At 67.1% G+C, this 54613-nt stretch carries 61 protein-coding genes and 1 other RNA gene (2 of these 62 cut by a window edge); 31 read left to right on the top strand and 31 right to left on the bottom strand.

The features are described 5' to 3' along the window. From rplU to PPZ50_RS12430, 4 genes are all read left to right on the top strand, one after another. Window positions 1–150, top strand: partial view of a 50S ribosomal protein L21 gene (rplU, locus tag PPZ50_RS12415; protein ID WP_055785208.1) — the 3' end only. 177 nt of this gene lie to the left of the window's left edge; only the last 150 of its 327 coding nucleotides appear in the window; its start codon lies off the left edge, out of view; its stop codon occupies window positions 148–150. Between the two features lie 30 nt (window positions 151–180). Continuing rightward, entirely contained in the window at window positions 181–450 is a 270-nt protein-coding gene (rpmA, locus tag PPZ50_RS12420; RefSeq protein ID WP_055755412.1) for a 50S ribosomal protein L27, read from the top strand. Window positions 451–876: 426 nt separating this feature from the next. Then, window positions 877–1419, top strand: coding sequence for a GNAT family N-acetyltransferase (locus PPZ50_RS12425; RefSeq protein WP_198158505.1), 543 nt, complete (start codon window positions 877–879; stop codon window positions 1417–1419). A gap of 375 nt (window positions 1420–1794) precedes the next feature. After that, window positions 1795–2544 carry a hypothetical protein gene (locus PPZ50_RS12430; protein ID WP_066689161.1) on the top strand — a complete coding sequence of 250 codons (750 nt, stop codon included), beginning with the start codon at window positions 1795–1797 and terminating at the stop codon, window positions 2542–2544. A 10-nt stretch (window positions 2545–2554) separates the two neighbouring features. Here the strand turns inward: PPZ50_RS12430 and PPZ50_RS12435 are convergent, their stop codons facing one another. Both PPZ50_RS12435 and PPZ50_RS12440 read right to left on the bottom strand, forming a co-directional pair. Then, entirely contained in the window at window positions 2555–2752 is a 198-nt protein-coding gene (locus PPZ50_RS12435) for a hypothetical protein (RefSeq protein ID WP_066689162.1), read from the bottom strand. Between the two features lie 40 nt (window positions 2753–2792). After that, the gene (locus PPZ50_RS12440; RefSeq protein ID WP_066689186.1) at window positions 2793–3656 is read right to left on the bottom strand and encodes a metal-dependent hydrolase; all 864 of its coding nucleotides are present in this window, start codon (window positions 3654–3656) and stop codon (window positions 2793–2795) included. A gap of 32 nt (window positions 3657–3688) precedes the next feature. On the opposite strand from PPZ50_RS12440, the gene PPZ50_RS12445 reads away from it, so the two are divergent. The 11 genes from PPZ50_RS12445 (at window position 3689) to PPZ50_RS12495 (ending at window position 13996) form a co-directional block, all read left to right on the top strand. After that, window positions 3689–4279, top strand: a complete 591-nt coding sequence (locus PPZ50_RS12445) for a TetR/AcrR family transcriptional regulator (protein WP_066689163.1) — start codon at window positions 3689–3691, stop codon at window positions 4277–4279. Continuing rightward, window positions 4273–4755, top strand: a complete 483-nt coding sequence (locus PPZ50_RS12450) for a GNAT family N-acetyltransferase (RefSeq protein ID WP_066689165.1) — start codon at window positions 4273–4275, stop codon at window positions 4753–4755. Before PPZ50_RS12445 ends, PPZ50_RS12450 begins: the two co-directional genes overlap by 7 nt. Window positions 4756–4800: 45 nt before the next feature. Continuing rightward, a complete protein-coding gene (gene obgE, locus PPZ50_RS12455) occupies window positions 4801–5847 on the top strand; it encodes a GTPase ObgE (protein WP_066689167.1) in 1047 nt (348 codons plus the stop codon). After that, complete coding sequence (proB, locus tag PPZ50_RS12460) at window positions 5832–6971, top strand: glutamate 5-kinase (RefSeq protein WP_066689168.1); 1140 nt, start codon at window positions 5832–5834, stop codon at window positions 6969–6971. The genes obgE and proB overlap by 16 nt, the downstream gene beginning before the upstream one ends. 5 nt (window positions 6972–6976) lie before the next feature. After that, window positions 6977–7867 carry an NAD-dependent epimerase/dehydratase family protein gene (locus PPZ50_RS12465; protein WP_126013386.1) on the top strand — a complete coding sequence of 297 codons (891 nt, stop codon included), beginning with the start codon at window positions 6977–6979 and terminating at the stop codon, window positions 7865–7867. Between the two features lie 33 nt (window positions 7868–7900). Beyond that, on the top strand, window positions 7901–8146 hold the full coding sequence (locus PPZ50_RS12470; RefSeq protein ID WP_066693030.1) for an acyl carrier protein: 246 nt from the start codon (window positions 7901–7903) through the stop codon (window positions 8144–8146). A gap of 32 nt (window positions 8147–8178) precedes the next feature. Continuing rightward, the gene (spt, locus tag PPZ50_RS12475) at window positions 8179–9441 is read left to right on the top strand and encodes a serine palmitoyltransferase (protein WP_084401756.1); all 1263 of its coding nucleotides are present in this window, start codon (window positions 8179–8181) and stop codon (window positions 9439–9441) included. Window positions 9442–9613: 172 nt separating this feature from the next. After that, window positions 9614–10807, top strand: a complete 1194-nt coding sequence (gene lptF / locus PPZ50_RS12480; protein ID WP_198158494.1) for an LPS export ABC transporter permease LptF — start codon at window positions 9614–9616, stop codon at window positions 10805–10807. Continuing rightward, window positions 10807–11898 (top strand): LPS export ABC transporter permease LptG, encoded by a 1092-nt coding sequence (gene lptG, locus PPZ50_RS12485; protein WP_066688681.1) that lies wholly within the window; start codon window positions 10807–10809, stop codon window positions 11896–11898. The genes lptF and lptG overlap by 1 nt, the downstream gene beginning before the upstream one ends. Window positions 11899–11993: 95 nt before the next feature. Then, window positions 11994–12752 carry a sterol desaturase family protein gene (locus tag PPZ50_RS12490; RefSeq protein WP_084401326.1) on the top strand — a complete coding sequence of 253 codons (759 nt, stop codon included), beginning with the start codon at window positions 11994–11996 and terminating at the stop codon, window positions 12750–12752. A gap of 95 nt (window positions 12753–12847) precedes the next feature. Next, on the top strand, window positions 12848–13996 hold the full coding sequence (locus tag PPZ50_RS12495; RefSeq protein WP_066688679.1) for a hypothetical protein: 1149 nt from the start codon (window positions 12848–12850) through the stop codon (window positions 13994–13996). 42 nt (window positions 13997–14038) lie between these two features. Here PPZ50_RS12495 and PPZ50_RS12500 read toward each other — a convergent pair whose 3' ends face one another. From PPZ50_RS12500 to PPZ50_RS12530, 7 genes are all read right to left on the bottom strand, one after another. Continuing rightward, a complete protein-coding gene (locus PPZ50_RS12500; protein ID WP_066688677.1) occupies window positions 14039–14308 on the bottom strand; it encodes a hypothetical protein in 270 nt (89 codons plus the stop codon). 190 nt (window positions 14309–14498) lie between these two features. Continuing rightward, window positions 14499–15257 (bottom strand): transporter, encoded by a 759-nt coding sequence (locus PPZ50_RS12505; RefSeq protein ID WP_066688671.1) that lies wholly within the window; start codon window positions 15255–15257, stop codon window positions 14499–14501. Beyond that, window positions 15254–16024, bottom strand: a complete 771-nt coding sequence (xth, locus tag PPZ50_RS12510) for an exodeoxyribonuclease III (RefSeq protein WP_066688669.1) — start codon at window positions 16022–16024, stop codon at window positions 15254–15256. Before xth ends, PPZ50_RS12505 begins: the two co-directional genes overlap by 4 nt. A 1-nt stretch (window position 16025) precedes the next feature. Then, entirely contained in the window at window positions 16026–16352 is a 327-nt protein-coding gene (locus tag PPZ50_RS12515) for a HesB/IscA family protein (RefSeq protein WP_066688689.1), read from the bottom strand. 63 nt (window positions 16353–16415) lie between these two features. Further along, window positions 16416–17501 carry a M23 family metallopeptidase gene (locus PPZ50_RS12520; protein ID WP_241215450.1) on the bottom strand — a complete coding sequence of 362 codons (1086 nt, stop codon included), beginning with the start codon at window positions 17499–17501 and terminating at the stop codon, window positions 16416–16418. 358 nt (window positions 17502–17859) lie between these two features. Further along, window positions 17860–18315, bottom strand: coding sequence for a peroxiredoxin (locus PPZ50_RS12525; protein WP_066688659.1), 456 nt, complete (start codon window positions 18313–18315; stop codon window positions 17860–17862). Further along, window positions 18302–20980, bottom strand: a complete 2679-nt coding sequence (locus PPZ50_RS12530) for a bifunctional [glutamine synthetase] adenylyltransferase/[glutamine synthetase]-adenylyl-L-tyrosine phosphorylase (RefSeq protein WP_272815310.1) — start codon at window positions 20978–20980, stop codon at window positions 18302–18304. The genes PPZ50_RS12525 and PPZ50_RS12530 overlap by 14 nt, the downstream gene beginning before the upstream one ends. Before the next feature lie 87 nt (window positions 20981–21067). Here PPZ50_RS12530 and PPZ50_RS12535 point away from each other — a divergent pair, with 87 nt between their 5' ends. Next, window positions 21068–21244, top strand: coding sequence for a hypothetical protein (locus PPZ50_RS12535; RefSeq protein WP_157092681.1), 177 nt, complete (start codon window positions 21068–21070; stop codon window positions 21242–21244). Window positions 21245–21251: 7 nt separating this feature from the next. Here PPZ50_RS12535 and PPZ50_RS12540 read toward each other — a convergent pair whose 3' ends face one another. From PPZ50_RS12540 to PPZ50_RS12550, 3 genes are all read right to left on the bottom strand, one after another. Then, a complete protein-coding gene (locus PPZ50_RS12540) occupies window positions 21252–21887 on the bottom strand; it encodes a sigma-70 family RNA polymerase sigma factor (RefSeq protein WP_066688657.1) in 636 nt (211 codons plus the stop codon). A 114-nt stretch (window positions 21888–22001) separates the two neighbouring features. Continuing rightward, window positions 22002–22139, bottom strand: coding sequence for a hypothetical protein (locus PPZ50_RS12545; RefSeq protein WP_164523845.1), 138 nt, complete (start codon window positions 22137–22139; stop codon window positions 22002–22004). 39 nt (window positions 22140–22178) lie between these two features. Then, window positions 22179–22985, bottom strand: coding sequence for a response regulator (locus tag PPZ50_RS12550; RefSeq protein WP_066688688.1), 807 nt, complete (start codon window positions 22983–22985; stop codon window positions 22179–22181). Between the two features lie 242 nt (window positions 22986–23227). Here PPZ50_RS12550 and PPZ50_RS12555 point away from each other — a divergent pair, with 242 nt between their 5' ends. Together PPZ50_RS12555 and PPZ50_RS12560 are read left to right on the top strand one after the other, a co-directional pair. Continuing rightward, on the top strand, window positions 23228–23401 hold the full coding sequence (locus PPZ50_RS12555; protein WP_157092680.1) for a NepR family anti-sigma factor: 174 nt from the start codon (window positions 23228–23230) through the stop codon (window positions 23399–23401). Window positions 23402–23411: 10 nt separating this feature from the next. Further along, window positions 23412–24992 (top strand): sensor histidine kinase, encoded by a 1581-nt coding sequence (locus PPZ50_RS12560; RefSeq protein ID WP_066688656.1) that lies wholly within the window; start codon window positions 23412–23414, stop codon window positions 24990–24992. On the opposite strand, the gene queE is transcribed toward PPZ50_RS12560, so the two are convergent. The 7 genes from queE to PPZ50_RS12595 form a co-directional block, all read right to left on the bottom strand. Continuing rightward, window positions 24989–25624 (bottom strand): 7-carboxy-7-deazaguanine synthase, encoded by a 636-nt coding sequence (queE, locus tag PPZ50_RS12565; RefSeq protein ID WP_066688655.1) that lies wholly within the window; start codon window positions 25622–25624, stop codon window positions 24989–24991. The genes PPZ50_RS12560 and queE overlap by 4 nt on opposite strands. After that, complete coding sequence (gene queC, locus PPZ50_RS12570; RefSeq protein ID WP_066688653.1) at window positions 25621–26322, bottom strand: 7-cyano-7-deazaguanine synthase QueC; 702 nt, start codon at window positions 26320–26322, stop codon at window positions 25621–25623. Before queC ends, queE begins: the two co-directional genes overlap by 4 nt. Window positions 26323–26475: 153 nt before the next feature. After that, window positions 26476–26895: a hypothetical protein gene (locus PPZ50_RS12575; RefSeq protein ID WP_157092679.1), complete on the bottom strand. Its 420-nt coding sequence runs from the start codon at window positions 26893–26895 to the stop codon at window positions 26476–26478. A gap of 23 nt (window positions 26896–26918) precedes the next feature. After that, entirely contained in the window at window positions 26919–27833 is a 915-nt protein-coding gene (gene hslO, locus PPZ50_RS12580; RefSeq protein WP_066688651.1) for an Hsp33 family molecular chaperone HslO, read from the bottom strand. A 183-nt stretch (window positions 27834–28016) separates the two neighbouring features. Continuing rightward, window positions 28017–28934, bottom strand: coding sequence for an ornithine carbamoyltransferase (argF, locus tag PPZ50_RS12585; RefSeq protein ID WP_066688650.1), 918 nt, complete (start codon window positions 28932–28934; stop codon window positions 28017–28019). 153 nt (window positions 28935–29087) lie between these two features. Then, window positions 29088–30278, bottom strand: coding sequence for an aspartate aminotransferase family protein (locus tag PPZ50_RS12590; RefSeq protein ID WP_066688649.1), 1191 nt, complete (start codon window positions 30276–30278; stop codon window positions 29088–29090). A 99-nt stretch (window positions 30279–30377) separates the two neighbouring features. After that, window positions 30378–31214, bottom strand: coding sequence for an ABC transporter permease (locus PPZ50_RS12595; protein ID WP_066688648.1), 837 nt, complete (start codon window positions 31212–31214; stop codon window positions 30378–30380). Between the two features lie 84 nt (window positions 31215–31298). On the opposite strand from PPZ50_RS12595, the gene PPZ50_RS12600 reads away from it, so the two are divergent. Beyond that, the gene (locus PPZ50_RS12600; protein ID WP_066688647.1) at window positions 31299–32051 is read left to right on the top strand and encodes a GcrA family cell cycle regulator; all 753 of its coding nucleotides are present in this window, start codon (window positions 31299–31301) and stop codon (window positions 32049–32051) included. 110 nt (window positions 32052–32161) lie between these two features. On the opposite strand, the gene PPZ50_RS12605 is transcribed toward PPZ50_RS12600, so the two are convergent. Both PPZ50_RS12605 and PPZ50_RS12610 read right to left on the bottom strand, forming a co-directional pair. Beyond that, window positions 32162–32506 carry an outer membrane protein gene (locus PPZ50_RS12605; RefSeq protein ID WP_066688644.1) on the bottom strand — a complete coding sequence of 115 codons (345 nt, stop codon included), beginning with the start codon at window positions 32504–32506 and terminating at the stop codon, window positions 32162–32164. Then, entirely contained in the window at window positions 32440–32895 is a 456-nt protein-coding gene (locus PPZ50_RS12610; RefSeq protein WP_126013659.1) for a hypothetical protein, read from the bottom strand. The genes PPZ50_RS12605 and PPZ50_RS12610 overlap by 67 nt, the downstream gene beginning before the upstream one ends. A 163-nt stretch (window positions 32896–33058) precedes the next feature. Between PPZ50_RS12610 and parE the strand changes: the two genes are divergently transcribed. Both parE and PPZ50_RS12620 read left to right on the top strand, forming a co-directional pair. Next, window positions 33059–35038: a DNA topoisomerase IV subunit B gene (gene parE / locus PPZ50_RS12615; RefSeq protein WP_066688641.1), complete on the top strand. Its 1980-nt coding sequence runs from the start codon at window positions 33059–33061 to the stop codon at window positions 35036–35038. Window positions 35039–35108: 70 nt separating this feature from the next. Beyond that, window positions 35109–36407: a serine hydrolase gene (locus PPZ50_RS12620; protein WP_066688687.1), complete on the top strand. Its 1299-nt coding sequence runs from the start codon at window positions 35109–35111 to the stop codon at window positions 36405–36407. Here the strand turns inward: PPZ50_RS12620 and ffs are convergent. The 3 genes from ffs to tpiA all read right to left on the bottom strand — a co-directional run bounded on the left by ffs (window position 36406) and on the right by tpiA (window position 37789). After that, window positions 36406–36502: signal recognition particle sRNA small type (gene ffs, locus PPZ50_RS12625), an RNA gene on the bottom strand. The genes PPZ50_RS12620 and ffs overlap by 2 nt on opposite strands. Window positions 36503–36539: 37 nt before the next feature. Beyond that, window positions 36540–36947: a hypothetical protein gene (locus tag PPZ50_RS12630; RefSeq protein ID WP_066688685.1), complete on the bottom strand. Its 408-nt coding sequence runs from the start codon at window positions 36945–36947 to the stop codon at window positions 36540–36542. Between the two features lie 95 nt (window positions 36948–37042). Beyond that, a complete protein-coding gene (gene tpiA / locus PPZ50_RS12635; RefSeq protein ID WP_066688639.1) occupies window positions 37043–37789 on the bottom strand; it encodes a triose-phosphate isomerase in 747 nt (248 codons plus the stop codon). Between the two features lie 129 nt (window positions 37790–37918). Here tpiA and PPZ50_RS12640 point away from each other — a divergent pair, with 129 nt between their 5' ends. The 3 genes from PPZ50_RS12640 to PPZ50_RS12650 all read left to right on the top strand — a co-directional run bounded on the left by PPZ50_RS12640 (window position 37919) and on the right by PPZ50_RS12650 (window position 41963). Then, window positions 37919–39871, top strand: a complete 1953-nt coding sequence (locus tag PPZ50_RS12640; RefSeq protein WP_066688637.1) for a peptidylprolyl isomerase — start codon at window positions 37919–37921, stop codon at window positions 39869–39871. Next, window positions 39868–41364, top strand: a complete 1497-nt coding sequence (gene trpE, locus PPZ50_RS12645; protein ID WP_066688635.1) for an anthranilate synthase component I — start codon at window positions 39868–39870, stop codon at window positions 41362–41364. Before PPZ50_RS12640 ends, trpE begins: the two co-directional genes overlap by 4 nt. Before the next feature lie 161 nt (window positions 41365–41525). Beyond that, window positions 41526–41963 carry a GNAT family N-acetyltransferase gene (locus tag PPZ50_RS12650; RefSeq protein WP_066688634.1) on the top strand — a complete coding sequence of 146 codons (438 nt, stop codon included), beginning with the start codon at window positions 41526–41528 and terminating at the stop codon, window positions 41961–41963. 129 nt (window positions 41964–42092) lie between these two features. Here PPZ50_RS12650 and PPZ50_RS12655 read toward each other — a convergent pair whose 3' ends face one another. From PPZ50_RS12655 to PPZ50_RS12680, 6 genes are all read right to left on the bottom strand, one after another. Then, a complete protein-coding gene (locus PPZ50_RS12655; protein WP_066688633.1) occupies window positions 42093–42428 on the bottom strand; it encodes a DUF423 domain-containing protein in 336 nt (111 codons plus the stop codon). 334 nt (window positions 42429–42762) lie between these two features. After that, window positions 42763–44547 (bottom strand): cation:proton antiporter domain-containing protein, encoded by a 1785-nt coding sequence (locus tag PPZ50_RS12660; RefSeq protein ID WP_066688631.1) that lies wholly within the window; start codon window positions 44545–44547, stop codon window positions 42763–42765. Further along, window positions 44547–44984, bottom strand: coding sequence for an iron-sulfur cluster assembly scaffold protein (locus PPZ50_RS12665; RefSeq protein WP_066688630.1), 438 nt, complete (start codon window positions 44982–44984; stop codon window positions 44547–44549). Before PPZ50_RS12665 ends, PPZ50_RS12660 begins: the two co-directional genes overlap by 1 nt. Before the next feature lie 52 nt (window positions 44985–45036). Continuing rightward, entirely contained in the window at window positions 45037–45441 is a 405-nt protein-coding gene (locus PPZ50_RS12670; protein WP_272815311.1) for a CvpA family protein, read from the bottom strand. A gap of 272 nt (window positions 45442–45713) precedes the next feature. After that, window positions 45714–47081, bottom strand: coding sequence for a DNA repair protein RadA (gene radA / locus PPZ50_RS12675; protein ID WP_066688628.1), 1368 nt, complete (start codon window positions 47079–47081; stop codon window positions 45714–45716). Between the two features lie 37 nt (window positions 47082–47118). Continuing rightward, on the bottom strand, window positions 47119–47331 hold the full coding sequence (locus PPZ50_RS12680) for a DUF2945 domain-containing protein (RefSeq protein WP_066688626.1): 213 nt from the start codon (window positions 47329–47331) through the stop codon (window positions 47119–47121). A 92-nt stretch (window positions 47332–47423) separates the two neighbouring features. On the opposite strand from PPZ50_RS12680, the gene PPZ50_RS12685 reads away from it, so the two are divergent. The 4 genes from PPZ50_RS12685 to PPZ50_RS12700 all read left to right on the top strand — a co-directional run bounded on the left by PPZ50_RS12685 (window position 47424) and on the right by PPZ50_RS12700 (window position 51336). Continuing rightward, on the top strand, window positions 47424–48566 hold the full coding sequence (locus PPZ50_RS12685) for a glycosyltransferase family 4 protein (RefSeq protein ID WP_066688683.1): 1143 nt from the start codon (window positions 47424–47426) through the stop codon (window positions 48564–48566). Between the two features lie 229 nt (window positions 48567–48795). Next, entirely contained in the window at window positions 48796–48936 is a 141-nt protein-coding gene (locus PPZ50_RS12690; protein ID WP_164523846.1) for a hypothetical protein, read from the top strand. After that, window positions 48929–50284: a DUF5935 domain-containing protein gene (locus tag PPZ50_RS12695; RefSeq protein WP_066688624.1), complete on the top strand. Its 1356-nt coding sequence runs from the start codon at window positions 48929–48931 to the stop codon at window positions 50282–50284. The genes PPZ50_RS12690 and PPZ50_RS12695 overlap by 8 nt, the downstream gene beginning before the upstream one ends. Further along, window positions 50281–51336: an acyltransferase family protein gene (locus PPZ50_RS12700; RefSeq protein WP_066688622.1), complete on the top strand. Its 1056-nt coding sequence runs from the start codon at window positions 50281–50283 to the stop codon at window positions 51334–51336. Before PPZ50_RS12695 ends, PPZ50_RS12700 begins: the two co-directional genes overlap by 4 nt. Window positions 51337–51477: 141 nt before the next feature. On the opposite strand, the gene PPZ50_RS12705 is transcribed toward PPZ50_RS12700, so the two are convergent. Continuing rightward, window positions 51478–52032, bottom strand: a complete 555-nt coding sequence (locus tag PPZ50_RS12705; RefSeq protein ID WP_066688617.1) for a type 1 glutamine amidotransferase domain-containing protein — start codon at window positions 52030–52032, stop codon at window positions 51478–51480. Window positions 52033–52160: 128 nt separating this feature from the next. Here PPZ50_RS12705 and PPZ50_RS12710 point away from each other — a divergent pair, with 128 nt between their 5' ends. The 3 genes from PPZ50_RS12710 to PPZ50_RS12720 all read left to right on the top strand — a co-directional run. After that, window positions 52161–53192 carry a DNA topoisomerase IB gene (locus tag PPZ50_RS12710; RefSeq protein WP_066688616.1) on the top strand — a complete coding sequence of 344 codons (1032 nt, stop codon included), beginning with the start codon at window positions 52161–52163 and terminating at the stop codon, window positions 53190–53192. A 9-nt stretch (window positions 53193–53201) separates the two neighbouring features. Further along, on the top strand, window positions 53202–54353 hold the full coding sequence (locus PPZ50_RS12715) for a mechanosensitive ion channel family protein (RefSeq protein ID WP_066688615.1): 1152 nt from the start codon (window positions 53202–53204) through the stop codon (window positions 54351–54353). 128 nt (window positions 54354–54481) lie between these two features. Next, on the top strand, window positions 54482–54613 hold the beginning of the coding sequence (locus tag PPZ50_RS12720) for a MaoC family dehydratase (RefSeq protein WP_066688614.1). Its footprint extends 324 nt past the window's final position; 132 of the gene's 456 nt are visible here — the first part of the coding sequence; it begins with the start codon at window positions 54482–54484; its stop codon lies off the right edge, out of view.

Here is a 54613-nt window from a genome sequence, read left to right on the forward strand (position 1 = left end):
ATCGCGCAGGCGAAGGGCGAGAAGGTCATCGTCTTCAAGAAGCGCCGCCGGCACAACTACCGTCGCAAGAACGGTCATCGCCAGCAGCACACCATCCTGAAGATCACCGCGATCGGCGACAAGCGCGCTGACGACAGCGCCGCCGCATAAGCGCCTGAGCGAATACGAGGAGTTTGAACCATGGCACATAAAAAAGCAGGCGGTTCGTCGCGCAACGGTCGTGATTCGGCCGGCCGTCGCCTTGGCGTGAAGAAGTTCGGTGGCCAGGAAGTGGTCGCGGGCAACATTATCGTGCGTCAGCGCGGCACCAAGTTCTACCCGGGCGTGAACGTCGGCATGGGCAAGGACCATACCCTGTTCGCCCTGGTCGACGGCCGCGTGGCGTTCAAGGAAGGCAAGCTCGGCCGCAAGTTCGCGTATGTCGAGATGCAGGCGCAGGCCGCAGAATAACGGGCTACCACACGGGTCGCCCACCAGGGTGACCCGGGTTCCGGCGACGGAACCAGCCAACAAGAGGGAGGCGGGTCACCCCGGCTCCCTTTTTTATTGCTCTCTCCGGCCCCTGCCCGCTTCTCGGAGCGGGTTGTGGCCCTATCGAGGCGTCGTGACGGAGCCGATTTTGGTTCAGGGCAAGAAGCGAGGAGCGGAGCGATGCTGATGCATCGTGACCGACGAGCGACGCCGCCCTGAGCCAAGATCGGCCCGCCGCAGGGCGGTTACACTGTCGTGCCCGCCGGTTGCGTCGCGAGGCTTGCAGGTAGCGCCGCTACCTGCTGCGCCCCGCTCCTTGCCGGACGAACACGACAGGGCAATCACGACGCCTCGATATGGTCACAACCCGCTCTAGCGGAGGCGCGGCGTATTGGAGAGACGCTGATGTTCGCCCGTACCGAACGCCTGACCCTGCGCCCCGGCTGGACCGAGGACGTCCCGGCCCTGCACGCCGCGATGGGGCACGAGGCCGTCGTGCGCAACCTGTCGCGCGCGCCGTGGCCGTACACGCTGAGCGACGCCGAGGCGTTCGTCGCCGGATGGCAGGGTAACGCCGGCCCGACCTTCCTGATCTTTGCCCATGATAGGGGACGCTGCGACCTGATCGGCGGGATCGGCATCGGTCCGCTCGGCGACGTCCCGCACATGCTCGGCTATTGGATCACGCCATCGGCATGGGGCCGCGGCTATGCGACCGAGGCGGGGCGCGCGGCGCTCGACATTGCCGCGACGCTGGGCATCGGCCGGGTCGAGGCCGGCCATTATGTCGACAACCCCGCATCGGGCGCGGTGCTGCGGCGACTAGGCTTTGCCCCGACCGGCACGCGCAGCATGATCCATTCGCGCGGGCGCGGCGCGGAGGTCGAGACGGTCGACTATGCGATCGACCTGTCGCAACGGCGGCGCGACTGGCGGCTTGCCGCCTGATCGCAACGGAACGCAACGCCGGTCCGGCTGGTTGAAGCCGGACGGCGCTGCTGCCGTACGAGAGGACGCCCCGATGATCGATCCCGAAACGCCGAACGAACAGGAAGAAATGGAAGAGGTCCAGGAAGAAGCCGCCGAGGAACGCGAAGAAGAAGGCGGCTATCAGTAAGACAGCCTGGCGGCCGGCATCTATGCACCATCGTCATTGCGCACCGCACGGACGTACCGCATAGTGTCGGTCGCAAAATTGGGAGGTGACGTATGAGACGCTTCTTGCCCGCGCTGTTACCGAGCCTCGTCTTCGCGTTTCCAGCAACTGCGCAGGAAAGTCCTCCCTCCACAAACCCCGACATCGTCGTCAGCGGCCGGCTGTCGATGCCGCAAAACCCGCAGACGACGATCCTGCCGCCACCCGCAGTCATTTTCGATGTCGAATCCGCGACCCTGTTCGAGGACGCGTCGCGTCGTGCGGCGATGTGCGCCACGCGCGGCGGGCCGAGGCGGCTGGCGCAGCTGCGCGACGTCGTCGATGGCGTATTCGCCACCCCACGACAGGAGCGGGCGCAGGACCGTATGGTCTGGACGACGTCGACCTGCGGCGAAGGCGCTGCGGTTCGTGCGCATGGCGTCAGCATGGTCGGGCAGGTCAATGTCCGCGCCGATTCCGCTTCCTATCCCGGAATCCTGTATCGCGGTGCCTTCATCATCGAAACGCTCCGCGCCTTTGCCCCCAATCTTGCCTTGACCCGCGAGCAGCTGGCCGACCCGGTCGTGCAGCAGCGATTTCTGATGCGCGAGGATGCGCGCGCCAGCAAACGCCTGCCCAACGATCTGCGCTTCTTCAGGACGACGATCTGCATGGTTCGCGAACAGCCGGAACTGGCCATCCGGCTGGTTCAGACCAACCCCGTCGAACAATCGACCGCAGCGGTCCAGGCGCATCTGATCGAACGCACGCGGGGATGCACGGGCTATCAGAAACAGCTGGTCGTCGATCCGTTCCAGCTCCGGGCGTTCGTCGCCGATGCCCTGTATCGATGGACCCTTGCCGTGCGGGACGTCGATACGCTGATCCCGACGCAACGGGCGAGCGTGGATAGGAACAAAGCCAGGTCGGTGAACTGATGCCGGGGGCTCACCCCTCCAGCAGGTCGAGATAGCCGACCACGTCGCTGCTCGTCTGAAGATACAGGCCCGCCTGTATCTCCTCCGGCTCCCGCGCTGCTGCGGCCATCGCTTCGCTCAGCGTGCCATAGAGGATCGTCGTCGCGACCCCGCCCTCGTCGTCGAGGTGGTAGAGCCGGACCGAGGCGTCTTCCGATACCGTTCGCATGGGGAACGTCCTGCCCCGCGCCGCGACGCGGGGCAAGGCGTCAGGCGCTGGCGAGGCGTGCCGCCTCGAACTCGCTGTCGACCAGCCCGATCAATTCGCGGTCATCGTGATTCCACGGGTGGAAGCCGGGCAGGAAGAAGGACAGCCACATCCCCATGACCTTACGTGCCATGCCGGGCCGGCCGAACGCATAGGCGAACAGCCGCCATTTGACCCGCGCACCGGTCAACCCGTCCTGCGCGAGCAGATCGAGCATCCCGACCGTGCGCCCGCGGAAGAATTTGGCGGTGACGATCAGCATCACCAGCGTCTTGACCCACCAGCGCTTCAGGCGGGTCCAGTCGCGGGTGGCGTGCAGCCAGGTGTCATAGGCCACGCCCTTATGCTCGATCTCCTCGATCGCGTGCCACCGCCACAGGTCGGCGGCGGCCTGATCCCCGCCGGCCAGATGCCGGGGGTTCGCGACCAGTTCATGCGCGAGGATCGCGGTGAAATGTTCCAGCGCCATCGTCGCTGCGAGGTTGGCGATCGGCGGCTTGCCTCGCGTGATCGCCAGCTCGTGATCGACCCGCGCTTCCAGCCGCGACGTATCATAGCCCTGGTCGGCGACATGGCGGTTGAACGCGACATGTTCGCGGGTGTGGATCGCCTCCTGCTTGATGAAGGCGCGGATCTCGGCGGCGAGGCGCGGCGGCACGTCGTCGCGGAACTGGCGAACGCTGTCGATGAAGAAGCCTTCGCCCTTCGGAAAGGTCACCGACAGCGCGTTGTAGAAGGCGGTGGCGATCGGATCATCGTTCAGCCAATAGCGCCGATAGCTGCCGCCCCGCCCGAAGCGGACGTCGCGCGGGGTGATGGTCAGATCGGCGGGAGTCTTTGCTTTCGACACGGTTCTGCTCCACATCATCGCATGGAATCTGGGAATTACTTACAACAATGTCAATAGCCAGGCGACGCCTCTCCCCCGAAGCGTCGCGCGACGCCGCGCTGGACGCCGCGCGCGACCTGCTGATCGAAGCCGGGCCGCAGGCGGTGACGTTGAAGGCGGTGGCGACGCGCATCGGGCGGACGCACGCCAATCTGCTGCATCATTTCGGGTCGGCATCGGGGCTGCAAAAGGCGCTGGCCGAGCGGATGGCGACGACGATCACCGCGACGATTGGTGCGGCGGTGCTGCGCGTGCGCGACGGCGACCATGATCCGCGCGAGATCGTCGACCTGACGTTCGACGCCTTCGATCGCGAAGGCGCCGGGGCGCTGGCCAGCTGGATGATCCTGTCGGGCAATGACGATGCGCTCGACCCCATCCTTGATGCCATTCATGCGCTGGTCGACCGGCTGGGCCATGAGAACGCGCTGAGCGGGATGCCGCTGGCGGACGAGACGCTGCAGCTGGTGCTGATGGCGCTGGGTGATGCGCTGCTCGGCGGGGCGATGGCCAAGGCGTTGCGCCTGCCGCGCGAGCGCGCGCGCGAACTGGCGGTGCGCAGCCTGATCGCGGTGCGGGACGAAGCGCGCCCGTGCTGATCCGCGCGGCGACGGCCGCGGACCGGGCGGCGATTGCGGAGATCATCGTGCCGATCATCCGCGCCGGCGAGAGCTATGCGCTCGATCGCGCCATGACGGCCGAGCAAGCGCTGGCCTATTGGTTCGCGCCCGGCAACAGCGTGTTCGTCGCCGAGGTCGAGGGCCGGGTGCTGGGCAGCTATTACTGCCGCGCCAACCATGCCGGCGGTGGCGGCCATGTCGCCAATTGCGGCTATGCGACCCAGGCGCAGGCCACCGGACGCGGCATCGCGCGGACAATGGCGCTGCACTCGTTCGACCATGCCCGCGCGGCGGGTTTCCGGGCGATGCAGTTCAACTTCGTCGTCGCCAGCAACGTGCGCGCGGTGTGGCTGTGGCTGTCGCTGGGGTTCGAACAGGTCGGGCGACTGCCCGGTGCGTTCGAGCATCCGTCGCTGGGGGAGGTCGACGCGCTGGTGCTGTACCGGTCGTTATAGCATAACCCCCTTCCCCCTTGGGGCGACTCCGACTAAGCGCACGCCATGCATTTTCTCGATCAAGCCAAGATCTTCGTCCGTTCGGGCGCGGGTGGCCCCGGCGCCGTCAGCTTTCGCCGTGAAAAATTCATGGAATATGGCGGCCCGGACGGCGGCAATGGCGGCAAGGGCGGCGACATCATCTTCGAAGCGGTTCCCGGGCTGAACACGCTGATCGATTTCCGTTATACCCAGCATTTCCGCGCACCGCGCGGCAGCGGCGGCGCGGGCGCGAACCGCACCGGTCCGGGCGGGCGCGACCTGATCATCCGCGTGCCGGTCGGAACGCAGGTGCTTTCGGAGGACAAGGAAACGGTGCTGGCCGACTTCACCCGGCCGGGGCAGCGCGAGGTATTCCTGCGCGGCGGCGATGGCGGGCGCGGCAATGCCAGCTACAAGACGTCGACCAACCGCGCCCCGCGCCAGCACGGCACCGGCTGGCCGGGCGACGAGGCGTGGGTGTGGCTGCGCCTGAAGCTGCTGGCCGATGCGGGTCTCGTCGGGTTGCCCAATGCCGGCAAGTCGACCTTCATCAATGCGGTGACCAATGCGAACGCGAAGGTCGGCGCCTATGCCTTCACTACCACCCGCCCGCAGCTGGGCGTGGTCAGCCACAAGCAGCGCGAGTTCGTGGTGGCGGACATACCCGGCCTGATCGAAGGCGCGGCGGACGGCGCGGGGATCGGCGACCGGTTCCTGGGGCATATCGAGCGGTGCCGGGTGCTGCTGCACCTGATCGACAGCCATGCCGACGATCCGGTCGCGGCCTATCGCATCGTGCGCGGCGAGCTGGAGGCGTACGGTGCCGACCTGGCCGAAAAGCCGGAGGTGATCGCGCTGAACAAGGCCGATCTGCTCGACGAGGAACTGACCGAGGCGCTGATCGCCGAGCTGGAAGCCGAGAGCGGTGCGCAGGTGCTGCCGTTGTCGGGTGCCACCGGGCAGGGGCTGGAAGCGGTGCTCGACCGGCTGATCGAGGCGATCGGGCCCAGCGAGATGCACGCGCAGGACACGGGCGAGGACGAGGAACCGCGCGAATGGTCGCCGATCTAGGGGCGAGCGACGTCTTCGGCCCGGCCACCTGCCCGCGCCTGATCGTCAAGGTCGGGTCGGCGTTGCTGGTCGCGCCGGATGGGCAGGCGCGGCGGGAGTGGCTGGCGTCGCTGGTCGCGGACATTGCCGGGCGGGTCGCTGCCGGGCAGCAGGTCGTCATCGTATCGTCGGGGGCGATCGCGCTCGGCGCGCGGCGGCTTGGGCTGCCCAAGGGCGGGCGCGCCAGCCTGGAGGACGCGCAGGCGGCGGCGGCGACCGGGCAGATCGCGCTGTCGAGCATCTGGGCCGAACTGCTCGGCGCGCACGGGCTGACTGCCGCACAGCTGCTCGTGACGCTCGACGATCTGGAGGATCGCCGACGCTATCTCAACGTCTCGGCGACGCTCGGGCGGTTGCTGACGCTGGGCGTCGTTCCGGTCGTCAACGAGAATGACAGCGTCGCGACCGAGGAGATCCGGTTCGGCGACAACGACCGCCTTGCCGCGCGGGTCGGCGCGGCGGCGCGCGCGAACGGCGTGGTGCTGCTGTCCGATATCGACGGGCTGTACGATTCGAACCCCCATGGCAATCCGGACGCCAGGCTGATCCCGCATGTCGCGCAGATCGATGCCGATATCATGGCGATGGCCGATACCCGGTCGTCGTCGGGCATGGGATCGGGCGGCATGGTGTCGAAGATCGAGGCGGCGCGGATCGCGACCGCCGCCGGCGCGAACCTCGCCATCGCGACCGGACGGATCGACCACCCGCTCGCACAGTTCGGCGAAACCGGCCATGGCACGGTGTTCGCGACCGCCGGCAACGCCCCGGCGCGCAAGGCGTGGCTGTCGGGCGGGCTGACCGATCGCGGGTCGATCCGGATCGATGCCGGTGCCGCGCGCGCATTGTCGAGCGGGCGCAGCCTGCTGCCGGCCGGCGCCATCGAGGTTGCGGGCGATTTCTCGCGCGGCGATCTGGTGCGGATCATCGATGCCGAGGGCCGTGCGATCGCACGTGGCCTGGCCGAATATGACGCGGGTGAAGCGGCGCGGATCGTCGGACGGCGCAGCGACGAGCTGGCCGATCTGCTGGGCTATGCGCCGCGCTCCGCACTGGTGCATCGCAACCATATGGCGCTGTTGTGAGGACGATGGCGCTGACCGGCGGGACCGGCTTCGTCGGTCGCCGCGTGATCGCGCAGGCGGTCGGGCAGGACTGGCACATCCGCGCGCTGACCCGCCGCGCCCAGCCTGCCGAGCCGAACGTGAACTGGGTGCGCGGCGCGCTCGACAAGCCCGACAGCCTTGCCGAACTGATGGTCGGTGCCGACGTCGTGCTGCACGTCGCCGGGGTCGTGAACGCGCCGGACGCTGCCGGCTTCACCGCGGGCAATGTCGCAGGCACGCAGGCGGTACTCGACGCGGCACGCGCCGCCGGCGTGCGGCGGTTCGTCCATGTCTCTTCGCTGTCGGCGCGCGAGCCGCAGCTTTCCGCCTATGGCGCGTCGAAGCGGGCCGGCGAGGAACTGGTCGCTGCCAGCGATCGCGACTGGACCATCGTCCGCCCGACCGGCGTCTATGGTCCCGGCGATACCGAGATGCGCGACATGTTCCGCATGGCGCAGATGGGCCTGGCGCTGCTGCCACCACCGGGCAAGGTGGCGTTGGTCGCGGTGGACGATCTCGCGCGGCTGCTGCTGGCGCTGGCCGAACGCGACGGTCCGCGCGACGTGCTGGAGGTCGATGACGGCCGGGCGATGACCCATGCCGAGATGGCGAGGCTGATCGGTGATGCGGTCGGGCGGCGGGTGCTCGCGATGCACCTGCCCGCCGGGTTGCTGCAGCTGGGCGCACGGATCGACCGCAAGCTGCGGGGGGCGCAAGCCAAGCTGACGCCCGATCGCGCCAGCTATCTCGCACATCCCGACTGGACCGCCGATCCCGCCCGGCGCCCGCCGCCCGACCTGTGGGAGCCACGGATCGACACGGCGCGCGGCCTTGCCGACACCGCGGCATGGTATCGCGCGCATCGTCTGCTATAGCCCCGCGCAACCACGCATATTGGAAAGACCCGCATGAGCGACCGCGCCGCCACCTTCGCCACGATCACCGACCTGGTCGAACCGTTCAACAAGAAGGGCGTCGAGCTGACCGAGGCAACGACCTTTGCCGGCGATCTCGAATGGGACAGCCTGACCGTGATGGATTTCGTCGCGGCGGTCGAGGACGAATTCGACATCGTCATCACCATGAACATGCAGGCGGACATCGAAACCGTCGGCCAGCTGGCCGATGCCGTCGAGAAGCTGAAGACCGCCTGACCTCCCTGCCCGGCCCCCGAAAGACCGACACCATGACCGAAGCCGCCGCCACCCCCCACGCCCTGCCCGATTCGCCCGAGACGGTCGCGCCGGAACGCGACCTGTTCAGCAAGTTCGACGCGCTGATCGCCGAGCGGGAAGCGCTGTTGGCGACCGGCGTGCGCGATCCCTTCGCGATCGTGATGGACAAGGTGACGTCGCCGACCCAGGCGGTGATCCGGGGCAAGGACACGATCCTGCTCGGCACCTATAATTATATGGGCATGACCTTCGACCCCGACGTCGTGGCGGCGGGCAAGAAGGCGCTGGACGAGTTCGGGTCGGGCACGACCGGCAGCCGGGTGCTGAACGGCACCTATGACCCGCACAAGGATTGCGAGGCGGCGCTGCGCGAATTCTATGGCACCGAGCATGCCATGGTGTTTTCGACCGGTTATCAGGCGAATCTTGGCATCATCTCCACGCTGGCGGGCAAGGGCGAATATATCATCCTCGACGCCGACAGCCATGCGTCGATCTATGACGGCTGCTCGCTCGGCAATGCCGAAATCGTGCGCTTCCGCCACAATTCGGTCGAGGATCTCGACCGACGCCTCGGCCGCCTGCCCAAGGAACCGGGCAAGCTCGTCGTGCTGGAAGGCGTCTATTCGATGCTCGGCGACATCGCCCCGCTGCCCGAAATGGTCGCGGTCGCGAAGAAGCATGGCGCAATGGTGCTGGTCGACGAAGCGCATGGCATGGGATTCTTCGGCCCCAACGGGCGCGGCGTGTACGAGGAGCAGGGTGTCGAGAAGGACGTCGATTTCGTCGTCGGCACCTTCTCCAAATCGGTCGGCACGGTCGGCGGTTTCTGCGTATCGAACCATCCGAAGTTCGACGTGATGCGGCTGGTGTGCCGCCCCTATGTCTTCACCGCATCGCTGCCGCCGTCGGTCGTCGCGACCGCCGCGACGTCGATCCGCAAACTGATGCATGCCGGCGACAAGCGGGCGCACCTGTGGCGCAATTCGAAGCGGCTGCACGGCGGTCTCAAGGACCTCGGCTTCAAGCTCGGCACCGAGACGCCGCAGTCGGCGATCATCGCGGTCATCCTCGAGGATCAGCAGCAGGCGGTGCTGATGTGGCAGGCGCTGTTGGAAGGCGGCCTGTACGTCAACATGGCCCGCCCGCCCGCGACCCCGGCCGGCACCTTCCTGCTGCGCTGCTCGCTGTGCGCGGAGCATAGCGCCGAACAGGTCGAGACGATCCTCGGCATGTTCGAAGCCGCCGGCAAGGCGGTGGGGGTTATCGCCTAAGATCCTCCCCGCTCGCGGGGAGCGGGACCGCCGCATAGCGGTGGTGGAGGGGGCTGGCCGCGAACGCGGATACCCCCTCCACCATCCTGCGGATGGTCCCCCCCCCCCCCCGCGAAGCGGGAGGATTGTTGGGGGCTAGCTTCGGGCGTATCCTTCGCTATAGCCTTGGCCCATGCCATCGATCGATCGCTACATGGCCCGGCTGATCGCGGTGCCGCTATTCTCTACGCTGTTGATTTCGGCGATGTTGCTCGTCCTCGACCGGATGCTGCGACTGTTCGATTTCGTCGCGGCCGAAGGCGGTCCGGTCAGCGTCGTGTGGCGGATGCTCGCCAATCTCCTGCCCGAATATCTGGGGCTCGGCATTCCGATCGGGCTGATGCTCGGCATCCTGCTCGCCTTCCGCAAGCTCGCCACCTCGTCGGAGCTGGACGTGATGCTGGGCGTCGGCATGAGCTATTGGCGGCTGCTGCGGGTGCCGTTCCTCTATGCCACGGTGCTGGCCGCGGCGAACCTCGCGATCGTCGGCTTCGTGCAGCCGCTAGCACGCTATAATTACGAAGCGCTGCGCTTCGAGCTGCGCACCGGTGCGCTGGGCGCGTCGATCAAGGTCGGCGAGTTCACCAAGCTGGGCGAGCGGATGACGCTGCGGATCGAAGAGAGCCGCGATTCCGGTGCCGACCTGCGCGGCATCTTCGTGCAGGCGAGCCGCCCGAACGGCCAATGGCTGGGCGTCACCGCCGAGCGCGGCCAGTTCCTGCGCTCGCCCGATCCCGATACGATCATCTTCCGCCTGACCAACGGCACGCTGATCCACAACGCGCCCGATTTCCGCGTTCCCCGCACGCTGACCTTTACCGCCCACGACCTGCCGATCGACCTGCCCAAGTTCGGCAGCTTCCGCCCGCGCGGCGGACGCGACCTCGAACAGACGCTGCCGCAGCTGGCGATCACCGGGCGCAACCCGAATGTCAGCGAAGAGGATCGCGACGGGGCGCGGGCCAACTTCCACTTCCGCCTGGCGGAGGTGGCGACGATGTTCCTGCTGCCGATGCTGGCGCTGGCGCTGGGCGTGCCGCCCAAGCGGTCGTCCTCGGCGCTCGGCGTGTTCCTGTCGATCGTGATCATCGTGACCTATCACAAGGTCAACGAATATGGCGAAGCGGTCGGCGGCCTGGGCCGGATCGACCCGATCATCGCGCTGTGGGGGCCGTTCCTGCTGTTCGCGGCCCTGGTCTTCCGCCTCTATTGGGTGATCGCGCGCGTCCCCGGCGGCGAGCCGATCGGCGGGCTGGAACGCGGCGCGGCGAAGGTGGGCAAGTTCATCGGCCGTTACCTTCCCGGCAAGCGCAAGGCGGCGGCGTGATGCGCGGTTTCTTTCCCTCCTCGACGGTCGCGATCTATATGGCGCGGCTGTTCCTCGTCCGCACCTTCGCCATCCTGTTCGCGCTGGTGCTGGTGTTGCAGGCACTCGACCTGCTGAGCGAGAGCGGCAAGATCCTGGCGGTGCCGGGCAACGGGCAGGCGGAGATCCTGCGGTATGTTTCGCTCCGCACGCCGCAGATCATCGCGCGCTTCCTGCCCTTCTCGGTCCTGCTGGGCACGATCCTGACGCTGACCCAGCTCAACCAGAACAGCGAGATCATCAGCCTGAAGGCCGCCGGCCTGTCGGCGCATCAGGTGCTGGCGCCGCTGATCCTCGCCAGCTTCGGTGTGGCGGCGCTGTCCTTCGCGTTCAACGAGCGGGTCGTCGCCCGGGCGACCGCCACCCTGTCCAGCTGGGACGATGTCGATTACGGGCCGATGCCGGTCGACCGCGGCGAACGGACCAATGTGTGGGTGCGTGACGGCGACAATCTGGTCCAGGTGGCCCGCGTCGCCGGTCGGGGCGAAGCGACCCGGCTGCGCGGGATCACCGTCTACAATCGCGATGGCAGTTCGCTGCGGGAACTGGTCACCGCCAGTCGCGGCTGGCGCGAAGGCGGCGCGTGGCGGATCGACAATGCCGAACGCTTTACCGTCGCGACGGGGGTGCGTGAGCGGCTGGGATCGCTGAAGATCGCCGGCGGGGTGCGGCCCGATCAGTTCACGCTGCAGAATGTCGATCCCGACGGCCTGTCGTTCGCGCAATTGTCGACCGCGATCGATGACCTGACCGAGGCCGGCCGCCCGACCAAGGCACTGGAAGGCGCGCTGTGGCACAAGCTGTCCGGGCCGCTGTCGGCGGTGCTGATGCCGCTGCTGGCCGCGGTCGCGGCGTTCGGCGTTGCCCGTTCGGGCAAGTTGTTTGTCCGCGCGGTCATTGGCATGGCGCTGGGGTTCACCTATTTCGTGGCGGACAATTTCGCTCTCGCGATGGGCAACCTTGGGGCTTATCCGCCGTTCCTTGCGGCATGGGCGCCGTTCCTGCTGTTCTTTCTGATCGGCGAGGCGGTGCTGATCCGGACCGAGGAATAGCCCCAGGATCGTCGCACTTTGGCCGCAAAGCGCGGGCAGAGCGGCAACGATGGGCGAATCGTCCGGTAAAGGAATGGATTGAGGAAGTTAGGCCGATGAACGCGATCACCGAGAAGCAGGGCTTCTGGAAAAAGTCGCACCATCTCGACAAGATGACCTTCAAGGAACTTGTCGTTGCGTATTTTCAGTATCCGGCGATCATCGCCTATATCGCGCTGTCGTTCGTCGCGATCGGCCTGTTCGCGTGGCGTCCCGCGCCGCTGTGGCCGACGCTGGCGTCGGTCGGCATCTCGGTCGTCGCCTATCCGTTCGTATGGTATCTGCTGCACCGCTGGGTGTTGCATTCCAACTGGATGTTCAAGTTCGCGCCGCTCGCCGCGACGTGGAAGCGCATTCATTATGACCATCACCAGGACCCGAACCACCTTGAGGTGCTGTTCGGCGCGCTCCACACCACCCTGCCCGCCATCGCGGTCGCGACGGCACCCATCGGCTATCTGATCGGCGGTTTCGGCGGGGCAATGGCGGCGCTGGCGACCGGTCTGATCACTACCTGCTTCTACGAATTCTGCCATTGCATCCAGCATCTGGCGTACAAGCCGAAGAACAAGCTGCTGGTCGAATGGAAGCGCAAGCACATGGCGCATCACTTCCATGACGAGCATGGCAATTTCGGCATCACCAACTTCTTCTGGGACAAGATTTTCGGCACCCATTACGAGCGTTCGGAACGCCCGGAAAAGAGCCCGACGGTCTTCAACCTCGGCTATACCGAGGAAGTCGCGAAGAAATATCCCAAGGTCGCCGAACTGTCGGGCGGCGTCGCGAAGGGGCATCCGCGCTATCGCGGCTGATCGACCTGCGCGAACGCGGTCTTGATGACCGATTTGTCATTTGAAGTTTGGAACGGGGCGGCGCATTGCCGCCCCGTCGCGTTTTGGGGGAAACCATGTCGATCACTGTCCGTCCGGTCGTTACCGCTGCCGATCGCAAGGCGTTCATCGCCCTGCCCTATCGCCTCTATGCCAACGACCCGCACTGGGTGCCGCCGCTCAAGAGCGAAGTCGCCGGACAGATCGATCCTAGGAAGAATGGCTGGTTCAGCCACGCCGAGGCGCAACTCTATATCGCGGAGCGCGGCGGCAAGGTCGTCGGCCGGGTATCGGCGCATCTCGACACACTGGCGCTGACCATGCCGACCGACAAGGGGTTCGGCCCCGGTGTCGGCTTCTGGGGCATGTTCGAAGCGGAGGATGAAGCCACCGCAAAGGCGCTGATCGCGCAGGCCGAGCAGTGGCTTCGCGACAAGGGTATGACCCGCGCGATCGGCCCGTGCAGCCTGTCGGTCTGGGAAGAGCCGGGCCTGCTGATCCAGGGTTACGACCATAGCCCGACGGTGCTGATGGGCCATCACCTGCCGGCCTATCGCGGCTGGATCGAGGCGGCGGGCTATGCCCCGGTCAAGCAGATGATCACCTACGAGCTCGACATCACCAAGGATTTTCCGCCGATCGTCCAGCGGATCGTCGCGGCGGGGGAAAAGAACGAGCGCATCCGCATCCGGCGCGTGAACAAGGCGAAGTTCGCCGACGAAGCGGCGATCATCCTGAACATCCTGAACGATGCCTGGTCCGATAACTGGGGCTTCGTGCCGCTGACCCAACCCGAGGTCGACGATGTCGGCAAGAAGCTGAAGCCGCTGGTGTTCGAGGATCTGATCCGCATCGCCGAGCTGGACGGCGAGCCGGTTGCATTCATGATTACCCTTCCGGACATGAACGAGCCGCTGAAACCGATGGGCGGGTCGTTGTTGCCGTTCAACTGGCTGAAGCTGCTGTGGTGGCTGCGCGCGCCCAAGGCGCGGACGATGCGCGTGCCGTTGATGGGGGTGGTGAAGCGGTTGCAGGCGTCGCGCATGGCGAGCCAGCTGGCCTTCATGATGATCGAATATATCCGCCGCGACGCGGTCGCGAAGTTCGGCGCGTCGCGCGGCGAGATCGGCTGGGTGCTCGACGACAATCAGGGCATGAACGCGATCGCGACGACCATCGATAGCAAGGTCAATCGCGTCTATCAGATGTACGAACGCACGTTGTAATGACTGCCGCCGGGCGCCCCGCCCGGCGGCACCGGCCAGCGATTAGATCCGCCCCAGCGCGACGAGCGGATCGAACCCGCGTGCCTGCCAATCCTCGCGGGTCCGGCAGATTTTCGGGCGGCGCGGCGCGCCCTCGCGGCGATCGGAGATGCAGTAACGCTTGACCCGGACGGTCGGCGCGGCCGCCGTCTGATCGCCAGCGTTCACGGCCATGGCGGGAACAACGGGCGCATTCTCCGGCTGGGCGGCATGGGCCGCGGTCGCTGCGGCGAGGGTCAGAAGGGTCGAAGCGGCGAAACGAAGAACGGTCATGGATGGCTCCCTGTGCTGTCCGCACCGATCGCGGACTTGGCGGAAGCTTTGCAGCGAGCGTGCCAAATCGGCCGTCTTCGTCTTTTCAGTATGTTAGCGCAGGCCAACCGCAACGGTAGTGGTATGCAACACCAACACACCGAAAATTGTCCGACACGATGGCGTCATCCGCCACATGTCGTTCGACCGATCAGAACCGTCGCGACAGGCCGCTATACAGGCGCAACGCCGGCGTATTGTCGTCCAGCCCGGCAACGCCCCCGGTATCGACGAAGAAGTCGTCCGACACCTGCCACGCCACCGCGAGCGCGAGGCGATGCTCGGTAACACCCTCGGCACGTTGCCATTGCAGTTCGGTCGTGAACTGACAGGCGTCACTCACCAGGACGCCAAGCCCGAGCGTTGCGGTCGCGGCAACCGCGTTTCCGCGCCCTTCGTCGCGCGGCATCCAGGCGAGTTCGGGTGAGAATTGCAGGTTGATCCGCTTGCTCAGGTCATAGGAGACTGGCGCGACCATCGCCACGCCCCAGCCACCACTGCCAATGGGGGAGCGGCCGACCGGCACGGTGACCGACGGCTGCAGACCATAGGACAGGCCCTTACCGTCCGGATTGCGCAGCGCGATCCGCGATCCGATCTCCAGATCGCCGGTTCGCACGACGTTGCGGCCGTTCGGTCGATCGCGGGCGATCCCGAGCGGTGTCCAGTCGATCTGCAATTCGCTGCGATCGGTCAGACCGAGCCGGAACAGCGTATCGCCGAACAGCACCATGTCGCTGTCGCTTGACCGTTCCCAGTCCGACAGCGCGGTTTCTATCGCGTAATGGCCTGCTTCGATGGTGCAGGCCGATTGCCCCAGGCTGGGCCGGGTCGGGCAATAGTCACGCGCCGCAGCAATCGAGGGGGTCGACAGCACCGCGACGAGCGCGGCGAATGCGATCCGCTTCAACGCAGGCGAACCCAGGTCGGCGCATGATCGCTGGCCTTTTCCCGCCCGCGATGGCTTTTGTCGACACCGGCATCGGCGAAGCGATCGGCGGCGATGGGGCTCAGCAACAGGTGATCGATGCGAAAGCCGGCATCGCGCTGCCACGCGCCGGCCTGATAGTCCCAGAAGGTCCAGACCCCGCCCTTGGGAAAGCGCGTGCGGAGCGAATCCGTCCAGCCCTGCGCCAGCAGCGCGCGGTAACCGGCGCGCGATTCAGGCTGCATCAGCGCATCGGACTGCATCGCCCGGACCGAATAGACATCGTCGTCATTGGGGATGACATTGTAATCGCCCGCCAGCACGACCGCGCGCTCCTCCGCCAGCAGTTCGGCGGCGTGCCCGCGCAACCGGTCGATCCAGCGCAGCTTATAGTCGAATTTGGGTCCCGGCAGCGGATTGCCGTTGGGGAGATAGATCGACGCGATCACGACGCCATCGACCTCCGCCTCCAGATACCGGCTGTGTTCGTCCTCCGGCTCGCCGGCCAGACCGCGTTGCCGCTCGATCGGGTCGCTCCCACGTGCCAGCACCGCGACGCCGTTGAACCCCTTTTGCCCATGCCAGATCGCGCCATAGCCGGCGGCGCGAATATCCGCTTCGGGAAAGGTGTCGTCGCTGGCCTTCAGCTCCTGAAGGCAGACGACATCGGGCTGTTCCTCGGTCAGATATTCGATCAACCGGGGAAGGCGTGCCTTGATGCCGTTGACGTTGTAGGAGACGATCCGCACGTCAGATCGCGAAGCTGGTGCCGCAGCCACAGCCCGATGCCGCCTGCGGATTGGTCACGCGAAACGCCGCGCCGCCCAGCGACTCGACGAAATCCACTTCGCTGCCCCGCACCAGATCGAGGCTGACCGAATCGACCACCAGCCTCACGCCGTCCGTTTCGGCGATACTGTCATCCGCCTCGGCCCCGTCGGCCAAGCCGAAACGGTACTGGAAACCCGAGCAACCGCCCCCTTCGACCGACAAGCGCAGGATGGCGGGCTTGCCCTGTTTTTCGGCGATGGCAGCCACCCGCGCGGCGGCGGCGGCGGACAGGGTGACATCGGTCATGGTCGTATCCATCCCGCCCAGATAGGCGCACTGCCGCCTTACGGCAACGGCGCCCACATCACCTTACTCGGCGACGGCGGGGCCACCCATCGCCAGCCGCTGACGCTGTGCCCGGTCGGCGGCCATGGCGAGCTGGCCTGCCTGCAGATAGGGTGCGGGATTGACGGCCGATCCGTCGATGCGGACTTCGTAATGAAGGTGGCTGCCGGTCGAGCGACCGGTCGAGCCCATCAGGCCGATCATCTGGCCGCGCTTCACCCGTTCATGGTCGCGCACGAGAATTTTCGAGAGGTGGCCATAGCGGGTCGCGATACCCTTGCCATGGTTGACCTCGATCAGGTTGCCATAGCCGCCGGCGCGCTCGGCCCGCGAAATAATGCCGTCGGCGGTCGCGTAGATCGGCGTGCCGATCGGGCCGGGAATGTCGACCCCGGCATGCATCGCGGCGGTGCCACGGAACGGATCGGAGCGGACGCCGAAGTTGCTGGTGAAGGACAGGCTCTGCACCGGCTGATAGGACGGGATCGAGATCGCCGCCTGTTCGATCGTGTCGAGTTTCTTCCAGCTCATGAACAGAGCGCGGAACTGGGCATCGGCCTGCGCATCGGCGGTGGCCGCTCCGGCGGCAGCGGCCGCGGCGGTGGCCGCATCGACCGGCTCATAGGGTCCGCCCATCGCCGGCATCACGCGGCGCGGGTTCAGCCCCAGCTTGCGCAGCGAACCGGCGGTCTGGGCATAGCGGGCATCGGCGACTGCCTTTGCCTGTGCCGCCATCGCCGCCTGCTGCCGCGCGACGCGGTCGAACGGGCGGGTGACGCTGTTCGACGCGCCGGCCGGCGCCTGATCGAGCGCGGCGAGTGCGAGCGTGTCGGCATTTTCCGAACCGGTCAGCACCGCGGCCAGCGCAGCCTGCCGCTTGTCGAGGCGGGCGGCATGGGCACGGGCATCGGCGTGGAGGCGGGCGACATCGGCGCGCATCGCATCGACCTGCTGCTGCATCGCTGCGACCTTGTCGTCGCCGGCAACCGCACCGGCCATCGCCGTGCCGATCGTCGCCTGTCCCATGCCATAGGCCGAGAAGGCGATGGTAACGGCCGCGAGACCGGCGGCAGCGGCCTGGTTACGGCCGGAAATCGTGTGGCGGCGCAATTGCTTGCCATCGTGCAGGATAAAATGACGGGTCCGAAAGATCGAACGGAACCCCGTGATCGGAGCGACGTTGTTTTTCCATACGGAGGTAATCGACATTATGTCCCGCTTATCCGAGCGTTATGCGCGCCGGGCGAGCCGACACGAACGATGAACCCCAATGTCTTGACGGTATGCCCCACCGCGTTGACCTGAGGCAGCACTTGCCGGAAATTCGCTATGGCACGCAAGCGAACGACCGTCGCTGCGCGTTAAAGTGCCGTACAGGTACGGCGAGCCGTTTAACCATAGGATGCCGGTGGGTAATCCCGTCGTTCTGCGCGACCCTTCGCGGGCGGGTGCAATCGATTCGTTCGGGTCAGGCCGGAACGGCGGCAAGGACCTCCGCCGCGTGGCCGGCGACCTTGACCTTGCGCCACTGACGCAGCAATTTCCCCTGCGCATCGAACAGGAAGGTCGCCCGTTCGATGCCCATATAGCTCCGACCGTACATCTGTTTTTCGACCCATACGCCGAACGCCTCGCACACCGATCCGTCCTCGTCGCTGGCGAGTTCGACGGTGAGGGCGTGCTTTTCGGCGAAGCGCTTGAGCTTCGCGAGCGTATCGCGCGACACGCCGATGACGAGCGCGTTCCGGGCGCGGAATTCGTCGGCCAGCGCGGAGAAATCCTGCGCTTCCCGGGTGCAGCCGGTCGTGTCCGCCTTGGGGTAGAAATACAGCACGATCGGTCGACCGATCCGATCGGACAGTGCAAAGCGCATGCCGTCTGCCGAGGTCAGATGGCCTGTTGGCAGGCTGTCACCGATTTCCATCCTGTTCTCCCGTCGCGATCGCCGCCCATGCCGTCGTGACGCTCTGCCGCACCTCGTCCAGCCGGGCAAGCGCCGCCGGCCAATCGGCACAGCCCAGCGCTGCGGCAAGGATCGGCTGCGTCGCGGCGGAGGGCACCTGCCCATCGGGAGCGACGAGGCGCATCGCGACCAGCAGCCGCGTCAGGAAATCATGCGCCGGCCGAAGATCGGCGGGCAGCAGCCCTTCCCCTGCAAGGGCGCCGATCGCCTCGCCCAGTTGCGGCACCAGACCACGACCGGTCGACAATTGCGTGACATGCACGGCGAACTCGAGGTCGACGAGGCCGCCGGGCGTCAGCTTCGCGTCGAGCGGCCCCGCCGGCGGCTTGTGCCGCGCCATCTCCGCCCGCATCGTCGTCGCCTCGGCCGCGACGTCGCGCTTGGGCCGGTCGCCGCCCAGCACCCGGGCGATGATCGCCGCGGCCTGCGTCTGCCCTTCCGGCGAACCGACGATCGGCCGGGCGCGGGCCAGTGCCATATGCTCCCAGGTCCACGCATCCTCCTTCTGATACCGCTCGAACCCGGCGAGCGAGACGACCAGCGGCCCCTGCGCGCCCGAAGGCCGCAGCCGGGTATCGACCTCATAGAGCGGACCAGAGGCGGTCTGCACCGACAGCGCCGCCGTCAATCGCTGGGCTAGGCGGTTATAATAGAGCACCGCCCCCAGCGGCTTGGCACCGTCCGATTCCGCCGCGAAGTCGCCGGTGAAGCAGTAGATCAGATCGAGGTCCGAGGCATGGGTCAGCGCGCCGCCGCCCAGTCGCCCGAGCGCCAGGACGATCAGTTCACTGCCCGGAACACGCCCGTGGCGCTGGGCGAATTCCTCGACCGTCGCGGCCGCCAACACCCGGACCGCCGCTTCGGCGACCCTGGCATAGCCCGCCGCCACGTCGAGCGGATCGCCGGTCCCGGCCACGACCTGCACGCCCAGCATGAACCGCTTTTCGTTCACGACATCGCGGACATGGTCGAGCAGCCGTTCATAGCCATCGCCGCTGCGCGCCAGCATCTCCGCCGCCAATGCATCGACGGTGCCGACCGGCTCGAGCGCGCGCGCGTCGATCAGCGCGTCCAGCAGCACCGCACGCCGCGCCAATGCCTCGGCCAGCGTCGGCGCGTGGCACAGGATCGTACTGAGCAGCCGGGCGAGCGCGGGTTGCGCCTCCAGCAGGCGGAACAGGTTGATCGCGCTAGGTAATCGCGCAAGCATCGCGTCGAGCCGCAGCAGCGCAGCCTGCGGATCGGACGCGGTGGCCAGCCCGGCGACCAGCCCCGGCAGGCTGTCCTCCAGCGCCGCACGCGCCGCGGGGCTGCGCAGCGCCGGATAGGCGCCGCCGCGCCAGTCGGCGATGCGGCGTGCGCCCTGTTCACCCGATGCGAAGCCCAGCGCCTCCAACCGTTCCGCCAGCGACTGCGGATCGGCCGGCAGGCGCGTGGCCGCCGCGCCGTCGAGCCGGTCGTAGATCGAGCCGACCGCCGCGACATGCGGGGCGAGCAGGTCGAGCAACGCCCGCCCGTCGTCCAGCCCATGCAACCGCGCCACGCGATACAGCGCGTCCTGCTGATCGGGAAGGCTGTGCGTCTGCCGGTCGTCGACCATCTGCAACCGGTGCTCGATCGTCCGGAACAGCGTGTAGGCGGCGTCCATCGTCGCGGCCTCGTCAGTCGAAATGCGACCGCTGGTCGCCAGCGCCGCCAACGCATCGCGGGTCGCTGGCACACGCAACGCCGGATCGCGGCCGCCATGGACCAGTTGATGCACCTGCGCGAAGAACTCGACCTCGCGAATGCCGCCCCGGCCGCGCTTCAAATCATAGCCTGGCCCGAATGCTTGGCCCTGCGCATAATGCTCGCGGATGCGCCTGGTGATCTCGCGAATTTCGCCGATCGCGCCGTAATCCAGCGCGCGGCGCCATACGAACGGTCGGATCGCTTCGAGAAAGCGATTGCCGAGCGCCACGTCGCCGGCGACCGCCCGCGCGCGGATGAACGCCGCCCGCTCCCATGGCAGCGCGGCCGATTCGTAATAGGAAACCGCCGCATCGATCGGCAGCGCGATCGGCGTGGCTTCGGGCGAAGGACGCAGGCGCAGATCGACCCGCAGGACATAGCCGTCGCCATCGCGGGCCTGCAGCAGCTCAACCGCGCGCTTGGCGATCCGCACCGCCGCCTCGGCGGGCGAGTCCTTCTCCCGTCGCGGCAGGATTCCCGGATCGTACAGCAGGATCGGGTCGATATCCGACGAATAGTTGAGCTCATGGCTGCCCTGCTTCCCCAGCGCGATCGCCGCAAACCCGGCCGGCTCCGCCCCCGGCGTCCGGTCTTCGATCGCCTGGACGATCGCGCGGTGCAGCGCATGGTCGGCAAAGTCGCTGAGCGTGCGTGTCACGCGGGTCAGGTCATAGACGCCGGCCAGATCGCCGAGCGCGACCAGCAGCGCGACGCGCGGCCGCTCGATCCGCAGTTGCTGTGCCAGCGGCATATCGCCGCCAGCGGCGACGGCGGCCTGCACGTCGACGTCGAAACCCGCGATACGGTCGAGAAAATCCGCTTCCCGATCGATCAGGGTCGACAGGAACGGCGAACCGGCACGAACGCGCGCCAGCAGATCGGCTGAAAACTGCATCCCTTCCCTCGGCGATCGACGCGACGGACTGCGATACCTATCGGCTAAAAGGATGAAACGAAACGTCTATGCGGTCGTTGGAAACACATGGCACCGCATATCCCCTTGTCCGGCAAACGGCCCTTTGCGGGGCAGGTCGTGCGTCCGCCCAGCCCAACCGATGGTGTCGGCCGCGCGCTGCGCCATGTCTATGGGCAAGACAAACGGATGCCGCGCGCTTGGGAGGATTATCTGCGTTCGCTGGACGACCTGTCCGAACAATAAGCGCGAGTCAGCGTTCGCGGCTGAGATCGTCCACTTCGCCCATGATCGTATCGAGCACCGTCTGGCCGTTATTGTCCGGCTGATCGGCACGCGACGGCAGTTTGCCTTCCGACATCAACGCCTCCAGCGCGACCCGACCGCGCGCGACCCGACTCTTGATCGTGCCGACCGCCACGTTGCAGATTTCGGCGGCTTCCTCATAGGCGAAGCCCCCTGCCCCGACGAGGATCAAGGCTTCACGCTGCGGCTGCGGTAAATGCAGCAACGCACGCTGCATATCCGCCAGTTCGACGTGGCGGTCCTGGCTGGCCGGCGCAGCGAGGATGCGGTCGGCGACGAGATCGTCCCATTCGCCCTTGAACCGCGCCCGGCGCATTTGCGACAGGTACAGGTTGCGCAAAATGATGAAGGTCCAGGCACGCATGTTGGTGCCCGCCTGAAAACGCTGCCGCGCGGCCCACGCCTTCAACAGCGTTTCCTGCACGAGGTCGTCGGCCAGATCGCGACTGCCCGACAGCGACCTGCCAAAGGCGCGCAGATGCGGGATAACCTGCGCCAACTGCTTCTTGAACTCGGGATCGGGCAAGGCGACGTGCTCCCGCACCTCGCCTTCCACGTTCTCGCTGATGTCGGATTCAGTCATTCTTATCCGTTCGATACGCAGTCGGCCCGATAGGGGGCGGACCCGAACATAGGGTTGCGGATGTTCAATTGCCAGTGACGGCGCGGCCGTGGACCGTCACGCGCCGGCCCCGGGTCAGGTCAGCAGGATATAGGCCATGACCGCGATCGCCGCGACCAGGGACACCATGAGCACATAGCGGGTGACCCCGGGCGTTGCGCCGGCACGCGCCTCGGTGGCGGTGACATGGATGCGTTCGTTATCGTCTGCCATCAGTCATCAACCCCCGAAATTCGTTTTGGGTCCGTACCGTTATGCCGCCGCTTCCGGAACGGTCGCTTCGTCGAAGAACAACGCCTGGCTGATCGCCGCCTTCACCGTCGAGCGCTGGAACGGCTTGGTGATCAGGAAGGTCGGCTCGGGCCGCTCGCCGGTCAGCAGGCGTTCCGGGAAGGCGGTGATGAAGATCACCGGTACGTTGAATTCGGACAGGATATCCTTGACCGCATCGATGCCCGAGCTGTCGTCGGCCAGCTGGATATCGGCCAGCACCAGCCCCGGACGATCCTGCATCGCCAGCGCCACCGCCTCGTCGCGCGTAACCGCGACGCCGGTGACGTCGTGGCCCAGATCACGAACGATCTGTTCGAGGTCCATCGCGATCAGCGGCTCGTCCTCGATGATCATCACGCGTGACCGGGTCTGCTGCTCGATCTCGCGCAGCGCTTCGGCGACCAGTTCCTCGACCTCGTCCGGGCTCGCCTCGATCAGATAGGCGGCATCCTCGGTCGTGAAGCCTTCCATCGCGGTCAGCAGCAGCGCCTGGCGCGACAGCGGCGCGATCCGGGCGAGCCGCGCCTGCGCGATCGCTTCGTTTTCGGTGCCCGATGCACTCGCGGCGCCGAACGCCTCGGGCTGCGACGAGGCCCAGATCGCCTGGAACGTGCGGTACAGGCCCAGCCGGGGATCGACCTCACGCGGGAATTCCTCCGGCGCGGCCACGATCGCTTCCAGCGTCGCGCGGACATACTGATCGCCCTCGGTCTGGCTGCCGGTAAGCGCCCGGGCATAACGCCGGAGGAAGGGAAGGTGCGGCGCAAGCTGCTGTCCGAGCGACATGGTCAGGTAATTCTCCTTCGGCGCGACCCCGGAAAGCCGGAGCCGCAAATCTTCAATTCGACGAAACGGCAAGGAGAAGACGCCTCCCCCGAGTTCGCGTCAGGTCATGGAACCAACGAGCGCGTCTTTAGTTTCATGTGCGCTCGCCGCGCTGTCGCAGGGTCGCCTTGCAGCCATCGGCATGTGGTTTTTAGTTTCGTACCGGCGGCTATGGTCCGGGTTTCGGGGGAAGGCATTGCTTCGTGAAGGATGGTGAACAGGCGGCACGGCAGTCGAGCGCGAAAAAAGCGGTGACGCCTTCACCGGACAAGAAGGATACGTCCAACCTCGGCAATGCCCTGCGTGCCGTTTATCAGGACGCCGCGGGTGAGGCGGTTCCCGACGAGATGCTCGACTTGCTCAGCAAGTTGAAATAGCTCGCAGGATGTGACGACACCCTCCACCGGTCGGCGGAAGCCACCAAGCCCCGCCGCCGCGTTGCGCCGCGCCCCCACTGGCGCCAAGTTGATGCTGATCCTCAGCGCGGCGTTGCTTCCGCTCGCGCTGATCGCCTTGTTCGCTACGCTGCAGACATCCCGCGTCGCCGATGTCGACCTGCGCGCCCGCTTGCGCGTCGCAGCGACCGAGGCTTCGCGGGCCGTCGCGATCGAACTGGTCGGCGACATGACCGCGCTGCGCGTCGCGATGACCGCGATGGCGGAGGACCCGGCCGATTCCCCCAGCTGTGCGCGCGTCGAAGGCGTATTTGCGCAGCAGGCATCGGTCGGCGCGCGCTTCGGCATCTATTCCGCCGACGGACGGCTGGTATGCGGTACCGCGATCCCGGTACGCATGGAGGGCGCCCCCGATGCCGGCGGCGTCCGGGCGCAGGTGGTCGCGGATAGCGGGCTGGTACTCGACATTCGCGGCATCAGCTCGGCACGGGTCGTCGCGTTCTTCCCGGTCACCATGCTGCGCGAACTGGCCCAGCCCAGCGGCTTCGCATCGCCGTTCGAAAGCGGCCTGCTGCATGGGAAGGAAGCCGAACTGATCCTGTCGCAATTGCCCGAACAGGGTGGCATCGACCGGATGGAACGCGTCAACATTCCCCTGGGGATCGACGACCTGACCTTCGTCATGGCGGTGCGTCGTGCGCCGTTCACATCGTCGGCGATCATCGCGATGCTGCTGCCGCTGGTCATGTGGGTGGCCGCGACGGGTATCGGTTGGTTCGTGGTCGACCGGCTGCTGATCCGTCCGCTGCGCCGCCTGCGCGACGATATCGAACGCTATCGCCCCGGTCATCCGATGGCCGACGTCAATCTGGGCGCGGTCCCGGCCCAGGAGATCGCCGATCTGGGCGAGACGTTCCAGGAGCTGACCCATACCGTCGAGCGGCACGAGCAATCGATGGCGGACGGGCTGGTGCGACAGACCAAGCTGACCCGCGAAGTGCATCACCGGGTGAAGAACAACCTGCAGGTCATCTCCAGCCTGATCAATTTCCACGCGCGCAGCGCCCATGGCGCCGCCGCTGCCGACGCCTATGCCACCATCCAACGGCGGGTCGACGCGCTGGCGGTCGTCCACCGGCACCATTATGCCGAGATGGAGGAAAATCGCGGGCTGGAGCTGAAATCGGTCATCGGCGAACTGGCGTCGAACATCCGGGCGACCGCGTCCGGTTCGACCAGCAAGCTCGGCATCACGCTGAACGTCGAACCGGTGCTGGTGACGCAGGACGTGGCGGTCGCGGTATCGTTCCTGCTGACCGAGCTGATCGAGCTTGCCGTATCGGTCAATCCCGATGCCCAGATCGGCGTTTCGCTGCGCCACAACGCCGGTACGGATACCGCCGTCCTGCGCGCGACATCGCCGTCGCTGGTTGAGAGCGAGGAACTGGAAGCGCTCGTCGCCAGCCGCTATGGCCGGATCATCCTCGGCCTGTCACGCCAGCTGCGCGCGCCGTTGCACCATGATCCGCTGACCGGTGCCTACGAAATCGTGATCGCCGCCCGCGCGGCCTAACGCAGTCCCAGCAGCTTGTGCGTCTGGAGCGACAGGCGCCATTTGGGCCGGGCCATCGCAAAGTCGACCGCCGCTTCGCGGTGAGCGACTTCCATGCCGATCGCGTCCATCGGCTGCACCAGATGATGCGCGAAGTCCCATTGCTCGACCGCATCGACATCGATGCCATGTTGCGGCCAGACCAGCTTCAGTTCGTCGCCGTGCCGCTGCACGACCTCGCTGCCTGCCTTCGGGCTGATACAGATCCAGTCGATGCCGGGATGCGCCGCGATCGTGCCATTGCTTTCGATCGCGATCATGAAGCCGGCATCGTGCAACGCCGCGACCAGCGCGTCGTCGATCTGCAGCATCGGCTCGCCACCGGTCAGCACGACGAAGCGCCGCATGCGGTCGCTGCCCCACTGATCCTCGACCGCGGCGACCAACGCCGCGGCATCGGCGAACTTGCCGCCGCCGATCCCGTCGGTCCCGACGAAATCGGTGTCGCAGAACCGGCAGACGGCCGTCGCGCGATCCGCCTCGCGCCCGGTCCACAGGTTGCAGCCGGCGAAGCGCACGAACACCGCGCGACGGCCGGCATGGACCCCCTCCCCCTGCAGGGTCAGGAACATTTCCTTGACGGAATAGGTCATCGGCCGGTGTCGGGCTGTTCCGCATAGCGGGTCGGATCGGGCAGCCCCGCCTCGACAAAGCCGCGCGCGCGCAGCCGGCAGCTGTCGCACTTTCCACAATGCAGCTCGCCGACCGGATCGTAGCAGGACCAGCTCATGCCGGCATCGATCCCCAGCCGATGCGCCTCGCGGGCGATGTCAGCCTTGGTCATGTGCTGCAACGGTGCGTGGATGCGGAAGCGCGACCCTTCGACACCGGCGCGGGTCGCCAGTTCGGCCAGCCCTTCGAAACCGGCGATGAATTCCGGGCGGCAATCGGGATAGCCCGAATAGTCGAGCGCGTTGACGCCGATCCACAGGTCGCGCGCGCCCGCCGCCTCCGCCCACCCGAGCGCGAGGCTGAGGAAGATCGTGTTGCGTGCCGGGACATAGGTGACCGGGATCACATCCTCCTCGACCCCGTCCTTCGGCACCGCGATCGACGCATCGGTCAGCGCAGACCCGCCAAAGGCCGACAGGTCGAGCGGCAGCACGACATGGCGTTCGGCGCCCAGCGCCTGGGCGATGCGCCGCGCCGCGGCCAGTTCGACCACATGCCGCTGATTATAGTCGATCGACAGCGCCAGCAGCCGATGTCCCGCCTCGCGCGCCAGCGCAGCCGACACCATCGAGTCCAGTCCACCCGACACCAGCACCACGCTGAGGGGAGTATTCGTCATGCTGCGCCTGCTAAGACTTTCATCGGGTCAGGGCAACCGCCCGACACGAAACGGGCCGCACGATGGCGGCCCGCAGGAGGTTCATGCTTAGGGAGCGCATGCATGCCCGTAAGGACATTCGCGATCCCTACACCCTCCCGGCTAAACATGCGCTTAACGGCCGCGCGCGGCGCAGGTCCCGACGCGCCGAGCCTCGAACGCGTCGGCAAAGGGCATGCCGTCGACGATCCCCTCGCTCTCGATGCGCAACGCGCGCGGCGTGTCGACATGGATCGTGGTGCGGACATGGCCCGACCCCGGACAGGTATAATGCACCGTCGCAATGCGCGGCGTATCCTCGATCACGAAGCGGCTGCACTGTGCCGCGCGCAACCGCAGCCGGAACAGGACGGCGGTATCGGCGACGCAGCTTTCGCGCGCCGCCTCGGGCGATCCGGGACTGCGCAGCGACCAGTTGCCCGGTGCCACCGCGCGCATCGCCTGCAAGGTCGGAGCCGCCGCCGGCTGGGCGACGGCCGCCGAGCCGAAGCCGAGCGCCATCGCCAGCCCCAGACGCATCGCCAATCCCCCCATGCCCAATCCCCCCTTCGATCGCCTCAGGCGGCGATATCGGCCAGCGCGAGCGGAAATTTCGTCGCGCAAAAGGCGCAATCGACGGTGATGACGCCCTGCTCGTCGGCCATCGCGACGCGCTCCTCGGCCGGGAAGCGCGAGATCACGCCTGCAATATACTCCCGGTCGCAACGACAGCCGCGCGACAACGTGGTGCTGGCCAGCACGCGCACTTCGCGCTCCTCGTTGAATAGGCGCCATACGAGCGTTTCGAGCGGCAGCATCGGGTCGGCCAGTTCGTCCGCGCCCATCGTCGCCCCCAGCGCCTCGACATGATGCCATTCGGGATGGTCGAGCCGGGTGTGGAGCCGCTCGCGCCCCTCCTCGCCCTCCGGCAGATGCTGGAGGAAGATGCCGCCCGCGATCCGCTGCCCATTATCGTCGACGCCGATGCCCAGGCGGACCAGCGACGGAATCTGTTCGGACTGGAGGAAATAGCTTTCCGCCGCCTGCGCGATCGATTCCCCGTCCAGCGCCACGATGCCCTGATAGCGCTCGCCCGACGTCACCTGGTCGAAGGTGATCGCCAGATAGCCCTGCCCGAACAGCGCGAACAGCGACGGGTCCTCGCCCAGCTCGGCCAGCCGGTCGGCATCGAAATCGACATAGCCCCGCAGCTCGCCATTCTTGTAGTCGCAGACCATCAGGCGGATGATGCCGCCCTGCGTCTGCGCCTGCAGCGTCAGCTGGCCTTCCGCTTCCTTGAGCGTCGAACCGAGCAATGCGGTCAGCGCCAGCGACTCGGCCAGCAGCTTTTCGATCGGCACGGGATAGGCATGAGCGGCAAGGATCGACTGGGCGACCGGCCCCAGCCGCACGACACGACCGCGCGCGTGATGGTCGGGAAGCGTGAACCCGATCGCACGGTCGAGGTCGGGAAGGCGGACGGTATCGGACAAGCGAAAGCTCCTCTTGCCCGAACGTGCCGGGCAAACTGTGATCGATCACTCACATGGTAGCCCGCGCGCCATTTCGCAAGCGGTTTGACGTCGCCGCCCTTCGCATCTGCAAAAAGCCGGGCGGTCCGCGTCCCGTCATGGAACGCGGACCGCCCGGCCTATACACCGTGCGTCAGCCGCGGGTCAGCCGACCAGGCCGAAGCACCAGCGCAGGATCGCCTTCTGCGCATGCAGGCGGTTCTCCGCCTCCGGCCAGATCAGCGACTGCGGTCCGTCGATGACCTCGGGCGTCACTTCCTCGCCGCGATGGGCGGGCAGGCAGTGGAGGAACACCGCGTCGGGCTTGGCATGGGCCATCAGCGCATCGTCGACCTGATAGGGAGCCATGGCGGCGAGCTTCTGCTCGGCATGGGCCTGCCCCATCGAAATCCACGTATCGGTCACGATCACATCGGCATCGCGCACCGCCGCCACCGGATCGCGCGTGATCGTGGCGCGGCCGCCCGCCGCCTCGATCACTGCCGGCGCCGGATCATAACCTTCGGGACAGGCGGCGACGACGTCGAAGCCCATCAGCGCACCGGCCTCGACGATCGAATGCAGCACATTGTTGCCATCACCCAGCCATGCCCATTTCAGGCCCGGCAACGCCTTGCCCGCTTCGATCACGGTCAGCAGGTCGGCGACGATCTGGCAGGGGTGCGAATGATCGGTCAGGCCGTTGATGACCGGGACCGAGGCATAGCGAGTCATTTCGTCCAGCTTGGCCGGATCGTCGGTGCGCACCATGATGGCGTCGCAATAGCCCGACAGGACGCGCGCGGTGTCGGCGACCGTCTCGCCGCGCCCGAGCTGGGTGGTGCCGGCGTCGAGCACCAGCGCCGATCCGCCGAGCTGGCGCATCGCCATGTCGAACGACACGCGGGTGCGGGTGGACGATTTCTCGAACACGCAGGCGAGCGTGTGGCCGGCGAGCGACGCGTCGGCATCGGCGCGGCCCTTCGGCCAGCCCTTGCGCGCGGCCTTGGCGTCGAGCGCGTCGTTGAGGATGGCGGCGATGCCGTCGGCACCGGCCGAGGCGAGATCGAGGAAATGGCGCATTCTCTTAAAATCCTCCCCATCGCAGATGGGCAGGGGGGACCATGCGAAGCATGGTGGAGGGGTCTCCACCGCCGTGTCGCATGGGGCGTTTTCCCCCTCCACCAGCCTGCGGCTGGTCCCCCTCCCCATCTCCGATGGGGAGGATTTGCTACATCAATCGTCGGCGACCGGCACATAGACCCGTGCCGCCGCCGACAGCTTTTCCACCGCCTCGGCGATATGGCTCTCGTCGATCACCAGCGGCGGCAGGACGCGGACGACATTGTCGCCGGCCGCCACCGTCAGCAGATTGTGATGATCGCGCAGGTGCGCCACGAAGCGGCGGCTGTCCGACTTGAGCTTCAGGCCGAGCATCAGCCCCATGCCCCGCACCTCCTGAAACAGATGGTCGTAGTTCGGGATCATCTGTTCGAGGCTGGAGCGCAGCCGGTCGCCCATCGTCTTCACATGGTCGAAGAAGCCGGGTTCGAGCATCACGTCGAGCACCGCCTGCCCCGCGGCCATCGCCAGCGGGTTGCCGCCATAGGTCGACCCATGGGTGCCGAACACCATGCCCTTGGCCGCTTCGGCCGTGGCGAGGCACGCGCCGAACGGGAAGCCGCCGCCAATGCCCTTGGCCGCCGACACGATGTCGGGCGTCACGCCATATTGTTCGTGCGCGAACAGCGTGCCGGTCCGGCCATAGCCGCACTGGACCTCGTCGAGGACCAGCAACAGCCCGCGCTCGTCGCATGCCTTGCGCAGGCCGGTCAGGAATTCGGGCGTCGCGGTGCGCAGGCCACCCTCGCCCTGTACCGGCTCGACGAGGAAGCCGGCGGTATGGTCGTCGATCAGTGCCAGCGCACCGTCGAGGTCGTTGAACTCGGCATATTTGAAACCGGGTAGCAACGGCTCGAACCCGTCGCGCATCTTGGCCTGATTGGTGGCCGAGATGGTGCCGAGCGTGCGGCCATGGAACGCCTGATTGAAGGTAATCAGCGTGTGGCGTTCGGGATTGCCGTTGGCGAAGTGAAACCGGCGCGCGGTCTTGATCGCGCACTCGACCGCTTCGGCGCCCGAATTGGTGAAGAACACCGTATCGGCAAAGCTGTTGTCGACGATCCGCTGCGCCAACGCCTCGCCTTGGGGGCTGCCATAGAGGTTGCTGACATGGATCAGCGTCGCGGCCTGTTCCTGGATCGCCTTGGTCAGATGCGGATGGCCATGGCCCAGCGCGTTGACGGCGATACCGGCGGCGAAGTCGAGATATTGGGTGCCGTCCTCACCATAAAGATAGCAGCCCTCGCCTCGGACCGGACGCACGCCGCACCGTGGATAGACGGGCATGAGCGCGGGGGTCGTCATCGAACTGCTCCTTCATGAGAAATATCGGCGTTCAAAACGCAAAAGGGCGGCCAACCGGGCCGCCCGGAGCGGCGCTGTACCGCCCCTTGGGGCGTTACGTCAATTCTTGAGCTTCCACCCCGACCGCAGCAACGCGTAGCAGCCGATCGCCATCGCGATATCGACCAGCAGAATGACCGCACCGCCCAGCAGCACCGGCGAATCGGCGCGTTCGAGGAAGCCGTAACGGAAGCCCGAGATGATGTAGAAGAACGGGTTCAGGTGGCTGATCGATCGGAACAGCGGCGTCAGCGCTTCGACCGAATAGAAAGTGCCCGACAGCAGCGTCAGCGGCCCGATGACGAAATTGGTGATAGCGGCGGCATGGTCGAACTTCTCCGCCCAGATCGACGTCATCACCCCGGCCAGCGCCAGGAAGGTCGAACCGAACAGCCCGAACCACAGCACCGCGCCCGGATGGCGCGGCATCACATGGACGCCGGGATAGAGCAGCATCGCCCCCCACAGCACGAACCCGACGAGGAACGCGCGGGTCACCGCACCCCCGACCAGCGCGGCCAGCAATTCGCCGGTCGACAGCGGCGGCATCAGGTAATCGACCACCGTCCCCTGGATCTTGCCGACCAGCAGCGCGAAGCTGGAATTGGCGAACGCGTTGTTCAGCATCGCCATCGCGATCAGCCCAGGCGCCACGAAATCGGGGAACGGCACGCCCAGCACGGTGCGCCCCGCCCCGCCCATCGCGACCGAAAAGATCACGAGGAACAACAACGTCGTGACCGCCGGTGCCCAGATGGTCTGAAGCTGCACCTTGAAGAAACGGCGCACCTCCTTGATATAGAGCGTGCGCAGCCCACCCCAGTTCACGTTCCGGATGACCGGCACGCCGGGGTCGGCGATGATGATTTTCGTGCGCGACGGGGATTGTTCCTGCATGGCTGTGTCGCCTAATCGCTGGCGCGCGCGGCGGCAAGGATCATGGTCGTCTGCGCGATGACGAGTTGAAGGACGAAGACGGGCATGAGCTGGACCGAAGAACGCATCGCGACACTGGCCAAGATGTGGGAATCGGGGATGACCGCAAGCCAGATCGCCGAGGAACTGGGCGGGATCAGCCGCAATGCGGTGATCGGCAAGGCGCATCGCCTGGGCTTGCAGTCGCGCCCCTCGCCGGTGAAGTCGAACGATGCGGCGAAGGCTGCGGCCCCCGCGCCCAAGCCAGCGGCGGCGCCCGAACCCGCTCCGGCCGTCGCGGCCCCGCCGCCCCCTCCGCCCGCGCCGAAGCCGGCGCCTGCGCCCGAACCGAAGCCCGAACCGGTCGCCGCCGCGCCGGTGGAGAACGATCCGTTCACGCCGCTGCCCGAGGACGATCAGGCCGACGAGGTCGAGGACGTGGAGGAAGACGAAGCCCCCGCCGTCGCGCCGCGCCGTGCCGAACCGGTGATGCGCTCGGTCGGTCCGGGCGGCTTCCTGCGTCAGAACCCGGGCGAACAGAGCGCCCCGCTGACCCCCGCCCCGCCCCGCCGCCTGGTGCCGGCGCGGCCGAGCGACGCGATCGCCGGCAAGACGACGCTGCTCGACCTGAACGACCGCATCTGCAAATGGCCGATCGGCCATCCGGGCGAACCGGACTTCCACTTCTGCGGCGAGAAGGTGAATCCGGGCTTCCCCTATTGCGTGGACCATTGCGGCCATGCGTATCAGGCGCAGCTCCCCCGCCGCGACCGCCGTCCGCCGCCGCCGCTACCCTATGGTGGCCCGCGGGTTCGTTAATCGCGCAAGGCCGAGCGAAAGCTCGGCCACGCTCTCAGGCGATCAACCCGGCCGGCGCGGCCCAAAGCCGCGACCGACGGCATGGGCTTTGCCCATGCCGGCCAACCCTCTCAAAACCGAAAATTCGCCCGGACGCGCGCGCTATGCCAGTCGAACCGGCGATCCGCGTTGCCTGTGAACGGCAACCGCTCCACCTGCCCGCGCGACCGTTCGGTAACGCTGGCGAAGGTGTAGAGCACACCGATCGAGAAGCGCTCGGACACCAGCTGATCCACCCCGCCCCCGGCAGTCCATCCCAGGCCATTGCTGCGGTTGCGGTCTGCGGCGAACCCGTCGACCGCGTTTGCGGCCGGTCCGCGATCGATCCGCGCCAGCACCGCGCCGCCCGTCACATAGGGCAGCGTACTGCCGAGCGCATAGCCGGCGCGCAGCCGCCCCTGCGTGTTCCAATCCATGACCTGGCGATACGCTGCTGCATCGTCGCATCGCCGGCGGCACGCCTGCCGATATTGCTCCGCCCCAGTTCCGCGACCGCTCCGACGACGACATCGCCGAATTGTACGTCATAGCCGACATGGCCGCCATAGCCCGACCGCTCGCCATCGCGGTGGCATCCGGTCTGGTCGGACGCGGCACGGTGACTGCACGCGATCGCACCGAACGTCGTGCGGTGCGTATCGGCGAACAGCTTGTCGAGATCATTGTCGCGTAGCGCCGAAACCTCGCGGTCGTCGCGCGGGAAATCCAGCCCCGCGCCGATCCCGGCATAGCCGCCGGTCCAGGGCCGCGGTTCCTGCGCAAGCGCCGGCATCGCCATGGCCGCCGTCGCCAGACCTGTCGTCATCAACCCTGCAAACCGCATCCGAACCCCGTTTTCCGCAGTGCCGATGCGTCGTCGAACGGCTCACACTGCGTCCCGCTCCCGCAGCGCAGCGTAACTTTTCATTGCCAAAAGTTGCCCGACGCGGTGCTTTGCGGATGGCCCCGTTTCGTTCTATACCCCGACCATGGCCGACAATCTGTTCGAAGCGAACATCCCCACCCCGCCCGCCTATGACGCGTCCTCGATCGAGGTGCTGGAAGGGCTGGAGCCGGTACGGCGGCGGCCAGGCATGTATATCGGCGGCACCGACGAACGGGCGCTGCACCATCTGGCCGCCGAGGTGCTCGACAATGCGATGGACGAGGCCGTCGCAGGCCATGCCACCCGGATCGAGGTGCAGCTGGACATCGGCAACCGGCTGACCATCATCGACAATGGCCGCGGCATCCCGGTCGATCCGCACCCGAAATTCCCCGACAAGTCGGCGCTGGAGGTCATTCTCTCCACGCTGCATTCGGGCGGCAAGTTCGCGGGCAAAGCCTATGCGACGTCAGGCGGCCTGCACGGCGTCGGCATCTCGGTCGTCAACGCCCTGTCGGTCGACACGGTGGTCGAGGTCGCGCGCGACCGGCAGCTGTATCGGCAGCGCTTCTCGCAGGGGCAGACGCTCGGCCCGCTCGAACATGTCGGCGCCGCCCCCAACCGGCGCGGTACGCTGGTCGCCTTCACGCCCGATGCCGAGATTTTCGCCGATTTACAGTTCAAGCCCGCGCGGCTGCACAAGCTGGTGCGGTCCAAGGCCTATCTGTTCGCGGGCGTCGAAATCCGCTGGAAATGCGCACCCGAACTGGTCGCCGGGACCGACGTACCGGCCGAAGCGGTGTTCCAGTTCCCCGGCGGTCTTGCCGATCACCTGCGCGAACAGATTGGCGGGCGCGAATGTGCAACCGCCGATTTCTTCACCGGGCGACAGGATTTCCCGGGTGAAGCCGGCCGCGTCGAATGGGCGGTGGCGTGGCCGCTGTGGAGCGACGGCAGCTACAGCTATTATTGCAACACCATCCCGACGCCCGATGGCGGTACCCACGAACAAGGGTTGCGGCAGGCGCTGGTGCGGGGACTGCGCGGCTTTGCCGATCTGGTCGGCAGCAAGCGAGCCAAGGACATGACCGCCGACGACGTGACGGTCGGGTCCGAATTGATGCTGTCGGTGTTCATACGCGACCCGCAGTTTCAGAGCCAGACCAAGGATCGCCTGACCAGCGTCGAGGCCGCCAGCCTCGTCGAAAAGGCGGTGCGCGACCATTTCGACCATTTCCTCAGTCACAACATGGACCGGGGCAAGGCGCTGCTCGGCCTCGTGCTCGACCGGATGGACGAACGCCTGCGCCGCAAGGCGGAGCGCGAGGTCAAGCGCAAGACGGCGACGTCGTCGCGCAAGCTGCGCCTGCCGGGCAAGCTGACCGACTGCGCGTCGGACGATCCCGCCGGCACCGAATTGTTCATCGTCGAGGGCGATTCGGCGGGCGGTTCGGCCAAGCAGGCGCGCGACCGCAAGACGCAGGCGATCCTGCCGATCCGCGGCAAGATCCTGAACGTCGCCTCGGCAACCAGCGCGAAGATCCTCGCCAATCAGGAAATCGCCGACCTGATCCTCGCCATGGGCTGCGGCACGCGCAAGGACTGCCAGCCTGATGCGCTGCGCTACGAACGCATCGTCATCATGACCGACGCCGATGTCGACGGCGCGCATATCGCGACGCTTCTGATGACCTTCTTCTTTCAGGAGATGCCCGATATCGTCCGGCGCGGGCACCTCTATCTGGCGCAGCCGCCGCTGTACCGCCTGACGGTCGGCGCCAAGTCGCTCTATGCCCGCGACGATGCGCATCGCGCCGAACTGGAACGCACCGCATTCAAGGGCAAGAAGGTCGAGGTCGCGCGGTTCAAGGGGCTGGGCGAGATGAACCCGGGCCAGCTGCGCGAGACGACGATGGACCCGGCCAGCCGCAGCCTGATCCGCATTACCCTGCCGCAGGAATATGAGGAACGCGCGGCGGTAAAGGACCTGGTCGACCGGCTGATGGGAACTAACCCGGCGCACCGCTTCGCCTTCATCCAGGAAAATGCCGCGCGGCTGGACGACGAGGTCATCGACGCCTGAACGCATCGATTGACGCCTCTTCCTCGATGCCGCAACCTCCTGACGAACAGGGGTTTTGGGGGAAGATGCGATGGTGCCCATGATGATGCTGGCCGCGATCATGTCGCCGTCGGCGCAGGCGCAGCCGGCCGCCGCGACGATCGAGAGCCGCGCTCGCGAGGTCGTCGCGCTGCTGGGGGGCACCGGCGACTATGATGCGACCTTTGCGCCGTCGTTCCGCACCGCCGTACCCCGCGCGCGGTTCGACGCGATCGCCGCACAGTTGCAGCAGGCGCTCGGCAAGCCGACCGGTGTGGCGGCGATCGAGGCGACCGGCCCATGGGCGGCACAGATCCGCATCGCCTATGACGGCGGTACCCTGAACGCGGACCTGACGCTCGATCCAGGTGGCAGTCATCAGATCATCGGCCTGCTGGCGAAGGGCGCCGAACCGCGCGGTCCGGCGGCGCAGACGCTGGACGCGGTGGTGGAACAGCTGGCCGCCCAGAATGGCACGAGCGTGTTCGCACTCGCCCGGCTGGGCGACGGGTCGCCGCGTCTGGAAAAGGCCCGCAACGCTACTACCCCCATCGCGATCGGATCGGCGTTCAAGCTGGTGATCCTCGCCGAACTGGTCCGCTCGATCGAGGCAGGCGAGCGCAAATGGAGCGACGTCGTCACGCTCGACGGGTCGGCGCTGCCCGGCGGCGGCTATGCGCAGCAGCCAAAGGGCACGCAGATCGCGCTGCGGGAACTCGCGGAACGGATGATTTCGGTCAGCGACAACAGCGCGACCGACATCCTGCTGTTCCACCTTGGCCGGGCAAAGGTGGAGGCGATGTTGCCGGTCGTCGGCTTTACCGATGGCGGCGTGCGCAATGTGCCCTTTCTTGGCGCACTGGAGGTCTTCAAGCTGAAAGGCGTGGACGGTGGCGCGCTGGGCACGCGCTATCTGGCGATGGATGCGAAGGCGCGGCGGGCGTTTCTCGATGGGCCGGTGCGCGACACGCCGATTGCCGCCATTCCGCGCGACCTGTTCCAGAACGGAAAGCCGCTGCGCATCGTCGAACTGGAATGGTTCGCCAGCCCCAACGACCTGATCCGCGCGATGGACTGGCTGCGGCGGCATATGGACGGAACGGCCGGAGCGGAGCTTCGCGCCATATTGTCGAAAAATCCCGGCTTGCCCGATGCGACGAAGCATTGGCGCTATGTCGGGTACAAGGGCGGTTCGGAACCTGGCGTGCTGACCATGACCTTCCTGCTGCAGGCCGGTAATGGTGCATGGTATGCGCTGACGGCCGGGATCAACGATCCCGCGCGCGATGTCGATACGTTGAAATTCACCGGGCTGATGAACCGCGCGCTGGACCTTGCCGCGCCGCGATAAAGGTGGGAGCCGGACGACCCGCTGCGAAATCGTTGCGGCTGCTTCCTTCCGGACCTGACCGGGTTGGCGACGGCATCGTCCGCCCGACTCCCGCGCGCCATATGGGCGAAGCGGAAGCCGGACGCAAGGGGATCAGCTGCGTTTCGGCAATCGCGAATAGGGGACGAAATCACCGAGCGAGATCGAACCGCTCATCATCCGCGAATTGCGGTCGACCAGGTTGACGATATCGATCCGACACAGCTGCGTCCCGATCGTCCGCGTGACGAGGATGTCGTCGCGGTCGAGGATACCGCTCCCCGACGGCCGGTTCACGAACAGCGTGCCGTTGTTCATGCGATAGACGATGGCGGTATTCGGCACGATCTCGCTGGAGCGGATATCGCGCAGGTTGATGCAGTCGACCGGCCGGCCCGCGTCGCGACGCTCGGTAATGCGCGACAGCGCCGCTTCTCCGGCGACATTGTCTCGGTCGCGGGCCGCCAACGGGACCGCGCTGGCGGTGATCAGGGCAATCAACAACAGCTTGAAAACACGCATGATCGTCATCCCGGCTACAGCAATATGCACGGTATAGCATGTCCGGGATGAACCGACACTGACGCGGACCGTTCCACCCGCGCCAGCGCTCCCCCTTACAGGCTGGCTGCCGCCTCGATGATCGGCACGAATTTGTCGGCAGTCAGGCTTGCCCCTCCGACCAGCGCGCCATCGACATCGTCGATCGACAGGATCGCGGCGGCGTTGGCGCCGGTCACCGACCCGCCATAGAGGATGCGGATACCATCGGCGGCGTCGCCGACCATCTGGCGCAGCTTGGCGCGGGCGATGGCGTGGACCTGCGCGATCTCGTCGGGCGACGGAGTCCGCCCGGTCCCGATCGCCCAGCGTGGTTCATAGGCAAGCGTGAACCAGTCGCCGCTGGCCCCTTCCGGCACCGATTTCTCGATCTGCGCCTGCACGACGCGTTCGGCACGCCCGGCATCACGCTCGGCCTCGGTCTCGCCGCAGCACAGGATGACGTTAAGCCCGTGGCGACGGGCGGCCGCGGCCTTGGCCCATGCGTCGTGGCTCGTCTCGTTCTGGTCGGCGCGGCGTTCGCTATGGCCGACGATCACGATCGTCGCACCCGCTTCCACCAGCATCTCCGCCGACACGCAGCCAGTGTGCGCGCCACGGTCGTTGGCATGGACGTCCTGCCCGCCGATCTGCACCGACCTGGCGATCTCCGAGGCGGGATGCACCAGCGTGGCGGGCACGCACAGCGCAACGTCGACGCCCGGTGCAGCGGCAGCGGCGGCATCGATCTTGGCGATCTCAGCCAGCTGCCCGCGAAGCCCGTGCATCTTCCAGTTCCCTGCCACCAGCTTGCGACGACTCATACCCATGGCTCCCCGAGCGTTTTACATGTTCTACAGCCGATAGCGCATGTGGCGATGCGCGCAACCTTGAAGCGGGCGCGACCGCCTTCTAAAGCGGCATCCTTTCATTCCTTTCGATCGGTTGCACGGATGCTCGGTTTCTTCAGGCGCATGACCAAGTCGAAGGTCGGCATCTTTGTCGGCCTGCTGTTGCTGGCGGTCATCGCCATCGGCTTCGCCATGGCCGACCTAAACGGTCTGCGCCCGTCATCGCTGGGCGGCAGCGGTGCGACCGTCGCTACCGTGGGTGACGACACGATCACCGACACCGCGCTGACCGAGCGCATCCGGGGCGACGTGCAGCAGGCGGCGCAACGCCAGCCCGGACTGGATACCGCGCGCTATATCGCAAGCGGCGGGTTCGAAGGGTCGCTCAACCGCGCCATTTCCGACGCGGCGCTGCGCCAGTTCGCGCAGGACCACGGGCTGGTAGTGTCCGACCGCTATGTCGACGGCCAGATCGCCAGCCTGCCGGCGTTCCAGGGGCTGGACGGCAAGTTCGACCAGCGCACCTTTGAACAGGCGTTGGCCCGTGCGCGCATCACGCCGCAGCAGTTGCGCGACGATATCCGCCGCGCGACGCTCACCCGCCTGATGCTCGCCCGCACGCTGCAGGCGAGCTACATGCCGCAGCAGCTGGCGCTGCCCTATGCGTCGCTCGCCAAGGAAGCGCGCAGCGGACAGGTCGCGATCGTGCCGACCGCCGCCTTCCCCGCCCCGGCCGCACCGACCGACCAGCAGTTGCAGGCCTATTACACCGCCAACCGCGCGCGCTACATGATCCCGGAGCGTCGCGTGATCCGTTACGCGATCGTCACCCCGGCCAGCGTGACCGCACAGGCGACGCCGACCGATGCCGAGGTGCAGGCCGCCTATCGCGCCAACGCCGCACGCTTCGCCGCATCGCAGACCCGCAGCGTGTCGCAGGTCGTCGTCGCCGATCAGGCAGCTGCGACCAAGCTGGCGCAGGCGGTACGCGGTGGGCAGGCGCTGAACGCCGCCGCCAGCGCGATCGGCCTCGAAGCCACGAACTTTGCCGGACAGACCAAGGGGCAGCTCGCCGCCAAGACCTCGCCCGCCGTCGCCGAAGCCGCGTTCGGCGCGCAGCAGGGGGCGGTGGTCGGCCCGGTGCAGTCGCCGCTCGGCTTCGTCGTGTTGAAGGTCGATGCAGTGACGCAGGTTCCCGGCAAGACGCTCGAAAAGGCCCGCCCCGAACTGGTCGCCGAACTGACCAAGACCAAGGGCGCGACCGCGCTGGGCGCGATCCAGGAGAAGATCGACGGCGGCATCACCGATGGCGCGACGTTCGACGAGATCGTCAAGGACGCCAACCTGTCGGCGCAGGCGACCGCCCCGGTCACCGCGCAGGGCGTCGATCCGTTGAAGCCGGCGCAGCCCGATCCGGCGCTGGCGCCGATCATCGAAGCGGGCTTTGCCGCGGAGTCGGGCGACGCGCCGCAGATCGTGCAGACCGCGGCCGACGGCACCTTCGCACTGGTATCGACCGGCGACGTAACCCGCGCCGCGCCGCGTCCACTGGGCGAGATTCGTGAGCAGGTCATCGGCCAGTACAAGCAGGATCAGGCGTTGAAGGCCGCCCGTGCGGTCGCCCAGCAGATCCTGACCAAGGTCAATGGCGGGATGCCGCTCGGCACCGCCGTCGCCCAGTCGGGCACGCGCCTGCCCGCGCCGCGCCCGGTCAATGCCTCGCGCGCGCAGCTGTCGCAGATGGGGCCGCAGGTTCCCGCCGCACTGCAGCTGATGTTCTCGATGGCGCCCAAGAAAGCCCGGCTGACCGCTGCACCCAATGGCGAAGGCTGGCTGATCGTCTATCTTGACGGCATCCAGCGTGGCGACGCGACCAACGACAAGGCGGCGATCACCGGCGTCGGACGCGAACTGGGCCAGTTGAGCGGCAACGAATATGCCGAGCAGTTCGTCGAGGCGGTGCGCCGGCAGGTCGGCGTGAAGCGCAACGAGCAGACCATCAACCGCGTCCGTAACGAACTGGTCGGCGGAGCCACCCCCGCGCCCGCGCAATGAACGGGATCGAGGGGGTAGACGCCGCCCGCGCCGCGCTGGCCGAGGGACGGCCGGCGCTGCTGTGGACCACGCGGGTCGCGGATACCGAAACGCCGGTCGCCGCCGCGCTCAAGCTGATCCAGCCGGGGCGGGGCGACTTCCTGCTCGAATCGGTCGAGGGCGGGTCGGTGCGCGGTCGCTACAGCCTGTTGGGGCTGGCCCCCGACCTGGTGTTCCGGGCGCAGGGGCATGGCGCGGCGATCAACGCCGACTGGCTGACCGATCGCGAGGCCTTCGCGCCGTGCGGCGAACCGACGCTCGCCGCCCTGCGGACGCTGGTCGGGCAGTGCCGGATGGACGTTCCGGCCGCCCTGCCCCGCGCACTGGCGTGCCTGGTCGGCTATTTCGGTTACGAGACGGTCGGGCTAGTCGAAACGCTGCCGCAGGCGGCGGAGGACGCGCTGCACCTGCCCGACATGATGTTCGTCCGGCCGACCGTGCTGCTGGTGTTCGACCGGCTGTCGGACACGCTGTTCGTCGTCGCGCCGGTGTGGCCCGGTGCCAGTGTCGAAGCGGCGGCGGAGCGGATCGAGGCGACGGCGGCGGCGCTGGATGCCGCCGCCCTGCCCGTGCCGGCGCGGCTGACCGAGGTGCCCGAACTGGCGCTGGCCCCCACCCTGCCCGCCGGCCGCTATGGCGAGATGGTCGCGGCGGCGAAGGAATATATCGCGGCGGGCGATATCTTTCAGGTCGTGCTGGCGCAGCGTTTCACCACGCCCTTTCCGCTGGAGCCGTTCGAGCTGTACCGGGCGCTGCGGCGGATCAACCCGTCGCCATTCCTCTATCATCTCGACCTGCCGGGCTTTGCGCTGACCGGGTCCAGCCCGGAAATCCTGGTGCGGCTGCGCGATGGCGAGGTCACGATCCGGCCGATCGCCGGTACCCGCCCGCGGGGTGCCACGGCGGCGGAGGACGAGGCGAACCGGACCAGCCTGCTCGCCGATCCCAAGGAACGGGCCGAGCATCTGATGCTGCTCGACCTGGGCCGTAACGATGTCGGTCGGGTCGCGTCGAGCGGCAGCGTCCGGGTGACCGATAGCTATACGGTCGAATTGTACAGCCATGTCATGCACATCGTGTCCAATGTCGTCGGCACGCTGCGGTCGGACGCCGATGCGCTGGACGCGTTGTTCGCCGGTTTCCCGGCCGGCACCGTGTCGGGCGCGCCGAAGGTACGGGCGTGCCAGGTCATCGCCGAGCTGGAGCGCGAACGGCGCGGGGCCTATGCCGGCGGCGTCGGCTATTTCAGCCCGGACGGGTCGATGGATTCGTGCATCGTGCTGCGGACCGCGGTGGTCAAGGACGGGATGATGCACGTCCAGTCGGGCGCGGGCATCGTCGCCGACAGCGACCCCGCCTATGAACAACGCGAGTGCGAGGCGAAGGCAGGCGCGCTGCTGGCGGCGGCGCGCGAAGCGGTGGCCCAAGCGGGCAAGGTTCGTTTCGGACAATAGCGCGGAAGTTTACGAAGTTTGCGCTAGGTTCATGTTGCAGGCGTAGGATGTTTGGCGGCGGTCGGCGGCCAAGCATTTGCAATCGCATGATTCGTCAAAGGTGAATGGTTGTCACGGACGCGCGGAAGTTGGCACCGTCGTCCCGATGCGCGAGGAAAGCCATGGTGCAGATTTGCCGTGCGACATTGCAGCATCTCGACCGGATCGTTCCGTTGTTCGATGCCTATCGCCAATTCTATGGGCAGGACAGTGACCTGGCCGGCGCCCGCGCGTTCCTGGCCGAGCGGATCGCGCGGGAGGAATCGGTGATCCTGCTGGCGGGGGACGGTGCGGGCTTCACGCAACTTTATCCGTGCTTTTCGTCGGTGCGGATGCGGATGACGCTGATCCTGAACGACCTGTTCGTGGCGCCGGAGGCACGGTGCCAGGGCGTCGGTGAGGCGTTGCTGGAGGCGGCGCGGGACCATGCGCGATCGGTCGGCGCGGCGCGGATGACGCTGTCGACGGCGGTCGACAACAGCGCGGCGCACGCGCTGTACGTCCGCACCGGATGGGAACGCGATGCGCAGTTCCACACCTATACCATCGCGGTCGATTGAGGCGGTTTACGGGCGAAAGAGCGGTGGCCGGCTATGGCGGTTGGGCGCTGTAGGAAAGCGGTTCGGGCTGTCGACGCGGAGTAGAAGGAAGAAGCGGGACCCCGGATCAAGTCCGGGGTGACGATGGGATCAACGGCGGAGTGCGATCCAGCCGAGCCACAGCCAGCCGATAATCATCGCGAGACCGCCGAGCGGGGTGATCGGCCCCAGCACCCCGCGCGGACCGCCCAGTGCCATCGCGTAGAGCGAACCGCCGAACAGCAACCCGCCGGCCACGAACAGCCAGCCCGGCCCCCGCGCGCCGAGGTTCAGTGCGACCAGCGTGGCGATGGCGTGGGCGAGCTGATACTGGCCACCGGTCTTGAGCCACTCGGCCGCCGGGCCGGAGGCGCCATGCGCGCCGAACGCGCCGGCAGCGACCGCCATGGCGCCGGACAGCGCGGCGGCGAGGAGAAGCAGGTTCATCGGGTTGGCTCCGTGGTTCGGCGGCGTGACGGGAATGTATCTATCGGGGTTTGCGCTGGTTCGCTTGCGATTTCAGGTCGTCGGCGGGAGGCTTGTGTCCGTCCCTGTCTTCGTCACCCCGGACTTGATCCGGGGTCCCGCTTTCTCACCGACCTGGCAGAAGAAGCGGGACCCCGGATCAAGTCCGGGGGTGACGTTGGAGGCGGGGCGGGCGGGACGTTACCGGGAATGCCCTGCCTTCGCTGGGATGGTGTCCTTGAAGACGATCGTCGCGGCGTGACTGTCACTCATGGCGTACCGCAGATGCGCTGTCACGGCTGTCCACACCACCCCTTCACCCCGCGTCGTCCGGCACCGTGCCCGACGCCGCGCTGACGCGGGCGTGGGTGAAGATCATGTCGCGTCCCTGTCGCAGGTCGCCGGTTTCGGACTGTTGCAGCAACCGCTTGGCGTCGGCCTTGCGATACAGGTCTTCGGTCCGGTCGATCTCGCCATCGTCGACGCCGACGCTGGCCATGGCGGCGCGTGCCATGGTGACGGCGGAGTCGAGCACTTCGCGAAACACGCCCTCGACCGGGGCATTGGCCAGCTTCACCACCGACCGCCGGTCAAAGGCGCGCACGAAGATGCCCGGCCCCGGAAAGGCGTGGTGGATCGCACCGATCATCTCCGCATCGAACGGATCGCCATCGGTGCAGAACAGCAGCAGTTCGGCATCGGCCGCCCCGGCGAGGCGCAACATGTCGATGCGCGTGCCGTCGCCATAATAGACCTTCATCCCGAAGCCGCCCGCGATCTCGATCATCTCCACATCGGTGTCGATGACCGTGACGCTGATCCCCTGCGCCAGCAGCATCTGCGCGACGGTCTGGCCGAAGCGGCCATAGCCGACGACGACCGCGCTGGCGCCGTCGTGGCGCGGGCCTTCGGGGGTCTTGCCGTCCTTTTTTTCCGGCTCGGCGCGGAACTTGCGGGTCGCCATCATCAGGAACGGAGTGGTCGCCATCGACAGGGTGACGATCGCGCCGAAGACGCTCGCCGCCTCGGGCGCGATCAGCAGCGCATTCTGCGCCTGCGCGAACAGGACGAAGCCGAATTCGCCGCCCTGGCTGAGCAACAGCCCCAGCGCCAGCGCGCTGCGCCATGGCATGCCGAACAGCCGGCCGAGACCGAAGATCACCACCCCCTTGGTCGCGATCAGCGCCAGCGCCATGCCGACGACGAACACCGGCCGTTCGACGATCGCCCCCAGATCGAGCATCATGCCGACCGCGAGGAAGAACAGACCGAGCAGGATCGAGCGGAACGGTTCGACGTCCGCCTCCAGCTCGTGGCGATACGGGCTGTCGGCCAGCATCACGCCGGCGATGAACGCGCCCAGAGCGGTCGACAGGCCGAGCGCCTGCATCACCGCCGCGCTGGCGATGACGGTGAACAGCCCGGCGAACACGAACATCTCGCGCTCGCCCATATTGCCGATCAGGCGGAACAGCGGGCGCAGCAGGAAGCGGCCGGCGAGGATCAGCCCGACCACCGCACCGACGGTCCACAGCGCCAGCTGCCACCCCGGCGGTCCGGCGGCATCGGCCGGGTTGCGCGACAGGGCGGCGACGATGGTGATGAGCGGGACGATCGACAGATCCTGAAACAGCAGGATCGCAAAGGCGCGTTCGCCGAACGGGGTCTTCATGCGACCGGCCGATTGCAGCATCGGCAGCACCTGCGCGGTCGAGGACAGCGCCAACGGCAGGCCGAGCGCGATGGCGGCGGCCCAGCTGAAATGGGTGGCGAGCCAGACGACGCCGGTGATGGCGATGCCGCAGAGCGCCACCTGCAACAGGCCCAGGCCAAAAATATCGCGCTTCATCTGCCACAGGCGCGATGGCGACAGTTCGAGCCCGACAAGGAACAGCAGCAGCGTGATGCCGAGTTCGGCGATGGCGAGTTTGGATTCGGCATTGCCGACCAGTCCCAGCACCTGCGGTCCGACGACCGACCCGGCAACGAGATAGCCGAGCGTGGCACCCAGCCCCAGCTTGCGGAAGATCAGCACGAAGACCAGCGCCGCGCCCAGCAGCGGCGCGAAATCATGGAGCAGCGACGCGGTGCCGTGTTCCATCAGGCGGCGGCCCGCTGACCGGCGGCCTGTGCCGCGGCTTCGGCGGCGGCTTCGAAGGCGAGGCGGATCGAGGCGTGGCGCGCGCTGTGCGGGCGCGCCGGTTCGAACAGCGTCAGGCCGGGCCAGTCGGGGGCATCGCCCTCCCCGGCCAGCCAGGCGGTGAGCGTATCGCTGGCGGCGGCGAGCTCGGCCGGCGTCTTGCCGACGACCGCGCGGGCGAGCAACGCCGAGGATGCCTGCCCCAGCGCGCAGGCGCGGACCAGCATGCCGATAGCGGCGACGTGGCCGTCCTCGCCCAACGCGATGTCGACCGTCACCCGGCTGCCACAGATCGGCGAGCGTTTCTCTACCGAAGCATGGGGTTCGGGAAGGCGGACGGCCTGCGCGGTTTCGGCGGCGAGGCGGAGGATTTCGGTGTTGTAGAGCGGTGCGGTCACGCGACCGATGTAGGGCGGGTTCGTGACGCTGGCGAGTCGAAGCCGGCTTTTTCTATTCGCCAAACACCGGTTCGCCCCGGCGGCGGCGTTCGATAAAGTCGACGACGCTGGCGCTGGTGGCGTTGAGCAGCGGATAGGTGCGCGCGTTCTTGATCCAGAGCGGGCGGCGCGTCGGGCCGCCGCCGATGAAGTCGGCCGCCAGCAGCAGGAGGAGAAAGGCGAGGCTGACGAGGATCAGGCCCTTCAAGGCGCCGAAGCCGAAGCCGAGGGCACGGTCGACCGGGCCGAGGACCGACGCGCGGGTCCGCGCGCCGATGCCGTTGGCGACCAGCCGGCCGGCGAAATAGCCGATGCCCGCGATCAACGCGAAGGCCAGCGTCGCCGCGCCGCCCGCCGTGCCGGTGGGTCCGACCAGCGCGGCGGCGACCGGCGTGTGGAACAGCTTGAGCAACAGCACGACCAGCGCCAAGGCGCCGAGAAGAAGAAGCGGGACCCCGGATCAAGTCCGGGGTGACGGGGAGTCATACGCAGATCCTCCCCGGTACGGGGAGGGGGACCGTCGCCGAAGGCGATGGTGGAGGGGTTGGCCGAATACGGGCCGGTAGCGTTGCGGGGCGATCCCCCTCCACCAGCCTGCGGCTGGTCCCCAGCGTCAGGTCGGATCGTCCTCCGGACGATCCTCGGTCATGCAGAGCATGGCCGACCTGACGCTCCGTGCCGGGAAGGATTTTAGCGTCCCAGCATATAATCCACGAACCGCGGCAAATCCTTGAACCCGGACAGTTTCACCGCGCCGCCCTCCGCCTGCGCCGCCGGGGCCAGTGCGCGCGCAAAGCCGAGCTTGCCCGCCTCCTTCAGCCGCAATGCGCCGTGCGCGACGGGGCGGACCTCGCCCGACAGCGCGATCTCGCCGAAGACGATCGCGTCGGACGGTACCGGGCGTTCGGACAGCGCCGAGACCAAAGCGGCCGCGACAGCGAGGTCGGCGGCGGGGTCGGTCACGCGGTAGCCGCCGGCGATGTTGAGATAGACTTCGGCCGTGGCGAAGGCGAGGCCGCAGCGTGCCTCCAGCACGGCGAGGATCATCGCGAGGCGGCCGGAGTCCCAGCCGACGACGGCCCGGCGCGGGGTCGCTCCGGACGCCAAGCGCACGGTCAGCGCCTGTACCTCCACCAGTACCGGGCGGGTCCCCTCCAGCGCGGGGAAGACGACGGTGCCGGTGACATTCTCGTCACGGCTTGTCAGGAATAGCGACGAAGGGTTTGATACTTCGGACAATCCTTCGCTTTCCATCGCGAAGACGCCGATCTCGTCGGTGCCGCCGAAGCGGTTCTTGACCGCGCGCAGGATGCGGTACTGGTGGCTGCGCTCGCCCTCGAACGCCAGCACCGTGTCGACCATATGTTCGAGCACGCGGGGACCGGCGATCGACCCGTCCTTGGTGACATGGCCGACCAGCACGACGGCGGTGCCGCGTTCCTTGGCGAAGCGGATCAGTTCGCCCGACGAGGCGCGGACCTGGCTGACGGTGCCGGGCGCCCCTTCGATCAGGTCGCTGTGCATCGTCTGGATCGAATCGATGATGAGCAGGTCGGGCGCGGCCGATCCGCCGAACGTGGTCAGGATGTCACGGACCGAAGTCGCGGCGGCGAGCTGCACCGGGGCATTGCCCAGCCCCAGGCGGCGGGCGCGGAGACGCACCTGATCGGCGGCCTCTTCGCCCGAGACATAGGCGACGCTCTTGCCCGCCAGTGCCAGCTTCGCGGCGGCCTGTAGCAGCAGGGTCGACTTGCCGATGCCGGGATCGCCGCCGATCAGCGTCGCCGATCCCTCGACGAAGCCGCCGCCCAGCGCCCGATCGAGTTCGGCGATCTCGGTCTTCAGACGGTCGGGCAGCGCGATGTCGGTGTCGAGCCCCGACAACAGGATCGGCCGCCCACCGCTCTGCAGGTTATGCCGCGCCGAAAAGGGGGTGACGACCGCGCCGGCATCCTCGACCAGCGTATTCCAGTCGCCGCAATCGGCGCATTGCCCCGCCCATTTCGAGGATACCGATCCGCATTGCTGGCAGACATAGCGCTTTTGGGGTTTGGCCATGCCGCGGCGTTAGCAGATGCGGAACGAAAGGGGAATATCAGTCCAGTTCGCTGCCGCGTTTCAGGACCTTGGTCCCGTCGTCCTGCTCGATCAGATAGGCGGGATTGTCCTTGGTGCCGTTCTTGGTGATCTTGCTGCCCTTGATCGTGCGCTGGACGCGGCGTTCGAAGCGTTCCTCGACCTTGCCCTCCGCCGTGCCGTTGCCCCACGACCATTTGACCTTCTGGCCCTTCTTGTAGCTCTCGCTCATGCTGTCCGCTCCTTTTGTCGGGCGGGTCAACCCGTTGGAGCGCCCAAGCGTTCCGGTGGCGTACGCGGCGTTCCGGCGCTATGGGCACGCGGATGAAGCCTTCCCAGCTCCGCGTCGCGATGTTCAGCGGAAACTATAATTATGTCCGCGATGGCGCGAACCAGGCGCTCAACCGGCTGGCGCGCCACCTGCTCGACCATGGCGTGACGCTGCGCGTCTATTCGCCGACGACCGACAAGCCGGCCTTTCCGCCGACCGGCGATCTGGTCAGCGTGCCAGCCTATGGCATGCCCGGCGGGCGCGGCGAATATAAGCTGGCGCGGGGGCTGACCGCGAAGACGCGCGCCGATCTGACGGCGTTCGCGCCGAATATCGTCCATGTCTCCGCCCCCGATATCCTCGGCCACCGGGCACTCAGCTGGGGGCGCGACAACGGGATCGCGACGCTCGCCTCGCTGCACACGCGGTTCGAAACCTACCCGCAATATTATGGCATCGGCTTTCTGGAGCCGCTGGCGGTCGCGCTGTCGAAGCGATTCTATAATCGCGCCGATCAAGTGATGGTGCCCGGGCGCGGCATGGCCGATTTGCTGCGCGAATGGGGCGTGACCTCGCCGATCGGCATCTGGTCGCGCGGGGTGGATCATCAGCGCTTCAGTCCCGGCATGCGCGATCTCGACTGGCGGCGGTCGCTGGGGATCGGCGACGACGAGGTCGCGGTCAGCTTTCTCGGGCGGCTGGTGCTGGAAAAGGGGCTGGACGTCTTTTCGGAGGTCGCCACCGAATTGCAGCGGCGCGGGGTCAAGCATCGCATCCTCGTGATCGGCGAAGGGCCCGCGCGCGACTGGTTCGCCGAGCGGGTACCGCATGCCGTGTTCGCCGGGTTCCAGGCGGGCGACGATCTTGGCCGGGCGGTCGCGTCGATGGACGTGTTCTTCAACCCGTCGATCACCGAGACGTTCGGCAACGTCACGCTGGAGGCGATGGCGGCGGGCGTACCGGTGGTGGCGGCACGCGCGACCGGCGCGGTCGGCATGGTCGAGGACCGGACGACCGGGTTCCTCGTCCCGCCTCGCGACATTCCCGCCTATGCCGATGCGATTGCACGGCTGTGCGAGGATGCCGACCTGCGCTGGCGCATGGGGTTGGCGGGGCATGACGCGGCCAAGGGGTATCGCTGGGACAGCGCGAACCAGTCGGTGCTGGATGCGTATTTGCGGATCGTTCGGGGGTAGGTTGGTTCGGAGTAAACGTCGCCCCAGCGAAGGCTGGGGCATTCCGCGGCGAGGAGCGCGTTCCCTTACGGGGAGATCCCAGCCTTCGCTGGGATGACGTTGGCGGCGAGCGACGTTGGCGGTGAGCAGCGACGGGACCACTCCCCTTGGCCCCTGCCCTGCCGATCGCTTAACGTCGCATCAACCCGTGTCCGCTATCGCTGCGGGTGACGTTAGGGGCCCCTCGCCGATGATCGACAATTTCTCGCTGGGGCTGACCCACCTGCTGATGCTGATCGCGGCGTGGCGGTTGTTGCGGCGGCCGGACCTCGACGAGGAACGCGTGCGCGACGACGCCCCGCGCAAGGGCCGGGACCGCTTCGGTGCGTGATCTCGTCTTCGTCGCATTCCTGGGATTGTTGTTCGCGGCGGGGTTTCGCAAGCCGTTCGTGTTCGTGCTGACCTATGTCTATATCGACATCGTCTCGCCGCAGCGGCTGACCTATCTGCTGCTCAACTCGGTGCCGATCTCGCTGATCGCCTGCGGCCTTGCCGTGCTCGCCTGGGCGGTGGTCGACGACAAGCGCGACACGCGGATGGCGCCGCGCCAGTTCCTGATGCTCGCGCTCCTGCTCTATTGCCTGTGGACGACCAAGACCGCCGACTTCCCGGTCGAGGCGCAGTTCAAATGGGAATGGGTGTGGAAGGCGCTGGCCTTCGCCATCTTCCTGCCGCTGACACTTCGGACCAAATTGCGCATCGAATCGCTGCTGCTGTTCATGGTGCTGTCGGCCGCGTCGATCATCATCGTCGGCGGGATCAAGACGCTGGGGTCGGGCGGCGGCTATGGCGAATTGAACCTGATGGTGTCGAACAATGCCGGCCTGTACGAGGGGTCGACCATTTCGACCGTGGCGATCGCGATCATCCCGCTGATCCTGTGGTTCAGCCGCTTCGGCACGGTGTTCGCACCCGATTGGCGGGTGCGCGCATTCTGCTATGCCCTCGTCTTCTCCTGCCTGCTGATCCCGGTCGGCACGTCGACGCGGACCGGGCTGCTGTGCATCGGGCTGCTCGGCGTACTGATGCTGCGCGACGTGAAGCGGCGGCTGACCTATCTGGCGATGGCGGGCGCGGCGGGGTTGATGGCGGTGCCGTTCCTGCCGTCGGCCTTCACGCAGCGGATGGAGACGATCGGCACCTATCAGGCCGACGCATCGGCATCGACCCGGCTGGCGGTGTGGATGTGGACGCTCGACTATGTGAAGCAGAACCCGTTCGGCGGGGGCTTCGTCGCCTATCTCCAGAACCGCATCCGTTATGAAAAGGTCGCGGTGGTCGGCGAGGGCGCGAACCGGACGGTCGAACGCAGCCTGGAGGTCGATGCCGGGCGCGCCTATCACTCGGCCTATTTCGAGATGCTGGGCGAACAGGGCTATCCGGGGCTGCTGATCTGGCTGGCGATCAATCTGGGCGGGCTGTTCCGGATGGAGGTGCTCAGGCGGCGCTATGCCAAGGCGGGTGAGGACGAGGCGTGGGTCGTGCCACTGGCCGCCGCACTGCAGAACGGGCATATCGTGTATCTGTTCGGCGCGAATTTCGTCGCCATCGCCTTCCAGCCGTTCGTCTTCATGCTGATCGGCGCGCAGATCGGCCTCGACACCTATCTCGCGCGCAAACGTAGCGAACAGGCTTGGACGCCGATCCAGCGGCGCAAGAAGGGGGCGGTAGCCGCATGAACGAATTGAAGGCGCTGACCGGCGCGCGCGGCCTTGCCGCATGGTGGGTCGTGCTGTTCCACTTGCGCGGATCGATGGCGGAAATGCATCCGGCGATCGAATCCGCCATCGCCAAGGGCTATCTGGCGGTCGATTTCTTCTTCCTGCTGTCGGGCTTCGTCATCTGGCTGTCGTGGGGGCGGCGGTTCGGCGAAGGCGGGCTGCCGGTTGCCGGGCGGTTCCTGTGGAAGCGGATGGCACGGATCTGGCCGCTGCACCTGTTCGTGCTGGCCTGTGCGGTCGCGCTGGCCGTCGTGCTGGCGGCGACCGGGCGCAATATCGATCGCTTTCCCTTTGCCGAACTGCCGCTGCATGTCGTGCTGCTGCAAAGCTGGGGGTTCGTCGATCCGCTGAAATGGAACGATCCGGCCTGGTCGATCTCGGCCGAATCCGCCGCCTATCTGTTGTTTCCGCTGCTGGCGGTGGCGGTCGACTGGCGCCGCGTGCCGAGCGTGGTGCTGGTCGCCTTCGTCGCATTGCTGTTGTTCGGGCTGCTGCCGCTATGCGGGCAGGACGGCTTGGGCAGCGAGTTGCAACGCTTTGCCGTGGCGCGCTGCGTGATCCAGTTTGCCGCCGGGACCGCGATCGGCGCTTTGTGGCTGCGCTGGCAGGGGCGTGACCTTGTCGCGGTATCGGCGGGCATCCTCGCGCTGGGGCTGGCGGCGGCGTGGGGGACGAAGCTGCTGTCGGAGGCGCATTCGCTGCCCGCCGCACTCGCGTGCCTGTTGCTGGCGGCGGGGATCACGTCGAACCGGCGCGGCAACCCGCTGGAATGGTGGCCGATCTACCGGCTGGGCGAGATCAGCTATGCGACCTATCTCGGCCATTTCCTGCTGTGGTTCGTGTTCAAGCTGGTGCTGGTCGAGGATGCGACCGACGCGCCGCTATGGGTGCTGGCGCTGTATATCGTGGCGGTGATCGCGTCGTCGGAAGTGCTGTATCGCGGCGTAGAGCGGCCGGCGCAGAACTGGTTGAACCGGGTCGGGGATCGGCGGCGGCTGGCGGTGGCTTAGCGTTTCCGCTTACGTCACCCCGGACTTGATCCGGGGTCCCGCTTTCTTTGCCGCGCGTAGAGGAAGAAGAAGCGGGACCCCGGGTCAAGCCCGGGGTGACGTTTGGGGCGGATGGTGAGGATCACCACCCGCCTCCTCGCCTCACGCCTCGGCCAGTTCGCTTTGCAGTGCCTCGATCACCGCCTTCGAAAAGGCGGGAATGTCGTCGGGCTTGCGGCTGGTGATCAGGTTGCCGTCGATCACGACCTGTTCGTCGACCACCTCGGCACCGGCATTTTCGAGGTCGGTGCGGACCGATGGCCAGCTGGTCACGCGGCGGCCGTCGACCACGTCGGCCTCCACCAGCAGCCACGGCGCATGGCAGATGGCGGCGACGATCTTGTCGTCGTCCATGAATTCGCTGACGATCTCGACCGCGCGTTCCTGCATGCGCAGCTTGTCGGGATTGCCGACGCCGCCGGGCAGCAGCAGCATGTCGAATTCCTCGGTATCCACCGCGTCGAGCGTCAGGTCGGGGGTGATCGTCCGCGCCTTTTCGCTGTCGTTGACGACGCCCTGGATCGGATCGGTCTTGATCGAGGCGAGCGTCACGTTCGCGCCTGCGTCCAGCAGCGCCTGACGCGGGTCGAACAGTTCGGATTCCTCGAACCCGTCGGTGGCGAGGATCAGCACGCGGGCATTGGCGAGGTCGGCCATGGGAAGTCTCCTGTGCAGGGTGGTCCGCCCCCAACCGGCTGACTCCGCGTCGGTTCCCGCCCACGCGGCGGATGCCGGAACGAAGCGACGAGCCGAACATTGATCGGGATATTCGCAGGGACAGCCCGATGGAACCAGCCGAAGACGACGACCTCCCCTGCCCCGCCGGCTGCGTCTTTTCCGATTGCGAGGCGCCGGGCATCACCCGCAAGAAGCTGACGCGCGGCTGGGGCTATTACGACCCGGACGGCGACCGGATCACCGATCGGAACGAGATCGACCGGCTGAACGCCATCGGCCTGCCCCCCGCCTATCGCGACGCATGGTTCTGCCCCGATCCCACCGGTCATATCCAGGCGATCGGCTGGGACGAGAAGGGTCGCAAGCAATATCGCTATCACGCCGATTTCCGCGCGGCGCAGGAGAGCGCCAAATATGATCGCTGCGCGTCGTTCGGGCACAAGCTGCCGAAGCTGCGCGCGCAGGTGGAGCGGGACCTTGCCAAGCGCGCGCTGTCACGCGACCGGGCGGTGGCGGCGGTGGTGCGGCTGCTCGATCTCGGGCGGGTGCGCGTCGGCAACGAAGGCTATGCGCGGGTGAACAAGAGCTTCGGCGCGACGACGCTGCGCAAGCGGCATGCGAAGCTGAGCGGGACCAGGCTGAAGCTCCAATATCGCGCCAAGTCGGGCAAGATGCGGGTGCTGACGATCACCGACCGCTCGCTCGCCAGTTTCGTGCGCAAGTGCCAGGACCTGCCGGGACAGCACCTGTTCCGCTGGGTCGATGCCGAGGGGGAGACGCATCCGGTCACGTCGAGCGACGTCAACGCCTATATCCGCGCGGCGATGGGCGATGACTTCACCGCCAAGCATTTCCGGACGTGGGGTGCGAGCGTGCTGGCGTTCGCGACGCTCGCCGATGCCGATCAGGATATCAGCCTGAAGACGATGCTGGGCCCGGTGGTCGATGCGCTGGGCAATACGCCGGCCATCGCCCGCAAATCCTATGTCCACCCGCTGCTGATCGATCTGGTCAAGGACGGGCAGAGCGCGTTTCGCGAGACCCTGCGCCTGCCACGGGCCGCGAAACATCTCAGCCGCCACGAACGCGGGCTGATCGCGCTGCTCGAAGCGCAGGACCGCGTCGCCGTCGCCGCTTGAAGGAACCGCATGAGTACCAATACCACGTCGCCGGCCGCGACCGTCGAGAAGAGCTTCAACGCCGATCAGGCCCAGGCACAGGCCCGGCTGTTGCTGCAGGACAGTGCCCGGTGGATTTCGGACAACTGGCTGCAGGTGCTGGTGGCGCTGGGCGCCGGTGCGCTGATCGTCATCGTCCTGCTGCTGGTCCGCCGCTGGGGCATGAAGCTGGCGGGTGAGGACCGCACCGGATGGGGCAGCGTCGCAGGCCGCGCGATCGGGCGGACCGGGCTGTTCTTCATGGTGATGCTGGCCGCCAAGCTGGTCGACGGCTATGCCAGCGCGCCGCCGATGGTCACCGCGACGATCGAGTTCCTGTTCACCGTCGCCGCCGTGTTCCAGGCCGCGATCTGGGCGCGCGAGGTCATATTGGGTGCGGTCGAGCGGCGGACGGCGAGCGACCATTATCATGGCGAGGCGCTGGCATCGGCGATGGGGCTGATCCGGTTGCTGGTCACCTTCGCGCTGTTCGCCATCGCGCTGATCGTCGTGCTCGACAATCTGGGGGTGAACGTCACGGGTTTGGTCGCCGGCCTCGGCGTCGGCGGCATCGCCATCGGTCTGGCGGCGCAGGGCATCTTCGCCGACCTGTTCGCCGCGCTGTCGATCATCTTCGACAAGCCGTTTCGGCGCGGCGACAATGTCCATTACGACCAGACCGACGGGTCGATCGCCGAGATCGGGCTGAAATCCACCCGCATCCGTTCGGTCACCGGCGAAGAGCGGATCATTTCCAACAAGAACCTGCTCGACAAGGAAATCACCAACAACACCCGCCGCGCCCATCGCCGGGCGTCGTTCGTGATCGGCGTCACCTATCAGACCGATGCCGAGACCTGCGCGCGCATCCCGGCGATGCTGCGCGAGGTGGTGGAGGCGGAGGAGCGCGTGTTCGTCCGTTGCGGGCTGATCGGCTTCGGCGCGTCGAGCATCGATTTCGAGCTGCTCTTCGATTCGGCCGGCGCCGATTATGCAGCGTTTTACGACGGGCGGACGGCGGTCGGCATCGCGATCCTGCGCCGCTTCGCCGCCGAGGGGATCGAGATCGCCTATCCGACCCAGGTCAATCTGAATGCCCGCGCGGACGGCACGATCGTCGATCCCAGCCCGGCACATCCGTAGCGTTTTTCGAACATCGGGTCTGCCCTCCCGTCATAGCGCATTTGCCCTTTCGGAAAATTCGGTGCGTCGACGCTTGCAGCGGCGCCGGCCGACGCTATGATCGCCCTAACGTGCGGGAGAGGATCGCAATGGCCGAAATTGCGGCAGAGGAACTGGCGGCGCAGGTCGGCGCAACATGGCGGTCCGAATGGATCGTCGTCGATCAGGCGATGATCGATGCCTTTGCCGATGCGACCGGCGACCGGCAATTCATCCATGTC

The sequence above is a fragment of the Sphingomonas hankookensis genome (genome assembly GCF_028551275.1).
Classification (GTDB): Bacteria; Pseudomonadota; Alphaproteobacteria; order Sphingomonadales; family Sphingomonadaceae; genus Sphingomonas; species Sphingomonas hankookensis_A.

Bases quoted from the DNA above. Each gene is read 5' to 3' on its own strand.
- PPZ50_RS12700 (WP_066688622.1), top strand. From the start codon at position 50,281: ATGAACGAATTGAAGGCGCTGACCGGCGCGCGCGGCCTTGCCGCATGG.
- PPZ50_RS12540 (WP_066688657.1), bottom strand. From the start codon at position 21,887: ATGACTGAATCCGACATCAGCGAGAACGTGGAAGGCGAGGTGCGGGAG.
- PPZ50_RS12500 (WP_066688677.1), bottom strand. From the start codon at position 14,308: ATGACCGTTCTTCGTTTCGCCGCTTCGACCCTTCTGACCCTCGCCGCA.
- PPZ50_RS12605 (WP_066688644.1), bottom strand. From the start codon at position 32,506: ATGGATTGGAACACGCAGGGGCGGCTGCGCGCCGGCTATGCGCTCGGC.
- argF (WP_066688650.1), bottom strand. From the start codon at position 28,934: ATGCGCCATTTCCTCGATCTCGCCTCGGCCGGTGCCGACGGCATCGCC.
- PPZ50_RS12680 (WP_066688626.1), bottom strand. From the start codon at position 47,331: ATGAGCGAGAGCTACAAGAAGGGCCAGAAGGTCAAATGGTCGTGGGGC.
- PPZ50_RS12590 (WP_066688649.1), bottom strand. From the start codon at position 30,278: ATGACGACCCCCGCGCTCATGCCCGTCTATCCACGGTGCGGCGTGCGT.
- radA (WP_066688628.1), bottom strand. From the start codon at position 47,081: ATGGCCAAACCCCAAAAGCGCTATGTCTGCCAGCAATGCGGATCGGTA.
- PPZ50_RS12595 (WP_066688648.1), bottom strand. From the start codon at position 31,214: ATGCAGGAACAATCCCCGTCGCGCACGAAAATCATCATCGCCGACCCC.
- PPZ50_RS12530 (WP_272815310.1), bottom strand. From the start codon at position 20,980: ATGCAGTTTTCAGCCGATCTGCTGGCGCGCGTTCGTGCCGGTTCGCCG.
- PPZ50_RS12495 (WP_066688679.1), top strand. From the start codon at position 12,848: ATGTCGATCACTGTCCGTCCGGTCGTTACCGCTGCCGATCGCAAGGCG.
- PPZ50_RS12545 (WP_164523845.1), bottom strand. From the start codon at position 22,139: ATGGCAGACGATAACGAACGCATCCATGTCACCGCCACCGAGGCGCGT.
- PPZ50_RS12435 (WP_066689162.1), bottom strand. From the start codon at position 2,752: ATGCGAACGGTATCGGAAGACGCCTCGGTCCGGCTCTACCACCTCGAC.
- proB (WP_066689168.1), top strand. From the start codon at position 5,832: ATGGTCGCCGATCTAGGGGCGAGCGACGTCTTCGGCCCGGCCACCTGC.
- PPZ50_RS12600 (WP_066688647.1), top strand. From the start codon at position 31,299: ATGAGCTGGACCGAAGAACGCATCGCGACACTGGCCAAGATGTGGGAA.
- queC (WP_066688653.1), bottom strand. From the start codon at position 26,322: ATGACGAATACTCCCCTCAGCGTGGTGCTGGTGTCGGGTGGACTGGAC.
- PPZ50_RS12445 (WP_066689163.1), top strand. From the start codon at position 3,689: ATGTCAATAGCCAGGCGACGCCTCTCCCCCGAAGCGTCGCGCGACGCC.
- PPZ50_RS12470 (WP_066693030.1), top strand. From the start codon at position 7,901: ATGAGCGACCGCGCCGCCACCTTCGCCACGATCACCGACCTGGTCGAA.
- spt (WP_084401756.1), top strand. From the start codon at position 8,179: ATGACCGAAGCCGCCGCCACCCCCCACGCCCTGCCCGATTCGCCCGAG.
- PPZ50_RS12620 (WP_066688687.1), top strand. From the start codon at position 35,109: ATGGTGCCCATGATGATGCTGGCCGCGATCATGTCGCCGTCGGCGCAG.
- PPZ50_RS12440 (WP_066689186.1), bottom strand. From the start codon at position 3,656: ATGTGGAGCAGAACCGTGTCGAAAGCAAAGACTCCCGCCGATCTGACC.
- trpE (WP_066688635.1), top strand. From the start codon at position 39,868: ATGAACGGGATCGAGGGGGTAGACGCCGCCCGCGCCGCGCTGGCCGAG.
- PPZ50_RS12425 (WP_198158505.1), top strand. From the start codon at position 877: ATGTTCGCCCGTACCGAACGCCTGACCCTGCGCCCCGGCTGGACCGAG.
- PPZ50_RS12705 (WP_066688617.1), bottom strand. From the start codon at position 52,032: ATGGCCGACCTCGCCAATGCCCGCGTGCTGATCCTCGCCACCGACGGG.
- PPZ50_RS12715 (WP_066688615.1), top strand. From the start codon at position 53,202: ATGAGTACCAATACCACGTCGCCGGCCGCGACCGTCGAGAAGAGCTTC.
- PPZ50_RS12575 (WP_157092679.1), bottom strand. From the start codon at position 26,895: ATGGGGGGATTGGCGATGCGTCTGGGGCTGGCGATGGCGCTCGGCTTC.
- PPZ50_RS12515 (WP_066688689.1), bottom strand. From the start codon at position 16,352: ATGACCGATGTCACCCTGTCCGCCGCCGCCGCCGCGCGGGTGGCTGCC.
- PPZ50_RS12655 (WP_066688633.1), bottom strand. From the start codon at position 42,428: ATGAACCTGCTTCTCCTCGCCGCCGCGCTGTCCGGCGCCATGGCGGTC.
- PPZ50_RS12465 (WP_126013386.1), top strand. From the start codon at position 6,977: ATGGCGCTGACCGGCGGGACCGGCTTCGTCGGTCGCCGCGTGATCGCG.
- PPZ50_RS12660 (WP_066688631.1), bottom strand. From the start codon at position 44,547: ATGGAACACGGCACCGCGTCGCTGCTCCATGATTTCGCGCCGCTGCTG.
- rpmA (WP_055755412.1), top strand. From the start codon at position 181: ATGGCACATAAAAAAGCAGGCGGTTCGTCGCGCAACGGTCGTGATTCG.
- queE (WP_066688655.1), bottom strand. From the start codon at position 25,624: ATGACCTATTCCGTCAAGGAAATGTTCCTGACCCTGCAGGGGGAGGGG.
- PPZ50_RS12550 (WP_066688688.1), bottom strand. From the start codon at position 22,985: ATGTCGCTCGGACAGCAGCTTGCGCCGCACCTTCCCTTCCTCCGGCGT.
- parE (WP_066688641.1), top strand. From the start codon at position 33,059: ATGGCCGACAATCTGTTCGAAGCGAACATCCCCACCCCGCCCGCCTAT.
- lptF (WP_198158494.1), top strand. From the start codon at position 9,614: ATGCCATCGATCGATCGCTACATGGCCCGGCTGATCGCGGTGCCGCTA.
- PPZ50_RS12490 (WP_084401326.1), top strand. From the start codon at position 11,994: ATGAACGCGATCACCGAGAAGCAGGGCTTCTGGAAAAAGTCGCACCAT.
- PPZ50_RS12630 (WP_066688685.1), bottom strand. From the start codon at position 36,947: ATGCGTGTTTTCAAGCTGTTGTTGATTGCCCTGATCACCGCCAGCGCG.
- PPZ50_RS12650 (WP_066688634.1), top strand. From the start codon at position 41,526: ATGGTGCAGATTTGCCGTGCGACATTGCAGCATCTCGACCGGATCGTT.
- PPZ50_RS12640 (WP_066688637.1), top strand. From the start codon at position 37,919: ATGCTCGGTTTCTTCAGGCGCATGACCAAGTCGAAGGTCGGCATCTTT.
- PPZ50_RS12535 (WP_157092681.1), top strand. From the start codon at position 21,068: ATGGCACCGCATATCCCCTTGTCCGGCAAACGGCCCTTTGCGGGGCAG.
- PPZ50_RS12525 (WP_066688659.1), bottom strand. From the start codon at position 18,315: ATGGAAATCGGTGACAGCCTGCCAACAGGCCATCTGACCTCGGCAGAC.
- PPZ50_RS12610 (WP_126013659.1), bottom strand. From the start codon at position 32,895: ATGACGACAGGTCTGGCGACGGCGGCCATGGCGATGCCGGCGCTTGCG.
- lptG (WP_066688681.1), top strand. From the start codon at position 10,807: ATGCGCGGTTTCTTTCCCTCCTCGACGGTCGCGATCTATATGGCGCGG.
- obgE (WP_066689167.1), top strand. From the start codon at position 4,801: ATGCATTTTCTCGATCAAGCCAAGATCTTCGTCCGTTCGGGCGCGGGT.
- PPZ50_RS12690 (WP_164523846.1), top strand. From the start codon at position 48,796: ATGATCGACAATTTCTCGCTGGGGCTGACCCACCTGCTGATGCTGATC.
- PPZ50_RS12685 (WP_066688683.1), top strand. From the start codon at position 47,424: ATGAAGCCTTCCCAGCTCCGCGTCGCGATGTTCAGCGGAAACTATAAT.
- PPZ50_RS12430 (WP_066689161.1), top strand. From the start codon at position 1,795: ATGCCGCAAAACCCGCAGACGACGATCCTGCCGCCACCCGCAGTCATT.
- tpiA (WP_066688639.1), bottom strand. From the start codon at position 37,789: ATGAGTCGTCGCAAGCTGGTGGCAGGGAACTGGAAGATGCACGGGCTT.
- PPZ50_RS12710 (WP_066688616.1), top strand. From the start codon at position 52,161: ATGGAACCAGCCGAAGACGACGACCTCCCCTGCCCCGCCGGCTGCGTC.